53 protein-coding genes, 1 tRNA gene, 1 pseudogene and 1 riboswitch (2 of these 56 only partly in view) are annotated in these 57671 nt (G+C 63.5%); of the genes and pseudogenes, 29 read left to right on the top strand and 26 right to left on the bottom strand.

Annotated features, from left to right (window positions below; all coding sequences use genetic code 11):
* Positions 1-1575, bottom strand: the 5' end (the start) of a protein-coding gene (locus tag LB564_RS06885) for a peptidoglycan-binding protein (RefSeq protein ID WP_224536095.1). It extends 2541 nt beyond the left edge of the window; 1575 of the gene's 4116 nt are visible here — the first part of the coding sequence; the start codon lies at positions 1573-1575; its stop codon lies off the left edge, out of view.
* A gap of 456 nt (positions 1576-2031) precedes the next feature.
* Here LB564_RS06885 and LB564_RS06880 point away from each other — a divergent pair, with 456 nt between their 5' ends.
* The 8 genes and pseudogenes from LB564_RS06880 to LB564_RS06845 all read left to right on the top strand — a co-directional run bounded on the left by LB564_RS06880 (position 2032) and on the right by LB564_RS06845 (position 11305).
* Positions 2032-2493 (top strand): MerR family transcriptional regulator, encoded by a 462-nt coding sequence (locus LB564_RS06880; protein ID WP_140706589.1) that lies wholly within the window; start codon positions 2032-2034, stop codon positions 2491-2493.
* Positions 2494-2759: 266 nt separating this feature from the next.
* A complete protein-coding gene (locus tag LB564_RS06875; RefSeq protein ID WP_224536093.1) occupies positions 2760-4550 on the top strand; it encodes an acyl-CoA dehydrogenase in 1791 nt (596 codons plus the stop codon).
* A gap of 46 nt (positions 4551-4596) precedes the next feature.
* Complete coding sequence (locus LB564_RS06870) at positions 4597-5769, top strand: acyl-CoA dehydrogenase family protein (RefSeq protein WP_224536091.1); 1173 nt, start codon at positions 4597-4599, stop codon at positions 5767-5769.
* Positions 5770-5803: 34 nt separating this feature from the next.
* On the top strand, positions 5804-7012 hold the full coding sequence (locus tag LB564_RS06865) for an acetyl-CoA C-acetyltransferase (protein ID WP_224536089.1): 1209 nt from the start codon (positions 5804-5806) through the stop codon (positions 7010-7012).
* A gap of 14 nt (positions 7013-7026) precedes the next feature.
* On the top strand, positions 7027-9246 hold the full coding sequence (locus LB564_RS06860) for a 3-hydroxyacyl-CoA dehydrogenase NAD-binding domain-containing protein (protein ID WP_224536088.1): 2220 nt from the start codon (positions 7027-7029) through the stop codon (positions 9244-9246).
* Between the two features lie 31 nt (positions 9247-9277).
* Positions 9278-9657: pseudogene (locus tag LB564_RS06855) on the top strand (thioesterase family protein); the annotation flags it as partial.
* Positions 9658-9781: 124 nt separating this feature from the next.
* On the top strand, positions 9782-10426 hold the full coding sequence (locus LB564_RS06850) for a helix-turn-helix transcriptional regulator (RefSeq protein WP_224536086.1): 645 nt from the start codon (positions 9782-9784) through the stop codon (positions 10424-10426).
* A 9-nt stretch (positions 10427-10435) separates the two neighbouring features.
* Positions 10436-11305, top strand: coding sequence for a thermonuclease family protein (locus tag LB564_RS06845; RefSeq protein WP_411910161.1), 870 nt, complete (start codon positions 10436-10438; stop codon positions 11303-11305).
* Here LB564_RS06845 and LB564_RS06840 read toward each other — a convergent pair.
* Positions 11271-12917 (bottom strand): lysine--tRNA ligase, encoded by a 1647-nt coding sequence (locus LB564_RS06840; protein ID WP_224536084.1) that lies wholly within the window; start codon positions 12915-12917, stop codon positions 11271-11273. The genes LB564_RS06845 and LB564_RS06840 overlap by 35 nt on opposite strands.
* A gap of 158 nt (positions 12918-13075) precedes the next feature.
* Between LB564_RS06840 and LB564_RS06835 the strand changes: the two genes are divergently transcribed.
* Positions 13076-13489 carry a tellurite resistance TerB family protein gene (locus LB564_RS06835; protein WP_224536082.1) on the top strand — a complete coding sequence of 138 codons (414 nt, stop codon included), beginning with the start codon at positions 13076-13078 and terminating at the stop codon, positions 13487-13489.
* A gap of 20 nt (positions 13490-13509) precedes the next feature.
* Here the strand turns inward: LB564_RS06835 and LB564_RS06830 are convergent, their stop codons facing one another.
* A complete protein-coding gene (locus tag LB564_RS06830; protein ID WP_224536080.1) occupies positions 13510-14361 on the bottom strand; it encodes a transporter substrate-binding domain-containing protein in 852 nt (283 codons plus the stop codon).
* A gap of 257 nt (positions 14362-14618) precedes the next feature.
* Here LB564_RS06830 and LB564_RS06825 point away from each other — a divergent pair, with 257 nt between their 5' ends.
* From LB564_RS06825 to LB564_RS06815, 3 genes are all read left to right on the top strand, one after another.
* On the top strand, positions 14619-15350 hold the full coding sequence (locus LB564_RS06825; RefSeq protein ID WP_224536078.1) for a helix-turn-helix transcriptional regulator: 732 nt from the start codon (positions 14619-14621) through the stop codon (positions 15348-15350).
* A gap of 98 nt (positions 15351-15448) precedes the next feature.
* Positions 15449-16087: an acyl-homoserine-lactone synthase gene (locus LB564_RS06820; protein ID WP_224536076.1), complete on the top strand. Its 639-nt coding sequence runs from the start codon at positions 15449-15451 to the stop codon at positions 16085-16087.
* On the top strand, positions 16084-16842 hold the full coding sequence (locus tag LB564_RS06815; protein WP_224536074.1) for an enoyl-CoA hydratase-related protein: 759 nt from the start codon (positions 16084-16086) through the stop codon (positions 16840-16842). The genes LB564_RS06820 and LB564_RS06815 overlap by 4 nt, the downstream gene beginning before the upstream one ends.
* Before the next feature lie 64 nt (positions 16843-16906).
* Here the strand turns inward: LB564_RS06815 and ppk2 are convergent, their stop codons facing one another.
* Positions 16907-17815, bottom strand: a complete 909-nt coding sequence (ppk2, locus tag LB564_RS06810; RefSeq protein ID WP_224536072.1) for a polyphosphate kinase 2 — start codon at positions 17813-17815, stop codon at positions 16907-16909.
* 111 nt (positions 17816-17926) lie between these two features.
* On the opposite strand from ppk2, the gene LB564_RS06805 reads away from it, so the two are divergent.
* From LB564_RS06805 to LB564_RS06795, 3 genes are all read left to right on the top strand, one after another.
* Positions 17927-19192: an ATP-binding protein gene (locus LB564_RS06805; RefSeq protein WP_224536070.1), complete on the top strand. Its 1266-nt coding sequence runs from the start codon at positions 17927-17929 to the stop codon at positions 19190-19192.
* Positions 19193-19308: 116 nt separating this feature from the next.
* Positions 19309-20034: a phosphate signaling complex protein PhoU gene (phoU, locus tag LB564_RS06800; protein WP_140706132.1), complete on the top strand. Its 726-nt coding sequence runs from the start codon at positions 19309-19311 to the stop codon at positions 20032-20034.
* Positions 20035-20135: 101 nt separating this feature from the next.
* A complete protein-coding gene (locus tag LB564_RS06795) occupies positions 20136-21143 on the top strand; it encodes a magnesium and cobalt transport protein CorA (protein WP_224536068.1) in 1008 nt (335 codons plus the stop codon).
* Positions 21144-21198: 55 nt separating this feature from the next.
* On the opposite strand, the gene LB564_RS06790 is transcribed toward LB564_RS06795, so the two are convergent.
* Positions 21199-21717 carry a GcrA family cell cycle regulator gene (locus LB564_RS06790; RefSeq protein WP_127275610.1) on the bottom strand — a complete coding sequence of 173 codons (519 nt, stop codon included), beginning with the start codon at positions 21715-21717 and terminating at the stop codon, positions 21199-21201.
* A 356-nt stretch (positions 21718-22073) separates the two neighbouring features.
* On the opposite strand from LB564_RS06790, the gene LB564_RS06785 reads away from it, so the two are divergent.
* The 3 genes from LB564_RS06785 (at position 22074) to LB564_RS06775 (ending at position 25362) form a co-directional block, all read left to right on the top strand.
* Positions 22074-23273, top strand: a complete 1200-nt coding sequence (locus LB564_RS06785; RefSeq protein ID WP_140706128.1) for an aspartate aminotransferase family protein — start codon at positions 22074-22076, stop codon at positions 23271-23273.
* Positions 23274-23289: 16 nt separating this feature from the next.
* Complete coding sequence (gene argF / locus LB564_RS06780) at positions 23290-24201, top strand: ornithine carbamoyltransferase (RefSeq protein WP_224536066.1); 912 nt, start codon at positions 23290-23292, stop codon at positions 24199-24201.
* 129 nt (positions 24202-24330) lie between these two features.
* On the top strand, positions 24331-25362 hold the full coding sequence (locus LB564_RS06775; protein ID WP_224536065.1) for an Hsp33 family molecular chaperone: 1032 nt from the start codon (positions 24331-24333) through the stop codon (positions 25360-25362).
* Positions 25363-25550: 188 nt separating this feature from the next.
* Here the strand turns inward: LB564_RS06775 and apaG are convergent, their stop codons facing one another.
* Entirely contained in the window at positions 25551-25943 is a 393-nt protein-coding gene (gene apaG, locus LB564_RS06770) for a Co2+/Mg2+ efflux protein ApaG (RefSeq protein ID WP_140706123.1), read from the bottom strand.
* A 220-nt stretch (positions 25944-26163) separates the two neighbouring features.
* Between apaG and LB564_RS06765 the strand changes: the two genes are divergently transcribed.
* The 3 genes from LB564_RS06765 (at position 26164) to LB564_RS06755 (ending at position 28003) form a co-directional block, all read left to right on the top strand.
* Positions 26164-27315, top strand: a complete 1152-nt coding sequence (locus LB564_RS06765) for a ceramide glucosyltransferase (protein ID WP_224536063.1) — start codon at positions 26164-26166, stop codon at positions 27313-27315.
* Positions 27316-27423: 108 nt separating this feature from the next.
* Positions 27424-27693: a BrnT family toxin gene (locus LB564_RS06760; RefSeq protein ID WP_224536061.1), complete on the top strand. Its 270-nt coding sequence runs from the start codon at positions 27424-27426 to the stop codon at positions 27691-27693.
* Between the two features lie 52 nt (positions 27694-27745).
* Positions 27746-28003, top strand: a complete 258-nt coding sequence (locus LB564_RS06755) for a BrnA antitoxin family protein (RefSeq protein ID WP_224536058.1) — start codon at positions 27746-27748, stop codon at positions 28001-28003.
* Between the two features lie 30 nt (positions 28004-28033).
* Here LB564_RS06755 and LB564_RS06750 read toward each other — a convergent pair whose 3' ends face one another.
* The gene (locus LB564_RS06750; RefSeq protein ID WP_224536056.1) at positions 28034-29224 is read right to left on the bottom strand and encodes an O-succinylhomoserine sulfhydrylase; all 1191 of its coding nucleotides are present in this window, start codon (positions 29222-29224) and stop codon (positions 28034-28036) included.
* Positions 29225-29280: 56 nt separating this feature from the next.
* Positions 29281-29358: riboswitch (SAM riboswitch) on the bottom strand.
* Positions 29359-29499: 141 nt separating this feature from the next.
* Here LB564_RS06750 and LB564_RS06745 point away from each other — a divergent pair.
* On the top strand, positions 29500-30594 hold the full coding sequence (locus LB564_RS06745) for a 2'-deoxycytidine 5'-triphosphate deaminase (RefSeq protein ID WP_224536054.1): 1095 nt from the start codon (positions 29500-29502) through the stop codon (positions 30592-30594).
* A gap of 51 nt (positions 30595-30645) precedes the next feature.
* Here LB564_RS06745 and araD1 read toward each other — a convergent pair whose 3' ends face one another.
* From araD1 to chvE, 4 genes are all read right to left on the bottom strand, one after another.
* Entirely contained in the window at positions 30646-31638 is a 993-nt protein-coding gene (gene araD1, locus LB564_RS06740; RefSeq protein ID WP_140706113.1) for an AraD1 family protein, read from the bottom strand.
* Between the two features lie 203 nt (positions 31639-31841).
* Positions 31842-33134 carry a multiple monosaccharide ABC transporter permease gene (gene mmsB, locus LB564_RS06735; RefSeq protein WP_224536052.1) on the bottom strand — a complete coding sequence of 431 codons (1293 nt, stop codon included), beginning with the start codon at positions 33132-33134 and terminating at the stop codon, positions 31842-31844.
* A complete protein-coding gene (gene mmsA, locus LB564_RS06730) occupies positions 33131-34663 on the bottom strand; it encodes a multiple monosaccharide ABC transporter ATP-binding protein (RefSeq protein ID WP_140706109.1) in 1533 nt (510 codons plus the stop codon). The genes mmsB and mmsA overlap by 4 nt, the downstream gene beginning before the upstream one ends.
* 189 nt (positions 34664-34852) lie before the next feature.
* On the bottom strand, positions 34853-35923 hold the full coding sequence (gene chvE / locus LB564_RS06725) for a multiple monosaccharide ABC transporter substrate-binding protein (RefSeq protein WP_140706107.1): 1071 nt from the start codon (positions 35921-35923) through the stop codon (positions 34853-34855).
* Positions 35924-36214: 291 nt separating this feature from the next.
* Between chvE and LB564_RS06720 the strand changes: the two genes are divergently transcribed.
* A complete protein-coding gene (locus LB564_RS06720) occupies positions 36215-37204 on the top strand; it encodes a LysR family transcriptional regulator (RefSeq protein ID WP_140706105.1) in 990 nt (329 codons plus the stop codon).
* An 84-nt stretch (positions 37205-37288) separates the two neighbouring features.
* On the opposite strand, the gene LB564_RS06715 is transcribed toward LB564_RS06720, so the two are convergent.
* From LB564_RS06715 to LB564_RS06665, 11 genes are all read right to left on the bottom strand, one after another.
* Positions 37289-37609: a hypothetical protein gene (locus tag LB564_RS06715; RefSeq protein ID WP_224536050.1), complete on the bottom strand. Its 321-nt coding sequence runs from the start codon at positions 37607-37609 to the stop codon at positions 37289-37291.
* 272 nt (positions 37610-37881) lie between these two features.
* Positions 37882-37955, bottom strand: a tRNA-Gly gene (locus tag LB564_RS06710).
* A gap of 52 nt (positions 37956-38007) precedes the next feature.
* The gene (locus LB564_RS06705; protein ID WP_224536048.1) at positions 38008-39939 is read right to left on the bottom strand and encodes an acyltransferase family protein; all 1932 of its coding nucleotides are present in this window, start codon (positions 39937-39939) and stop codon (positions 38008-38010) included.
* 214 nt (positions 39940-40153) lie between these two features.
* Positions 40154-41629 carry a hypothetical protein gene (locus LB564_RS06700; protein ID WP_224536046.1) on the bottom strand — a complete coding sequence of 492 codons (1476 nt, stop codon included), beginning with the start codon at positions 41627-41629 and terminating at the stop codon, positions 40154-40156.
* 37 nt (positions 41630-41666) lie between these two features.
* Positions 41667-42137 carry a GtrA family protein gene (locus LB564_RS06695; RefSeq protein WP_224536044.1) on the bottom strand — a complete coding sequence of 157 codons (471 nt, stop codon included), beginning with the start codon at positions 42135-42137 and terminating at the stop codon, positions 41667-41669.
* On the bottom strand, positions 42115-42816 hold the full coding sequence (locus LB564_RS06690) for a class I SAM-dependent methyltransferase (protein ID WP_224536043.1): 702 nt from the start codon (positions 42814-42816) through the stop codon (positions 42115-42117). The genes LB564_RS06695 and LB564_RS06690 overlap by 23 nt, the downstream gene beginning before the upstream one ends.
* Positions 42809-43837, bottom strand: a complete 1029-nt coding sequence (locus LB564_RS06685) for a glycosyltransferase family 2 protein (RefSeq protein ID WP_224536041.1) — start codon at positions 43835-43837, stop codon at positions 42809-42811. The genes LB564_RS06690 and LB564_RS06685 overlap by 8 nt, the downstream gene beginning before the upstream one ends.
* Before the next feature lie 124 nt (positions 43838-43961).
* Positions 43962-45392, bottom strand: a complete 1431-nt coding sequence (locus LB564_RS06680) for an ATP-binding protein (protein WP_224536039.1) — start codon at positions 45390-45392, stop codon at positions 43962-43964.
* The gene (locus LB564_RS06675) at positions 45389-46063 is read right to left on the bottom strand and encodes a response regulator transcription factor (RefSeq protein ID WP_140706091.1); all 675 of its coding nucleotides are present in this window, start codon (positions 46061-46063) and stop codon (positions 45389-45391) included. Before LB564_RS06675 ends, LB564_RS06680 begins: the two co-directional genes overlap by 4 nt.
* A 50-nt stretch (positions 46064-46113) precedes the next feature.
* A complete protein-coding gene (locus LB564_RS06670; protein WP_224536037.1) occupies positions 46114-46500 on the bottom strand; it encodes a hypothetical protein in 387 nt (128 codons plus the stop codon).
* Between the two features lie 173 nt (positions 46501-46673).
* A complete protein-coding gene (locus tag LB564_RS06665; RefSeq protein WP_224536035.1) occupies positions 46674-47291 on the bottom strand; it encodes an outer membrane protein in 618 nt (205 codons plus the stop codon).
* Between the two features lie 463 nt (positions 47292-47754).
* On the opposite strand from LB564_RS06665, the gene LB564_RS06660 reads away from it, so the two are divergent.
* The gene (locus LB564_RS06660) at positions 47755-48018 is read left to right on the top strand and encodes a DUF6460 domain-containing protein (protein ID WP_224536033.1); all 264 of its coding nucleotides are present in this window, start codon (positions 47755-47757) and stop codon (positions 48016-48018) included.
* 3 nt (positions 48019-48021) lie between these two features.
* Here LB564_RS06660 and LB564_RS06655 read toward each other — a convergent pair whose 3' ends face one another.
* Positions 48022-48924 carry a histone deacetylase gene (locus tag LB564_RS06655; RefSeq protein ID WP_224536031.1) on the bottom strand — a complete coding sequence of 301 codons (903 nt, stop codon included), beginning with the start codon at positions 48922-48924 and terminating at the stop codon, positions 48022-48024.
* 130 nt (positions 48925-49054) lie between these two features.
* Between LB564_RS06655 and LB564_RS06650 the strand changes: the two genes are divergently transcribed.
* Positions 49055-50395, top strand: coding sequence for an MATE family efflux transporter (locus tag LB564_RS06650; RefSeq protein WP_224536029.1), 1341 nt, complete (start codon positions 49055-49057; stop codon positions 50393-50395).
* On the opposite strand, the gene LB564_RS06645 is transcribed toward LB564_RS06650, so the two are convergent.
* Entirely contained in the window at positions 50388-51464 is a 1077-nt protein-coding gene (locus tag LB564_RS06645; RefSeq protein ID WP_224536027.1) for a quinone-dependent dihydroorotate dehydrogenase, read from the bottom strand. The genes LB564_RS06650 and LB564_RS06645 overlap by 8 nt on opposite strands.
* Positions 51461-51811 (bottom strand): DUF952 domain-containing protein, encoded by a 351-nt coding sequence (locus LB564_RS06640; protein ID WP_224536025.1) that lies wholly within the window; start codon positions 51809-51811, stop codon positions 51461-51463. Before LB564_RS06640 ends, LB564_RS06645 begins: the two co-directional genes overlap by 4 nt.
* A 161-nt stretch (positions 51812-51972) precedes the next feature.
* On the opposite strand from LB564_RS06640, the gene LB564_RS06635 reads away from it, so the two are divergent.
* On the top strand, positions 51973-52407 hold the full coding sequence (locus tag LB564_RS06635) for a hypothetical protein (RefSeq protein WP_140706075.1): 435 nt from the start codon (positions 51973-51975) through the stop codon (positions 52405-52407).
* A 122-nt stretch (positions 52408-52529) separates the two neighbouring features.
* Complete coding sequence (locus LB564_RS06630) at positions 52530-53189, top strand: response regulator transcription factor (RefSeq protein WP_127870796.1); 660 nt, start codon at positions 52530-52532, stop codon at positions 53187-53189.
* A 76-nt stretch (positions 53190-53265) separates the two neighbouring features.
* Here the strand turns inward: LB564_RS06630 and LB564_RS06625 are convergent, their stop codons facing one another.
* Positions 53266-56775, bottom strand: coding sequence for a NahK/ErcS family hybrid sensor histidine kinase/response regulator (locus LB564_RS06625; protein WP_224536023.1), 3510 nt, complete (start codon positions 56773-56775; stop codon positions 53266-53268).
* Between the two features lie 249 nt (positions 56776-57024).
* Here LB564_RS06625 and mscL point away from each other — a divergent pair, with 249 nt between their 5' ends.
* Both mscL and LB564_RS06615 read left to right on the top strand, forming a co-directional pair.
* Positions 57025-57447 (top strand): large conductance mechanosensitive channel protein MscL, encoded by a 423-nt coding sequence (gene mscL, locus LB564_RS06620; protein WP_224536022.1) that lies wholly within the window; start codon positions 57025-57027, stop codon positions 57445-57447.
* A gap of 109 nt (positions 57448-57556) precedes the next feature.
* On the top strand, positions 57557-57671 hold the beginning of the coding sequence (locus LB564_RS06615; protein WP_224536020.1) for a pyridoxal phosphate-dependent aminotransferase. Its footprint extends 1052 nt past the window's final position; only the first 115 of its 1167 coding nucleotides appear in the window; the start codon lies at positions 57557-57559; its stop codon lies off the right edge, out of view.

The following is a 57671-nucleotide window of genomic DNA, read 5'->3' as shown; positions in this document are numbered from 1 at the left end:
CTGGGCCGCCGAAGCGTCCAGACGGCTTGAAATATCCTCGAGCCGGCTTTCCAGCCCGCGGATAGCCGCCTCGCCGGCCGGATCGGGAGCGCGCGTTTCCATGCGCTTGGCCAGTGCGGTGAAGCGGGCATCGATGGCGTCCATGATGCCGGCGCTGTCGATCTGCGGCATGCTGCGCTGGTCCAGCCGGTCGGCAACCTCGTCCAGCCTGCGCTCGAGATCGCGAAACAGCATGTTGCCCTGTTCGATGGCATCGCCCTGGCGGCGCTCCATCATGCCGGACAGCACGTCGAAGCGCTGCTCCAGCCCGTGGAAGATGTAGTCGGCGTCGGGCATGGCCGGCGACTGATCGATCTTGTCGGCGATCAGCGCGATCTGCTTGGCAAGCCGTTCCATCGCCTGTTCGGGCAGGTTGGCGCGGCCGGCGAGGTCATCGACTCGGCTCGACAGCGTGTTCAGCCGGTCGATCACGACATTGCCGGGACGGTCCTGCGCCACTTCCTCGATCTGCTGGGCGAGCGAGTCGATCCGCTTCTCGATGCGCTCGAAGGCTTCGTGGTCGATTGAGTTCGCCTGTGCGGCGACGGTCGAGGCGACGATGGCGCGGGAAATCTCGTCCAACCGCTCGTCGATCATGGCCAGCGTATCACCGCCGCGATTGTCCTGCTGGCTGGCGAAATGGTCGACCGCGCCCGCCAGCGTGCGAACCTTTTCCTCCAGCGAACGCAGCGACAGCGATTCCGGCAGATTGTTGACGGCGTTGCTGATCTGCTCCAGCCGGTCGGTCAGGGCGGCGAGCGCGGGATCGTCGGAGCGCTTGCGCTGGTCGGCGTCGACGCGGTCCTCGAAAGCCGTCCAGCGGCGATCGAAATCATCCCAGCGGCGATCGACCTTCTGCACGCTCTCCTCGCGCGCCAGCGTGTCGAGCGCGGCCTTGACCTGCTCGAGTTCCAGCCGCAGCAGGTTGACGCTCCTGTCGTCGCTCTTCTCCGACAGCGATTTGATGGCGCCGGAGAGCCGTTCGAATTCCACGCCGAGTTCCGCGCTGCCCTTGCCTGTGGCGCCGGACTTGGCGTTCGACTGGAAGGCGCGGTCGATGTCCTTGCGCAGCGCATCGAATTCGCGCTGCAGTCCCGATGTCACCTGATGGCGCAGTTCCTCGCGCATGCCACGCAGTTCGCCGGCGATCTTGCCGACCATGGCGACGCTGTCTTCCTGGCCGCGCACGCGGTCGATGTCACGCGCGATCGCCTGATAATTCTGATCGAAGGCAGGGGAGGGCGCCGGGTTCGGCGCACGCGGTGCCGGCTGCGGATCCTCATACCAGCGCTGCTGGGCGTTCGGCTGCGCGGCGGGATAACGCGGTTCGGTTGCGGGATAACGCGGGTCGGCTGCGGGGTGACGCGGTTCGGCGCCATATTGGCGAGGAGCCGGGCGTGCCGTCGTGTCCTCGCGCGTCTGCCCCAGGCGCTGTTCCAGCGTCTCCAGCGAGCGGTTCAGCTGCTCGAGCGTGGTCTGCGGCTTGCGCTGCCTGCCGGCGTTGAGTGTATCGAGATAGGACCGCTTGCTGTTCATCGGTGCGTCCGTCTTTCAGATTGGCCGGCTTGCGACCGGCTCCCCAAGTCCCTGCCGGAACGAGGCGACCGCGCTTCCATGCCACGGTGGAAGACAAGCTTCCCGGGGTTTCACCCGCGCTCCGAAAAACCGTGAAAATTCGATACAGGATAACCACGGGTAGCCGACACGCGCACATTTCGCCCAACGTGGTAAACAACGCGTTAACCAAGCTTAAGAAGTTGCAAGGAAGTTGGCTGTCCCCGCCTCCGGTGCGGCATAAAGCACCGTTCTCAGAACGCCCTTGCGTCATGAGGCGGCTATCGGTATAGAATTGACGTAAACGTAAAAGGCGCATCGAGTGTGCTGTTTTGCGATTTGTTTGTCGAAACCACGGCCGGAAGCACGCCCCCGCTTCCAGTCAGGCGACGCATGGTCCGGGACCGCGAAGCCACCAGACGGGGAAAGCCAGTGACCATGAAGCTTATCTCGGCCGGCGAGACCGCGGCCAATACCAATAATGCATCCGTCGAAATCGGCGAGGATCTCTCACGCATCGGCGAAATGGCCAAAAAGTACGGCGTGACGCTGCGTACGCTGCGTTTCTACGAAGACAAGGGCCTGCTGAACCCGCAGCGCGACGGTTCGACCCGTCTCTACACGCGCCGCGACAAGGCCAGGCTGAAGCTGATCCTGCTCGGCCGCAAGGTCGGGTTCTCGCTGCGCGACGTCAAGCAGATGATGGACCTCTACGATCCGACCGGTTCCAACACCAAGCAGCTGCGGCTGGCGCTCGACAAGTCGGAGAAGCAACTCGCCCGGCTGCAGAAGCAGCGCGCACTGATCGACGATGCCATCAATGAGCTCAGCGGCTCGATGTCGGCCGTGCGCCAGATGTTGACCGAGCGTTCGGCGCCGCAGGCGAGCGTCGCCAGCTAAGCCATACGCCGACACTGTCGGGCTCGTTACCATCAAAGCCGCGTGGCCATGCCGCGCGGCTTTTCGCTGTCGTGGCCTGCTGTTCGCGCTGGCTAGAGCAAAGCCGCAACGTTAGGCTCACCGCGCTCGCGGCGGCGAAAATCTTATCGCATCGAAAATATTGACGTTTACGCAAACGTCAATATTTGTTATTGCGACTTCAACATTGGCCCGCTTGCCGCTCACGGCTTGATTTCGGGGCCTCATCCGCATGGTGGAGGAAAAGCATGCCGATCTACAGGGCCCCGGTCCAGGACACGCTGTTCGTGCTCAACGAGGTGCTGGGCTATCAGCGCTATTCGAACCTTCCCGGATTCGCCGATGCCACGCCTGACGTGCTGGAGGCAATTCTCGCCGAAGGCGCCAAGCTCGCCGAGAACGTCATGCATCCGCTCAACCGTGTCGGCGACATGGAAGGCTGCGTGCGCCACGACGATGGCTCGGTGACCACGCCCAAGGGCTTCAAGGAAGCGTTCGACCAGTATCGCGAAGGCGGCTGGATGGGTCTGGCGGCCCCCGTCGAGTTCGGCGGCCAGGGCCTGCCCTATGCCGTGCACACGGCGGTGGCCGAATACATGGTCTCGGCCAACATGTCGCTGATGATGTACCCCGGCCTGACCCAGGGCGCGATCGCCGCCATCATCACCCACGGCACCGACGAGCAGAAGGCGACATGGCTGCCCAGGATGGTCGAGGGCAGCTGGACCGGCACAATGAACCTGACCGAGCCGCATTGCGGCACCGACCTCGGCCTGCTGCGCACCAAGGCGGTGCCGAACGGCGATGGCACCTACAAGATTTCCGGCCAGAAGATCTTCATCTCGGCCGGCGAGCACGACATGTCCGACAACATCGTCCATCTGGTGCTGGCCCGCATCGAGGGCGCGCCGGAAGGCGTCAAGGGCATCTCGCTGTTCATCGTGCCGAAGCTCAAGCTCGACGCGTCGGGCAATCCGGGGACAAGGAACACCGTCTCCTGCGGTTCGATCGAGGAGAAGATGGGCATCCACGGCAATTCGACCTGCGTCATGAACTATGACGAGGCCGAGGGAACGCTGCTCGGCGAGGCCAACGGCGGCCTCAAGGCGATGTTCACGATGATGAACGAGGCCCGCCTCGGTGTCGGCCTGCAGGGCCTTTCGCTGTCGGAGATCGCCTACCAGAATGCCGTCGCCTACGCCAAGGACCGTTTGCAGGGCCGCTCGCTGTCAGGCCCGAAGGCGCCTGACAAGAAGGCCGATCCGATCATCGTCCATCCCGACATCCGCCGCTCGCTGATGACCATGAAGGCCTTCAACGAGGCCGGCCGTGCGCTGGCGCTGTGGACGGCGATCAAGTCCGACATCGCGCACCGCTCCGCCGACGACAAGGACCGCCAGGCGGCCGACGATTACACCGGCTTGATGACGCCGGTGGTCAAGGGCGTGCTGACCGACAAGGGTTTCGATCACGCCGTCATGGCGCAGCAGGTGTTCGGCGGCCACGGCTATATCGAAGAGCACGGCATGAGCCAGTTCGTGCGCGATGCCCGCATCGCCATGATCTATGAAGGCGCCAACGGCATCCAGGCGCTCGACCTCGTCGGCCGCAAGCTCGGCTTGCATGGCGGCCGCGCCATCCAGGCCTTCTTCAAGGAAGTCGGCGAGTTCTGCGAGGAAAACCGCGCCGACGAGAAGATGGCGCCCTTCACCAAGGGTCTGAAAAAGGGTCTCAACGATCTGCAGGCGGCGACCATGTGGCTCCTGCAGAACGGCACGGCCAAGCCCGACAATGCCGGTGCCGCCTCGACCGACTACATGCACCTCTTCGGCCTCGTGGCGCTGGGTTACATGTGGGCGCAGATGGCCAAGGCGGCGCAGGGCAAGACCGGCGCCAACGGCTCCCAGTCATTCTACGACAACAAGGTCGTGACGGCGCGCTTCTTCATGGAACGGATCATGCCGGAGACGTCGGCACATCTGGCCCGTATTTCGAGCGGCGCCGATACGCTGATGGCCCTGCCGGCGGAAGCGTTCTAAGCTCGGTCCTGCTAGCCTTTCTGCCTGTCGATACGCGGAGGAAATCGTGGCGACAAATCCAGCTGAAGTGCTCTCCTTGCCGAAGCCCGCCTGGGCGGCCGACGAGGTCGGCATGCTCTACGACATGGCGACCCGCTTCATGGCGGAGGAGATCGCGCCGCGCTACGACGAGTTCGAGAAGAACGAGATGGTCGACCGCGAGAGCTGGCTGAAGGCGGGTGCGGCCGGCCTGCTCTGCGCTTCCATGCCGGAGGAATATGGCGGCTCGGGCGGCACCTTCGCGCATGAGAGCGCCATCATCGAGGCGATCGGCCATGTCGGCGTCGACGGCTTCGGCATCGGCTTGCACAATTCGATCGTCGCCCCTTACATCCTCCATTACGGCTCGGAGGAGCAGAAGAAGAAATGGCTGCCCAGGCTCGCCACCGGCGAGCTGATCGGCGCTATCGCCATGACCGAACCTGGCGCCGGCTCCGACCTGCAAGGCGTCAAGACCCGCGCCGAGAAGGACGGCAACCAGTACAAGATCAACGGCTCCAAGACCTTCATCACCAACGGCCAGCTGGCGAACTTCATCATCGTCGTCACCAAGACCGATCCGGAAAAGGGCGCCAAGGGCACCTCGCTGATGATCGTCGAGACCGATGAGGTCGAAGGTTTTGAGCGCGGCCGCAACCTCGACAAGATCGGGCTGAAGGCCAACGACACGTCGGAACTGTTCTTCAACGACGTGCGCGTGCCGACCTCCAATCTGCTCGGCCATGAAGAAGGACAGGGCTTCGTCCAGCTCATGCAGCAATTGCCGCAGGAGCGGCTGCAGATCGGCACAGGCGCCATCGCCATGATCGAGCGCGCGCTGGCGCTGACCATCGATTACGTCAAGGAGCGCAAGGCCTTCGGCAAGGCGATCGTCGACTTCCAGAACACCCAGTTCAAGCTGGCTGAGTTGAAGACCGAGGCCACCATCGGCCGCGTCTTCTACAATGACTGCGTCACCCGCCACATCAATGGCGGCCTCGATCCGGTCACCGCCTCGATGGCCAAATACTGGCTCAGCGACCTGCAGGGCAAAGTCGTCGACGAATGCCTTCAATTGCATGGCGGCTATGGCTACATGAATGAATATCCGATCGCCCGCATGTTCCGCGACGCTCGCGTCCAGCGCATCTACGGCGGCACCAACGAGATCATGAAATTGCTGATCGGACGCTCGCTCTGAGCAGCTCTCTTCAGCGAACCCAAGGAGCATGAAAATGACTGATGCTTATGTCTATGACGCCGTGCGCACGCCGCGCGGCAAGGGCAAGAAGGACGGATCGTTGCACGAAGTGCCGGCAGTGCGGCTCGCCGCCAGGACGCTGGAAGCGCTGCGCGACCGCAATGGGCTCGACACCGGCACGGTCGACGACATCATCTTCGGCTGCGTCGACCCGGTCGGCGAGGCGGGCTCGGTCATTCCGCGCGCCGCCGCCTTCGAGGCCGGCTACGACACAAAGGCGCCGGGCATGCAGATCTCGCGCTTTTGCGCTTCCGGGTTGGACGCTATCAATTTCGGCGCCGCCAAGATCGCCCAGGGCGCCGATGAAATCGTCATTGCCGGCGGCGTCGAATCGATGTCGCGCGTCGGCATGGGCGCCTCGGGCGGTGCCTGGTTCATGGATCCTTCGGTCGGCCTGCCCGGCTGGTTCGTCCCGCAAGGCATTTCGGCCGACCTGATCGCCACCAAATACGGTTTTTCGCGCGACGATGTCGACGCCTATGCCGTCGAGAGCCAGAAGCGCGCCGCGAAATCCTGGGCCGACGGCCGCTTCAAGAACTCGGTCATTCCGATCAAGGATCAGAACGGCCTGACCATTCTCGACCATGACGAACACATGCGGCCGTCGACCGACATGCAGTCGCTGGCCTCGCTCAACCCGTCCTTCGTCATGCCGGGCGAAATGGGCGGCTTCGACGCGGTCGCGGTGCAGAAGCATCCGGAAGTCGAAGAGGTGAACCACGTCCACCACGCCGGCAATTCATCCGGCATCGTCGATGGCGCGGCTGCCGTGCTGCTCGGCTCCAAGAAGGCCGGCAAGGCGATGGGCCTCAAGCCGCGCGCCCGCATCCGCACCTTCGCCAATATCGGCTCCGAACCGGTGCTGATGCTGACCGGTCCGGTCGACGTCACCGAGAAGCTGTTGAAGCGCGCCAAGATGAAGCTGTCGGATATCGACCTGTTCGAGCTCAACGAGGCCTTCGCCTCGGTGGTTCTGCGTTACATGCAGGCCTTCGAGATCCCGCACGACAAGATCAACGTCAATGGCGGCGCCATCGCCATGGGCCATCCGCTCGGCGCCACCGGCGCGATGATCTTCGGCACCGTGCTGGACGAACTCGAGCGCCGCGACTTGAACACCGCGCTGGTGACGCTGTGCATCGGCGCCGGCATGGGCACAGCAACGATCATCGAACGCGTCTGACGGGGAGAAAAATCATGAGCTACACCAATTTCACCCTCGACACCGACGCCGATGGCATCGCACTGGTCACCTGGAACATGCCCGACCGCTCGATGAACGTCTTCACCGAAGAGGTGATGAACGAGCTCGACAAGATCATCGACCAGGTCGTGGCCGACGCCGGCATCAAGGGCGCTGTAATCACCTCGGGCAAGGACAGCTTCTCCGGCGGCGCCGATCTCACCATGCTGCAGAAGATGCTGACGGTGTTTGCCACGGAAAAAGCCAGGGATCCGGAGAAGGCGGCAAAGCTGCTGTTCGACAATGCCGGCCGCATGGGCGGCCTGTGGCGCAAGCTCGAAACATCCGGCAAGCCGTGGGTTTCGGCAATCAACGGCACCTGCATGGGCGGCGCCTTCGAATTGTCGCTCGCCTGCCATGGGCGCGTCGCGGCCGATTCAGACAAGGTCAAGATGGCCTTGCCGGAAGTCAAGGTCGGCATCTTCCCCGGCGCCGGCGGCACGCAGCGCGTGCCACGGCTGACCGATCAGCAACAGGCGCTGCAGATGCTGACCTCGGGCCAGAACCTGTCGCCGCAGAAGGCGAAGGCCATGGGCCTTATCCACGAGATCGCTGAACCAGCCAAGCTGGTCGAGACGGCAAAGGCCATGATCAAGAACGGTCTGAAAGCCGTTCAGCCATGGGACGAAAAGGGTTTCAAGCTGCCCGGCGGCCCGGTCTATTCGGCGGCCGGCGCCAATCTGTGGCCGCCGGCCATCGCCATCCTGCGCCGCGAGACCCATGGCAATTATCCGGCCGCCGCCGCGATCCTGAAATGCGTCTATGAGGGCCTGCTGGTACCCTTCGATACTGCGCTCAGGATCGAGCAGCGCTATTTCACCGAGATCATGCAGTCGAAGGAAGCGGCGGCGATGATTCGCTCGCTGTTCGTGTCGCTGCAGGAGCTGAACAAGGGCGCGCGCCGCCCGGCCGGCGTGCCGGACACCAAGTTCAAGAAGATCGGCATCCTCGGCGCCGGCTTCATGGGCGCCGGCATCGCCTATGTCACCGCCAAGGCCGGCATTCCGGTGGTGCTGCTCGACCGCGACCTGGAGTCGGCGCAGAAGGGCAAGGCGCATTCCGACAGCCTGGTCTCCGATCAGGTCAAGAAGGGCCGAGCCAAGCCCGAGGAGAAAGACAAGCTGCTGTCGCTGATCACGCCGACCGCGGACTATGCCGACCTCGCCGGCTGCGATCTCGTCGTCGAGGCCGTGTTCGAGGATTCAGGCGTCAAGAAGGCCGCCACCGAACAGGCTGAAGCGGTGCTGAAGTCGTCGGCGATCTTTGCCTCCAACACCTCGACCATCCCGATCACGGGCCTTGCCAAGAATTCGGCGCGGCCGAAGAATTTCATCGGCATCCACTTCTTCTCGCCGGTCGACAAGATGATGCTGGTCGAGATCATCCTGGGCAAGAAGACCGGCGACAAGGCGCTCGCCACCGCGATCGATTTCGTCCGCGCCATCAAGAAGACGCCGATCGTCGTCAACGACACACGCGGTTTCTACGTCAACCGCTGCGTGCTGCGCTACATGTCGGAAGCCTACAAGATGCTGATCGAGGGCGTGCCCGCGCCGATGATCGAGAATGCCGCCAAGGCCGCCGGCATGCCGGTCGGCCCGCTGGCGCTGACCGACGAGACGGCCATCGACCTTGCCCAGAAGATCATGAAGCAGACCATCAGGGATCTCGGCGACAAGGCCGTCGACCCCAGGCAGATGGCGCTGATCAACACCATGGTCGACGACCATGGCCGCTTCGGCCGCAAGAACGGCAAGGGCTTTTACGACTACCCGGCCAAGCCCGCCAAGAAGAAGCTGTGGCCGGGGTTGAAGGACCTTTATCCGCAGCTCGAGCCCGAAAAGGTCGACTATGAGGAACTGCAACAGCGCCTGCTGGTCACCATCGCGCTGGAGGCGGCGCGGGTGATGGAAGAGGGCATCGTCACCGATCCGCGCGAGGCCGATGTCGGCTCGATCCTGGCCTTCGGCTTCGCGCCCTACACGGGGGGCGCGCTCTCCTACATCGACGGCATCGGTGCCAAGCGCTTCGTCAAGATCGCCAAGGGCCTGCAGAAGAAGTATGGCGCCGAGTTCAAGGCGCCCAAGCTGCTCCTCGACATGGCCGAGAAAGGCGAGACCTTCTACGAACGCTTCGATCCCTATGCCAAGCGCGATGTGAAGCAGGCAGCCTGACATAGCGTCATGTATGTCTGGGCGCTGTAGGCGCATCGACCTGTTCGTCCGCGCCGGCCTGATCACGCTGGCGAGGAAGAATGGCTGGGCGCCGATGATGGGCGGGCTGCAGGCCGTCTACGCCCGCGAGATCCGGCCGTGGCGCCGCTTCGAAGTGGTGTCGTCGATAGAGACCTGGGCGGGTCCCCAGGTCATCGGCAAGCACCGCTTCGTCCTCGACAATGGCGAGACGGCGCGCTGATCCTGACGACCGCCGGCGTCTACGACCGCAAGGCGCGCCGCTTCCTCGACATTGACGAGGTGGTCGCAGCCCTAGGTCGCGCGGTGACCCCGCGACCGCCGACAGAGGCTGAACGGATTTTCATGACCTCGCGCCAGGGTTTGCGCGGCCTGGCCAAGGCGGGCGATTGATCCCGACAATCGGCCTTCCCCGGTGGACAAGAATGTGCGCCACGGGAGCGCGGCCAGTGGACAAGCCGGCGTTCGAAGACTAGAAGGAAGAGGCATTTTTTCCTGTTTCGAAGGAGAGCACCTCATGCTCTCGCACGACCGCGTCTGGGCTGCCATCGATGCTCTTGCCGAGCGCTATTCGCTTTCGGCGTCGGGTCTGGCAAGGCGCGCGGGGCTCGATTCAACCGCCTTCAACAAATCGAAACGCCTGTCTTCCGACGGCCGACCGCGCTGGCCGTCGACCGAATCGCTGGCCAAGATCATCGAGGCCACGGGCGCCTCGCTGGATGAATTCACCGGGCTGATCGAGGGGCGGGGCGAAGTCGTCGTCGCGACGTCGCACAGGCGCGCCGTGCCGTTGCTGGGCTTTGCCCAGGCAGGCGCGGGCGGCTTCTTCGATGATGCCGGCTTTCCGGCGGGACAGGGCTGGGATCTCGTCGAATTGCCCGCGCAATCGACCGAAAGTTCTTATGCGCTGCAGGTGCAGGGCGATTCCATGCTGCCGCTCTACCGCAACGGCGACGTCCTCATCGTCGAACCGGGCGCCGTCACCCGCAAGGGCGATCGCGTCGTCGTCAAGACCACATCGGGCGAGGTGATGGCCAAGGTGCTCGAACGCCAGACCGTCAAGTCGATCGCGCTGGTCTCGCTCAATCCGGAGCATCCGGACCGCGACATCGCCATGCGCGAGGTCGAGTGGGTGGCGCGGATCGTCTGGGCAAGCCAATAGGTGTAACGGGTGCGACTTCCTCATCTGGTCCTGGCGGTTCTGATGGTCCCGGCGATGGCGGCGCTGGTCGTTGCCGGCGGACGCACGCTGAAAGGCAGCGAAAGCACTGTCGTGGTGGATCAGATCGACCCCGGCGCCGATACGATCCCGCAGGCTGACACCGGGACGGCGCCCGAGGAACCCGCCACCTCCGCCATACCTGCTTCGCAACCGCCAAAGCCGGCGGCGCATTCGCGGGCGATCGATCCGGATGTCGTCGCGCCGCCGGAATTGCCCACCGAGGAGCTCGAGCGGGTCGAGCCGCGCGCGCCGTTGAGCAAGCTGGCGCTAGCCGTGCCGCCCAAGCCGAAGATGCCAGACGACTGGAACGGCACGAAGCTGTTCCAGCCGGTTGCATCCGCCGCCGGGCTGATCGAGGCGAAAGGCTATTCGGTCGCGGTTTCCGGCATCGATGTCGTCAGCCAGGACGAGACTTGCACCGCCGATGGCAAATCCTGGCCGTGCGGGGTCCGTGCACGCACGGCATTCCGCGCCTTCCTGCGCGGCCGCGCGGTGGTCTGCACGGTGCCGCCCGAAGGCGGCCGCGACCGGATAGCGGCGGAGTGCCGGATCGGCAAGCAGGATGTCGGGCAATGGCTGGTCGAAAACGGCTGGGCGCGTGCCGCCAAGGGCGGACCCTATGTCGAGGCCGGCGACAAGGCACGAACTGCCAGGAAAGGCATTTTCGGATCGGCGCCGAACCTCGCCGGCATCTCGGCGGCGCCGGCCGCCACCGCCCCGGCGCCTCAGGCGCCCGGCTCGATCCTGGAGGAGGGCTCGATCCTGAAAGAGGAGGGCGGCGCCCTCAAGCCAGCTGACCAGCCAACGCCTTCTGAATGAGAGAGCGGGTCTCGCCGACACCGTAGAGCGCGGCGAAGGACCCGAAGCGTGGGCCGCGTTCCTGGCCGATCAGCACTTGATAGATCATCTGGAAGAAGGCGCCTGAAACGCCCGGGCCGCCTTCCGGGCTCTGCTTGGAATGATCCTGGTAGCGTTCGATCTTGCGCGCCACGTTGAGCGAGGCGTTCTGGATCGCCTCGCCGGTGGCGCCCGCCGGCAATTCGCCGAGTGCCTTTTCGAGAGCCACCAGCGCTTCGCGTTCGACTTCGTCGGCCGGGCGGAAGGTTTTCGTCGGCTTCACGAAATCGTCGAAATAGCGGATCGCATAGCCCGTCAGCCGGTCGAGTTCGGGATGGGTGGCCGGCGTCACGCCTTGCACATGGCGCGAGATGAAGCCCCACAGCACATCCTTGTTCTGCGCATTGGAGGCGCTGACCAGGTTGAGCAGCAGCGAGAACGGCACCGGCATGTCAATGGCGGGCGGATTGCCGTCATGCATATGCCAGACCGGGTTGCCCAGCCGCTCCTTCCACTCCTGGCGGGGGTAGGCCGCGAGGAACGTGTAATATTCGTCGACCGCCCGCGGGATGACGTCGAAATAGAGCTTCTTGGCCTGCCTTGGCCGCTGGTACATGTAGAGCCCGAGGCTCTCCGTCGGCGCATAGGTCAGCCATTCGTCGATGGTCAGACCATTGCCCTTCGACTTCGAGATCTTCTGGCCATTCTCGTCGAGGAACAACTCGTAGACGAAATGCTCCGGCGCCCGCCCGCCCAGAATGTTGCAGATGCGGTCATAGACCACGGCATTGGTCTGGTGGTCCTTGCCGAACATTTCGAAGTCGACGCCGAGTGCCGCCCAGCGCATGCCGAAATCCGGCTTCCATTGCAGCTTCACCTTGCCGCCGGTGACCGGCAGCGTGGTTTCGGTGTCTTCATCGTCGAAAGTGATGGTGCCGGCCTTGGCGTCGACATGCTTCATGGGAACGTAAAGCACGCGCCCGCTCTTCGGTGAAATCGGCAGGAAGGGGCTGTAGGTCGCCTGCCGCTCCGGCCCGAGCGTCGGCAGCATCACCGCCATGATCTGGTCGTAGCGCTCGGCGGCGCGCAACAGCATCGCGTCGAAGCGGCCCGACTTGTAATATTGCGTCGCGCTGGCGAATTCGTAGTCGAAGCCGAACGTGTCGAGGAAGCGGCACAGCATCGCATTGTTATGGTCGGCGAAGCTCGCATAATCGCCGCCGAAGGGGTTGGGCACCGATGACAGCGGCTTGTGCAGATACGGCTCGAGCGCTGCGCGATCCGGCACGCTGTCGGGTATCTTGCGCATGCCGTCCATGTCGTCGGAAAAGCACAGCAGCTTGGTCGCGACCTTGTCCTGCGTCAGCACGCGGAACGCATGGCGCACCATCGAGGTGCGCGCCACCTCGCCGAACGTGCCGATATGCGGCAGGCCCGACGGTCCATAGCCGGTCTCGAACAGGATCGTTTCGGGAAAGTCGGCGCCCTTGTAGCGCTCGATGATCTTTTTGGCTTCCTCGAACGGCCACGCCTTGCTCTCGGCCGCCGCCGCCAGCAGTTCGGGATTGAGATCGATGATGTTTGATCCCGCCATGGTCCTGTTTTCCAAAATTATTCGCCGCTCGGGCTGCAAGTGTCGATTTTCAACCGGTCTCTAGGCGCGCATGGCCGGAGCGTCAACGCGTGGGGCGCTTTTTCCTTGCGGCCCTTGGCTCCCCTTCCTACCTTCGAGCCCTGTTGAAGGAGTAAAGAATGCCGTCGCCGACCCCGCATGACGCCCTCATCTACCTGATGGTCATCGCCTCCGCCTCCGACCGGGACATGACCGATGTCGAACTGGCCAGGATCGGCGACGTCGTCCGCTCATGGCCGGTGTTCGAAGATTTCAAGCAGGACCGGCTGGTTGCCGTGGCCCAGGCCTGCCAGAAGATGCTGCATGAGAAGGATGGGCTGGAAGGTGTCCTGGCCCAGGTCGCCGAAGCGCTGCCGGAGCGGTTGCACGACACCGCCTATGCGGCCGCCTTCGAGGTCGCCGCTGTCGATCTGGAGATGCGGATGGAAGAGGTGCGGGTGCTGCAGCTGATCCGCCGGCAGCTCGATCTCGACACGCTGACCGTGGCGGCCATCGGCCGTGCGGCCAAGGCGCGGCTGCGCACGCTCACCTGAAGGCGGGCGTTACGCCCGGATCAGAAAAAACTGACCGGAAAGTAGCGCAGATAGAATTCGGCGAAGGTGCCCTTCATCGAAATCTCCTGCAAGGCGTAGTCGAGGGCCGCGGCCAGGGCCGGATTGTCCCCCCGCGTGGCGATGGCCATGCCGGTGCCCAGATATTCGGGCGCCAAATAGGGGCCGCCGGCAAACCGGCAGCAGCCGGCCGCATCGGAGCCGCCGAGCCAGAAGGCGAAGCGCATGCCATCGCCAAAGGCCGCGTCGATCTTGCCGGCCTTGAGATCGCCGTAGAGCGCTTCCGGTCCGTCGAAGGGGACGACCTGGACCGTGCTGAAATAGTCGCGCAGCATGCGTTCATGCGCCGAGCCCGCTATCACGCCGACGCGCTTGCCGTGCAATTTGTCGAAGATCGGTTCCGCCAGCGCCTTGCTCTTGGGCATGATGAAGCGCGCCGGAAACTGCAGGTAGGAGCGCGAGAAGGTGTATGTCTGGCGCGATTGCGGCGTTGCGGCGATGCCGGCGATGACAGCTTCGCCTTCGCCCTTGTCGAGCGCGCCTTCGAGCTCCGCCCAGGGCAGAGCCTGGATCTGGCACTTGTCGACGATGCCGAGTTCCACGCAGATAGCGCGCGCCAGATCGATGTGGAAACCGGACAGCTTTCCCGCGCCGTCGAGGAAATTGAAGGGCGGAAAATCCGTTGTCGTCAGGAACCGCAGCCGCGGCAGTGCCGAAAGGTCCGGCTTGGGCAGCCGCTCCTTGGCGTCCCATAGCACCGGCACCTGCGGCTCCGCCGCGCGCGCGCCCGCAACCCATGACAGTGCCACGACGAGCACAGCTGTCAGGACCTGAGACCTCCATTGGAACGCCACGATAGAACTCCGCCGCACCGTGCTCGTGCCGGTTCTGATACGAAAATGGTACAGGCACAATGCTTTTTGATTTCAACGCGTCGATTTCAGGATATGGTTTGGGGGGTTGCAAACAGCGGTGGCTGCCCTGGTGGGGTACCAGGGTCGAGAACCACAACCGGAAGCGGGCGCTTTGCAATCCGTGGTCGGTGGCAAAGTGCCGGCAAGGCGCGGACCATGGACTTTAATGCATACGGCAACATGGGGTTGATGTTGCGATGAGTCAGTTCGATCGGACGCTGGAATACATCGACCAGCTGCAGCATGCCGCGACGGCGGCCGCGGTCTGCGAGAAACTGTTGGGCGTAACATCGGAATTCGGCCTGACCGCGCTGATGGCCGGAACCGTCCCGAAGCCGGGCACGCCGACGGGGCAGCAAAAGCAGCATGTGCTGCTTTGCGACTGGCCGGTCGAATGGCTCGAGCGCTATGTGACGCGCAACTATGTCGATCACGATCCCGTCGTCAGTCACATGAAACAGCTGCAGGCGCCGTTCCAGTGGCGGGAAGCCGCCCAGGGCATTCGCATCGACAAGAGCAGTGGCGAGGTGATGGGCGACGCCGGCGCCTTCAAACTGCGTGACGGGCTCGCCTTCCCGCTGATCACGCTCGACGGCGAGATCGTCATGGTGTCCCTGGGGGGCGAGGCCGTGGAACTGTCGGGGGCCGAGTTCGGCCTTGTCTCGCTGGTCTCGACCTACGCTGTCGGCCGCGCCATGCAGCTCCACACCATGGCCGGCAAGATCATCGACCATATCGAATTGACGCCGCGCGAACGCGAGTGCCTGCAATGGGCCGCCGTCGGCAAATCCGAATGGGAGATTTCGCAAATCCTCGGCATCTCCGAACACACGTCGGAGAAACATCTTCTTAACGCCAAAAGCAAACTCGGTGCCGTCAACCGGGTGCAGGCAGTCGCCGAGGCGATCAGGCGCGGATACATTAGCTAGGTCGGCCGTGCCGGCCTAGAATTTCTTGCCTACGTGATCACGCAATTTTCGCAGCGAAGCACGGCCGTATCTTCCCCTGAAACACAGGAGACTACGGAATGCTTTTTTGTCTTTCGACCAAGGAATTGATGGAACGTCCCGATCTCTGGGAGGCCGTCCATCGGCTGCGCTATCAGATATTCGTCGAGGAAATGGGATGGGAGGACCTGCGCCGCCCCGACGGATTCGAGGTCGACCAGTTCGACCATGACGAGGCGGTGCATCAGATCGTCATCAGGGGCAATGAAGTCGCGGGCTATCAGAGGATGTTGCCGACCACACGGCCGCATCTCTTGACCGAGGTGCTGACCGACCTTTCCGAAGGAACGCCGCCGGCGGGTCCCCACATCTGGGAGTTGACCCGCTATGCGGTGGCGCCGGGCTTTCGCGATGGCCGGCGCGGCGTCTCGACCGTCGGCACGGAATTGATAGCCGGTTTCGTCGAGTGGGGCCTGAAGCGCGGCGTCGACAAGGTGATCATCGAGTTCGAGCCGATGTGGGTGCTGCGCGCATTGCAACTGCACTTCCTGGCGACGCCGCTCGGCTATCAGCGCACCTATGGCAACCAGCAGGTCGTGGCGACGCTGCTCACCTTCAACGAGCACACGCTGGACGTGGTGCGATCACGGCGCAATCACCATGCACCCGTCCTGGCCAGGGGATATCCCGACATGTTCGGTCAAAGGAGAGCCTCATGAGACCGGAAACCGCCATGCATCCGCGGCCTGAACTGCGCAACCACGCGCTGATCGTCACCGTCTCATCGAGCGACGGCCGGCCGGTGCTCGACAGGAGGGCCTATGAGAGCCTTGCCAGGACGTTCCACGAAGCCGCCGACAATGACGAGGTGCGCGTCGTCGTGCTGCGTGGCCTGGCGGGCTGCTTCTGTCTCGGCGGCGACTTTTCCGAATTCGTGGACGCCACCAAGCATCAGAAGCTGATTGCCGCCGTCACCGACATGTTCCGCACGCTGGCGACGTTTCCCAAGCCGATCCTGGCCTGCGTGGACGGTGATGCCGTCGGCGTCGGGTGCACCATCCTGTTCCATTGCGACATGGTGATCGCCTCGGGCAAAAGCACGTTCAGGGTGCCGTTCGTCGATTTCGGCCTGGTGCCGGACGCGGCGACCAGCATCCTGGCGCCGCAGAAGCTCGGCTATGCCGGTGCCTTCCGCTTCTTCTGCCTCGGCGACACGCTTCACGCCGAGGATGCCAGGGCGCTCGGCCTCGTCGCCGAGATCGTGCACGACGGCGTCGAGGAGGCGACGCTCGGCCGGGCCAGGCAACTCGCCAAGAAGCCGGTTGCGGCATTGCTGCAGACGCGCGGCCTGCTCAAGGGCAACACCGCCGCGCTATGCGACCGCATCGACCAGGAGATATCGCTGTTCCAGCAGGCGCTGCAGGACGACACCACGCTGAGGCGGCTGCAGCGGATTGCACGCCTGGCTGCCTGAGCCGACGAAGAGGAAGTCCATCAACCGCGCCGCGCTGCCTTCTGGCCGCGCGGCGCCAACAACCTCAGTCCTGCTTGCCCAGGAATGACGGCCCTTCGCCGATGATCTTCTTGTCTTCCTTGCCGACAACATCGAGATCGCGTCCCTCATAGGGCAGCGACAGGAGGATGCGCCGCATCACCGCCAGCCGCGCGCGGCGCTTGTCGTTGGCGCGCACGATGATCCATGGCGCGAACTCCTTGTGGGTGCGCTCGAACATGGTATCGCGCGCCTTGGTGTAATCGTCCCACTTGGTGATGCCGGCAATGTCGATCGGCGAGAACTTCCAGCTCTTCAGGGGGCTGTAGCGGCGATCGTGAAAGCGCTCGAGCTGCGTCTCCTGGCCGATGTTCAGCCAGAATTTGAAGAAATGGATGCCGTCGTTGACGACCATTCGTTCGAAATGCGGCGTCTCGTCGAGAAACTTCTCGTGCTGTTCGGGGGTGCAGAATCCCATCACCGGCTCGACGCCGGCGCGGTTGTACCAGGAGCGGTCGAAGGTGACGAATTCGCCCGCTGTCGGGAAATGGTCGACATAGCGCTGGTAGTACCATTGTCCCAGCTCCGTCGGCGTAGGCTTGGTCAGCGCGACGTTACGCGCGGTGCGCGGGTTGAGATACTGGCGCAGCACGAAGATCGTGCCGCCCTTGCCGGCGGCGTCACGGCCCTCGAACAGCGCCATCACCCGCTTGCCGGTCGCCTGCAGCCATGCCTGTGCCTTGACCAGCTCGATCTGCAATTTCTCGAGCGTCTCGTCATACTCCTCGCCCTTCATCTTCTTGTCGTAGGGGTAGCCGCCCGCGGTCAGCTTGTTCTCCTCGACCCAGTCCGGAAGCTCCGGATTCTCGATATCGAACTCTCGTTCCTTGCCGCCGATCCTGATTTTCAGCGGACCTGAAGTCGGCGTGACGGAGTTTTCCTTGGCTTTTTTCATGCAGACGAACCCTTTCCAGCATCCGGACTCATGCTATTGGGAGCCTCCGGAGCGGTCCAGCGGAAGTTTCCGCCGCCGTGTGACCGGTGGAAGTTAGGCGTGGGCGCGCGAATGACTGACCTGGGCGCGGAGCAGAAAGGCACGGGGCAAGCCATGGCCGCCCGGCTGTGGAGCAGCCGCTGGCTGCTTGCGGCGGGTGTCTTGGCGGTTCTGATCGCCTATGGCTTCGCGGCTATTTCCGCCTATGTGCTGATACCGGCGCTGCTCCTGCTGCTGGCGGCGGCAATATTGCCGGTGAACGGCGCACGCCATTCCGGCGAGAGCGCCAGTGCAATCGAGGCGATGGGCCTGCAGCGTCTGTCGGGCGAATATCTGGCGGCCGCCGTCGCCGACCCGCTCATCATCTTCGACCAGGCCGCCACCATCGTCCACGCCAACGCCGCCGCCTTTGCCGCCTTTGGCGGCATCGCGCCCGGCATATCGCTGCCGCTGAAATTCCGGGCGCCGGAAATGCAGACGCTGCTGGACAGCGTGCTGTCGGGCAGCGTCGCCTCGGATGTCGTTGACTACACCGAGAAACTGCCCGTCGAACGGGCCTACCGGGTCAGCGCGTCCTCGGTCGGGCATGGCACCGACCTCTATGTGCTGGTCTTCAAGGACCAGAGCGAGACGCGGCGCATAGACCGCATGCGCGCCGACTTCATCGCCAATGCCAGCCACGAGTTGCGCACCCCGCTGGCTTCGATCGCGGGCTTCATCGAAACGCTGCGCGGACCGGCCCGCAACGATCCGGCGGCGCGCGAGCAGTTCCTCCAGATCATGCAGAACCAGACCGGCCGCATGGCGCGCCTGATCGACGACCTGCTGTCGCTGTCGCGGCTGGAGATGAAGCCCTATCTGAAGCCCGGAACCGAGGTCGACCTGCGCCAGACCGTCGACAGCGTCATCGACTCGCTCGGACCGCTCGCCCGGGAAAACAATGTCGCCATCGAGCGCGATTTCGCCAACGGGCCGCTCGATGTGCCGGGCGATCGCGACGAGCTGTTCCAGGTCTTCGAGAACCTCCTGGAGAATGCCTGCAAATACGGCCAGTCGGGCGGTCGCGTCGTGGTGTCGATCGCGCGCGGCGATGACGTCTCCGAGCCAGGCATCGACGTCACGATCAGGGATTTTGGCCCCGGCATCCCCGAGGAACATATCCCGCGCATCACCGAGCGCTTTTATCGTATCGATGTCGAGACCAGCCGGACCCAGAAAGGCACGGGGCTTGGCCTGTCGATCGTCAAGCACATCCTGACGCGCCACAACGCTAGGCTGACGATCAGGTCCGAGGTCGGCAAGGGCGCCGCCTTCTCGGTCCATTTGCCGGCGCACTGATAGTGCCCTAGTTATCCACGGCACCGTTTCTTTTTTCTGTCATCCGGCTAGCGTATCAGCGGGGATTCGAGGAAACGACTCAAAATCAGACACCCCCGTGGGAAGGCATTTCGTCCATGCAGTCCGTGCACATCATGAGCGCCTTTGACGAGGAACTGAAATATCTCTCCAAGCGCATCGCAGCGATGGGAGGGCATGCCGAGCGCATGGTCGAGCAGGCGGTCGCCGCCTTGGTCAATGCCGATCCAGGGCTGGCCCAGAAGGTCATTCGCGATGACGTCGTTCTGGACGAGGGGCAGCGCGAGATCGACGACAAGGCGATCATCATCATCGCCAAGCGCCAGCCGATGGCGACGGACCTGCGCGAGATCGTCGGCGCCATCCGCATTTCGGCCGACCTCGAGCGGGTCGGCGACCTCGGCAAGAACGTCGCCAAGCGGGTCGTCGCCGTCATCGACGGCCGTCAGCCGACCAGCCTTTTCCGTGGCCTGGAGGCCCTGGCCAACCTGGCGCTGACCCAGCTGAAGGAAGTTCTCGACGTCTATGCGTCGCGTTCGGTCGACAAGATCGGCTTCGTGCGCGACCGAGACGACCAGATCGATGCCATGTACACGTCGCTGTTTCGCGAATTGCTGACCTACATGATGGAAGATCCGCGCAACATCACCCCCTGCACGCATCTGCTTTTCTGCGCCAAGAACATCGAGCGTATCGGGGATCACGCCACCAACATCGCCGAGACCATCTATTACATCGTCACCGGCGACCAGATGCCGGCCGAGCGGCCGAAGAGCGACAAGACCGACAAGATCGGTCTTCCGGCGGCGCTGCCGGTGAAGTGAACGCGGGTCCTCTCGAACGCTTGATCATATTGCGCTAAACTATCCCTGAGAGAAGCCTGTTGGTTCCCCCTGGGGGAAGGCAGCGCTTCCGGGAGGCTGCGATGGAATATGTCCGGGAATTCAAGCCCGCGCCGCCCACATCGGCCATCATCGCCTGCGGCGTTTATACCGCCGGGCACCGCATCGCCGATATTCCGATCGAGGAAGCGGGCGAATGGGCCAAGAAATCGGGGCACGTCGTCTGGATCGGGCTGCTTGAACCCGACCGCGACCTTCTGCTGCGCGTCAAGGCGCAGTTTCATTTGCATGAGCTGGCGATCGAGGACGCCGAGCACCCGCACCAGCGGCCAAAGATCGAGCAATATGGAGATGCGCTGTTCATCGTCGCCCGCACCGCGCAGTTGATCGACGGGCGCGTCACCTTCGGCGAGACGCATCTATTTGTCGGCTCAGGCTATATCGTCAGCGTCAGGCACGGCCCCTCGACGTCCTATGCCGCCGTGCGCCAGCACTGGGAAAGCTGTCCGCACTCGCTGGCCAAAGGCGAGGACTTCGTCCTCTATGCCATTCTCGACTTCATCGTCGACAACTACATGCCCGTGCTCGAGCAGATCGAGGACGAGGTCGAGGCGATCGAGGATAAGGTCCTGCTGAAGCCGATGACCGGCCCCGATATTGAACGCCTCTACATGCTGCGCCGCGACCTCCTGCGCCTGCGCAACGCGGCATTGCCCCTGGTGGAAGTCTGTCGCCGGCTGACCAGCGCCGAGCTGCCGCAGATCCATTCGGCCATGCATCCGCTGTTCCGCGACGTGACGGATCACATCCGCACCGTCCAGGAGAAAATCGACAGTCTGCGCGAGGTGCTGGCCTTCGCCTTCGAGGCCAGTCTCCTTGTCGGCCAGAGCCAGGAAACGGCGATCTCCAAGAAACTCGCCTCGTGGGCGGCCATCCTGGCGGTGCCGACCGCATTCGCCGGCATCTACGGCATGAACTTCACCGACATGCCCGAATTGAAGATGGAATATGGCTACCCGATGGTGCTGACCATGATCGCGCTGATCTGTTCGTTCCTGTACTGGCGATTCAGGAAGAATGGGTGGCTGTGAAGAAGTGGATAGTCAGTAGTCAGTAGTGGTTGGTAGGGGTCACTACTCACTCCGCTTATCTGTTCCGCCGCCGTTCAGCCGCGGGCTGGAACGCCACGCGGGCATGGTATTTGCAGTAGGGACCTGTCTCGGCGGCCTCGTTGCCGCAGAAATTGAAGTCTTCCGAAAGCGGATCGCCGTTTGGCCACTTGCAGGTGCGCTCGGTCAGTTCGACGAGCTGCAGATGCCGTGAGATCGGTACCACGACGTTCTCGACCGGGCGGATGTAGTGCCTTGCCACGGGTTCGGCGTCGAACTGCGTTTGAAGGGCCGTCGCGCCGATCGAAGTCGTGACATGACGTGCCGTGGTCGCGGCGCGTGCCACCGACTTCTGGACTGTCGAGCCCTGCGACGCCTTCTTCTGGCGTGCCGGCGTCGCCGTCGCACGACCGCGGCCCGACAGCTTCAGCCGGTGCACCTTGCCGATGACCGCGTTGCGGCTGACCCCGCCAAGCTGTGCGGCAATCTGGCTTGCGCTCAGACCCTCCGACCACAATTTTCTCAAGAGTTCTACCCGCTCGTCAGTCCAGTTCATGACCGCGCTCCTCATCAGCGTGCGGCAATCAGAATCCATTCCCGACCCAGCACCACTGCTGGGGCAGACACCACATATATCTGGTGATTAGGTCCGCCGCACGAAATCTAGTTATTTCTCGACTACAACTACTCTATGCGCTGACTCGGTGACAAGAGTCCCAAGTGCAACACGAATCGGTTTTTTCGGTTTTCCCCAACTTGCCCGGTCGCTCATGAGCCGGCGTTGCGTCGGGGGGCTTGCCGCGCGCCACTACGCGACGTTTTCGTTGACTTCATGACCGAAAAACACGATAAGCCGCAGAAGGCCGCCGCTTTGGCGGCTTTTTTGATTTTCCGGTACCGGAGACGCATATAATGAGCGGTTCGGCGCTTTACGAGACCTTTGCTCGCGCACCCCTGGTCTTCGACCGAGGGGAAGGCACCTGGCTGGTTACCGACAAGGGCGAGCGATATCTCGATTTTGCCGGCGGCATCGCTGTCAATTCGCTGGGTCACAGCCATCCGCATCTGGTCGCGGCCCTCACCGAACAGGCGGCGAAACTCTGGCACGTCTCCAATCTCTATGAGATCCCGGGGCAGAGCCGGCTTGGCGAGCGGCTGGCTGATGCCACCTTCGCCGACAAGGTGTTCTTCACCAATTCCGGCGCCGAGGCACTGGAATGCGCGATCAAGACGGCGCGGCGCTACCACTTCGTCAAGGGACATCCAGAGCGCTTCCGCATCATCACCTTCGAAGGCGCCTTCCATGGCCGCACGCTGGCGACCATCGCCGCGGGCGGCCAGTACAAATATCTCGAAGGCTTCGGACCCAAGGTCGAAGGCTTCGACCAGGTCGGCTTCGACGACATCGACGCAGCTGAAAAGGCGATCACGCCCGAGACCGCCGCGATCCTGATCGAGCCGGTGCAGGGCGAGGGCGGCATCCGCCCGGTTCCGACGCAGTCGTTGAAGCGCCTGCGGCAGCTCTGCGAGCAGCACGGGCTGCTCCTGATCTACGATGAGGTCCAGTGCGGCATTGGCCGTACCGGCAAGCTGTTCGCGCATGAATGGTCTGGTGTGACGCCCGACATCATGGCAATCGCCAAGGGCATTGGCGGCGGCTTCCCGATGGGCGCCTGCCTTGCCACCGACGAGGCGGCCGTCGGCATGACCGCCGGCGTGCACGGCACCACGTTCGGCGGCAATCCGCTGGCCATGGCCGTGGGCAACGCCGTGCTCGACGTGGTGCTGGAAGACGGTTTCCTCGAGGACGTCCAGCGCAAGGCGCTGCTCATGAAGCAGGGCCTGGCTGCGGTTGCCGACGAATTCCCCGAAGTCATCGAGGACATCAGGGGCAGCGGGCTGATGCTCGGCCTCAAATGCGCGATGCCCAATGGCAAGGTGAACCTGGCGCTGCGCGACCAGCATTTGCTGGCGGTTCCGGCCGGCGACAACGTCATTCGCCTGCTGCCGCCGCTCACCGTCACCGATGCCGAGATTCACGAAGCGCTCAACCGCATCCGCGCCGGCGCCAAGGGCCTGTCGGAGGCGATCGCCTCCGCCGCCGCGAAGTAATCCGGAACCATCCCTGATGTCAGTTCGCCATTTCACCGATCTTTCCACCGTTTCCGAAGGCGATTTGCGCTTCATGCTGGATGACGCGGTGACGCGAAAGGCGCGTCTCAAGGCCGGCGAGCGGACCAAGCCGCTCGAAGGCAAGGTGCTGGCCATGATCTTCGACAAACCGTCGACGCGCACGCGCGTCTCCTTCGACGTCGGCATGCGCCAGCTTGGCGGCGAGACCATCATGTTGACCGGCACCGAGATGCAGCTCGGCCGCTCCGAGACCATCGCCGACACCGCCAAGGTGCTGTCGCGTTACGTCGATGCGATCATGATCCGCACCACCTCGCATGAGCGGCTGCTGGAGCTGACCGAGAACGCCACCGTGCCGGTGATCAACGGCCTGACCGACGATACCCACCCTTGCCAGCTGATGGCCGACATCATGACCTTCGAGGAGCATCGTGGTCCGGTTGCCGGCAAGACCATCGCCTGGACAGGCGACGGCAACAACGTGCTGCACTCGCTGCTCGAGGCGTCGGCGCGCTTCCGCTTCAATCTCAACGTCGCCGTGCCCGAAGGCAGCGAACCGGCGCAGAAGCATGTCGACTGGTCCAGGGCACATGGCGGCAAGCTGCATTTCACCCGCTCGCCCGAGGAAGCCGTCGACCAGGCCGACTGCGTCGTCACCGACTGCTGGGTGTCGATGGGCCAGGAACACCGCGCCCGCGGTCACAATGTCTTCTCGCCCTATCAGGTCAACGCGGCGCTGATGGCCAGGGCCAAGCCCGACGCGCTGTTCATGCACTGCCTGCCGGCCCATCGCGGCGAGGAGGTGACCGACGAGGTCATCGACGGTCCGCATTCGGTGGTCTTCGATGAGGCCGAGAACCGGCTCCACGCCCAGAAGGCGGTGCTTGCCTGGTGCCTCGGTGCTTGAAGTGCCTCGCTGCCTGAAGAGCTGGGGCGCTTGAAATGCCCAGGCGCTTGATCTGCGGCGGCGCGATGCCTATCTGCGCCGCATCACGCAAATCAAGCGCGTTTGGACGCATGTGCCCACCAGGGCCGCATGGTCGCGCCCTGGAGCTTTGTCATGTTGGAAACCCATCAAGTGACTGAACATCACCCCAAACTCGGCGAGTTCGGCTATGCCGGCGACGATCACGTCGTTCCCTTCGAGGTCGGCCCGCTCGACGTGCGTGGCCGCACGGTCCAACTCGGGCCGATGCTCGACGCCATCCTTGGCCGCCACGACTATCCCGAGCCGGTTGCCCGCCTGCTGGCGGAAGCCTGTGTGCTGACGGTGCTGCTCGGCACCTCGCTCAAATTCGAAGGCAAGTTCATCCTGCAGACCCGCACCGACGGGCCTGTCGACATGCTGGTGGCGGACTTTTCCACGCCCTCGGCGTTGCGCGCCTATGCGCGTTTCGACGCCGACCGGCTCGAGGCGCTGGTGGCGGCCGGCGAAACGTCCCAGCAGACGCTGCTTGGCAGCGGCGTGCTGGCGCTGACCATCGACCAGGGCGCTCATACACAGCGCTATCAAGGGATCGTGCAGCTCGACGGCGAGACGCTGGAAGATGCCGCGCGCACCTATTTCCGCCAGTCGGAACAGATCCCGACCGATATCAGGCTGTCGGTTGCAAAGCTGCTGACGCCCGCCCCTGGTGGCGCGCGTGAACAGTGGCGGGCGGGCGGCATCCTGGCGCAGTTCCTGCCGCAGTCGCCGGAGCGCATGCGCGTGCCCGATATTTCGGGTGGCGACGGCGATCCGCGCGACGTGGCGCACGATCCGGCCGACAATTCCTGGCAAGAGTTGCTGGCGCTGCTCGGCACCATCGAACCGACTGAGCTGATCGACCCGACCGTGGGCGCCGAACGGCTGCTCTACCGCTTGTTCCACGAGCACGGCGTGCGCGTCTTCGGCGGTGTGCCGGTGGCGGACCAGTGCTCATGCTCCAGGGACAAGATCCGTGGCATTCTCGAGGGCTTCTCCGCCGAGGAAATCAGGGAAAGCACCCAGGATGGCGGCATCCATGTCGCCTGCGAGTTCTGCTCGACGCAGTACGACTTCGATCCGGCGGAATTTGCCGCGCAGTGAAGCCTTTCCTTCTCCCCGTTTACGGGGAGAAGGTGCCCGAAGGGCGGATGAGGGGCAGCGCCAGCGTTGGTGATGGTAGCGCCCGCCGTGGGCGACGCTGCCGTCTGCCTTGACGAAAATCTCAAAGGCCGGCGCCGCCCCTCATTGCCCTGCCGGGCATTTCTCCCCGTGAACGGGGAGAAAGAAGCCTAATTCACCGTCCGCCTAGTCCCTGGCAGATCGAGCGAAAACGCGGGGATGGCGATGTCGAAGGTCTCGCCGCGCTTGTTGCGCATCGTGTATCGCCCGACCATGATCCCGGACGGCGTCGAGAGCGGGCAGCCGGACGTATATTGATAGCTGTCGCCGGGATTGAGTTCCGGCTGGTCGCCGACGACGCCCGGGCCGCGCACTTCCTCGACCCGGCCGGTGCCGTCGGTGATGTGCCAATAGCGCGACAACAACTGCACGAACTCGTCGGACTGGTTGTCGATCGTTATCTGATAGCCCCAGACATAGCGGTTTTCCGAGGGGTCCGAACGGTCCTCGAGATAGAACGGCCTGACCTGCACTTCGATGTTGCGCGTCACGGCGCGGTACATGAGCGGCTCCAAAACAATCCGATGACTTTCGACGCTCGCGGCGAGCGGGTCAACATGCGCGTCTTGTCGCGCCTGACCTTGAACGCAGGTGCCGGCAAAGAATGTCATTTAAGTGACACACGACAATGGTGGTGTGCACGAACCGGGCGACTCGGCGCTCTGTCGAACTGTTGAAAAACGGCCACGGTGCGGGCCGCCTTTCCGGAGTGACCAGATCTCGATGGAACTCACCTTCATAGCCGCCTCGCTTTCGACCGCACTCATCCTGTCCAACGCCGCCAGCATTGCGCTCGCCGCTTCACAGCTGAAACGGCGCTCCACGATCGCCCCGCCGGCCGGCAAGTCGCCGCCGGTCTCGGTCATCGTCCCGTCGCGTGGCGTCGAGCCGTTCACGCATGAGACGCTGGAACGCGCCTTCGCGCTCGACTGGCCACGCTACGAACTGATCTTCTGCGTCGCCCATGCCGACGATCCGGTGGTCCAACTGATAAACAGGGCGATTGCCCGGTTTCCCAAGGTGCCAGCCCGGTTGTTGATCGGCGACGACCGTGTCAGCGCCAATCCGAAGCTCAACAATTGCGTCAAGGGCTGGGAAGCGGCGCGCCACGACTGGGTCATTCTTGCCGATTCCAACGTCTTGATGCCGAGGGACTATGTCGAGCACCTGATGGCGGCATGGCGGTCCGATACCGGCCTTGTCTGCTCGACGCCGATCGGTTCGCGCCCCGAAGGTTTCTGGGCCGAGGTCGAATGCGCCTTCCTCAACACGCTGCAGGCCCGCTGGCAGTATGCCGGCGAGGCGCTCGGCCTTGGGTTCGCCCAGGGCAAGAGCATGCTTTGGAACAAGCCGATGCTGGATGCCAATGGCGGCATTCGCGCGCTGGCCGCCGAGATCGCCGAGGACGCCGCCGCGACCAAGCTGGTGAACGGCCTCGGCCTGCGCGTCAATCTCGTGGCGGCACCCTTCGAGCAGCCGCTTGGTCGGCGCACGCTTGGCGAGATCTGGTCGCGCCAGGCCCGCTGGGCGCGCCTGCGCCGCGTCACCTTCCCGCTGTTCTTCGCGCCCGAAATCCTGACTGGAGCGGCGGTGCCGCTGGTGCTTGCTCTGGTTGCGGCGGCGAGCGCCGGCTTCAGCCTGCCACTGACGGCGGTCGCCGTGTTGGCGGCCTTCTATCTTCCGGAATACGCCCTGGCCTTGTCCAAAGGCTGGTACGTGTCGTCGCGCATGGTCGCGGCCATGATGGTTCGCGACCTGATCCTGCCGGCGATGTGGACGCGCGGCTGGCTTGGCGGCGCCGTCGACTGGCGCGGCAACGCGATGACCATCCGCACCAAGACAGCCGAACTGGAGGAGACGCCGTCGCGCGCCTGAAGGCGCGGAAGTTCCGTCTGTTTTCAGCTGTAATTATCGTATATACAGAATTATTGACTCGCACGCTATTTTTGTGTATACGCAATTTACGGGACGCACCGTCGGCGAATGCTGTTCGAGTGGGATGAAACCAAGGCAAGGACAAACCGGGCCAAACATGGCGTGGACTTTGTGATCGCCCCGTCCTTTGATTTTGCCAATGCCCCTGTCAGGCTTGATGACAGTGAGGACTTTGGTGAGGACCGTCTTGTTGCCATCGGTCTGATCGAGGCTGGCGTTTATGTGATGGTTTATGTCGAGCGAGGCGATGCCGTCCGCGTTGTTTCGTTACGCAAGGCCACAAGGCAAGAAATTATGGACTATGTCGAAAACCTCTAAGACAGTTGTGCGCCGTGAGGGTGCTCCGCCAAAACAGTCACGTGCAGAGGCTTTGTCGCTCGCACGCAAGGCGCTTGCCGCGATGACCAACGAGGAAAACGCTGCGATCAGCGTTGCGGCCCAAGCCGATCCGGATGCGCAGCCGACCGATGTCGTCTCGCGCCGCAAGGCCGGCAGGCCGCCGCTGGCGCGGCCCAAGCGTGCCATACAGTTGCGGCTCGACGCCGATGTTCTCGACCGTTTCAAGGCCGATGGCGATGGCTGGCAGACACGCATGAATGAAGCGCTGCGCAAGGCGGTGGGTTTGTAACTCTCCGCCCCGCTGCCTGCTGCTGAGCAGCTACTTGGCCGTCTTCAGCGCCTGCGCGATATCCTCCAGCAGGTCGTCGGTATCCTCCAGGCCGACCGACAGCCTGAGCGTACCGGGTCCGATGCCGAGTTCGGCGCGGGCCTCGTCGCTCAGGTTCTTGTGCGTGGTCGTCGCCGGATGGGTGATCAGGCTCTTGGCATCGCCGAGATTGTTCGAGATCAGCACGATGTCGAGGGCGTTCTGCAGGGCGAAGGCCGCCGGCTTGCCGCCCTTGACGTCGAGGCAGATCAGGGTCGAGCCGCCCAACATCTGCTTCTTGACGATTTCGGCCTGCGGGTGGTCGGCGCGGCCGGGATAGATCACACGCGCGATCTGCGGCTGCTCGGCCAGGAAATCGGCGATCCTGCCGGCGCTTTCCGTCTGCTGGCGCACGCGCAGCGGCAAGGTCTCCAGGCCCTTCAGCAAGGTCCAGGCATTGAAGGGCGACAGGCTCGGGCCGGTGTGGCGGAAATAGTCGTGCAGGTTCTCGTCGATCCACTTCTTGTCCGACAGGATGACGCCGCCGAGACAGCGGCCCTGGCCGTCAATGTGCTTGGTGGCCGAGTAGACGACAATGTGCGCGCCAAGCTGCAACGGCTTCTGCTGCAGGGGCGTGGCGAAGACATTGTCGACGACAAGCCGCCCGCCGATCGAATTGGCAAGCGAAGCGACGGCCGCGATGTCGACCACTTCCAGCGTCGGGTTGGTGGGGCTTTCCAGGAAGAACAGCTTGGTGTTCGGCCTGACCGCCTTTTCCCAATTGGCGATATCGGTACCGTCGACCAAAGTCGCCTCGATGCCGTAGCGCGGCGCCAGTGTCTCGACCACCCAGCGGCAGGAGCCGAACAGCGCGCGCGCCGCCACGATATGGTCGCCGGCCTTGACGCTGCACAGAAGGGCCGCCGTCACCGCCGCCATGCCCGATGCCGTGGCGCGCGCGTCCTCGGCGCCTTCCAGCGCGCACATGCGCTTTTCAAACATGTCGACGGTCGGGTTCGCGTAGCGCGAATAGATGAAGCCTGGCTCTTCGCCCTTGAACCGGGCTTCCGCCGCCTGGGCGGTCTTGTAGACATAGCCCTGGGTCAGATACATCGCCTCGGCGGTTTCGCCGAATTGGGAACGCAGGGTTCCGCCATGCACGAGTGCGGTTTGAGGCTTCCAGTTGCGCGTCTTGCTCGTCATCGTCCTGTCCAAACACAAAAAAACCGGCCGCGAAAAGTCGCAACCGGTCCATACGGCCTTGCGGCCCGACGGTCCTTTAGCGACTTGTTTAACGTGGCTGCAAGCCGACCGGCCAAATCACCACGGGATAACGACCCTTTAGACCCGCGCCACGCTTGCGTCAATTGCCGGCTTCATTAAGAGGTTTGTACCAAGGCAGGTTCCGCGAAAGTGCCCAGCGGTTTTGCGGCAAGAACCTGCAACAAAGGGACCAGTCTTGGGGGCGGAGCCAGACTTTGCGGCAGACAGGCATTCTTCCCGATCAGGACATTTCGGCGCTGTTCCAGTCCGGCGCGCTGAAGTCGCCGCGCGCCCTGGATGCCGACCAGATCCAGCCCGCCAGCCTTGATCTCAGATTGGGTGAAAAGGCCTGGCGAGTGCGCGCCTCGTTCCTGCCCGGTCCCAACCACAAGGTTTCGGAAAAGCTCGATCGGCTGCAACTCCACGAGATCAATCTGACCGAAGGCGCGGTTCTCGAAACCGGCTGCGTCTATATCGTGCCGCTACTCGAAAGTCTGGCGCTGCCGGCTGACATTTCGGCCTCGGCCAATCCGAAGAGCTCGACCGGGCGGCTCGACATCTTCACCCGCGTGATGACCGACCGCGGCCACGAGTTCGACAAGATCGCCGCCGGCTATCACGGTCCGCTCTACCTCGAGGTTAGCCCGCGCACCTTCCCGATCATTGCGCGCACCGGGTCGCGCCTGTCGCAGATCCGCTTTCGCACCGGCAACGCATTGCTTTCGGAAGCCGAGTTGCACGAGTTGCACAACGCCGAAATGCTGGTCGCCACTGACCCGCCCAACATTTCCGGTGGCGGCATCGCGCTTTCGATCGACCTCAACGGCGACAAGGATGGGCTGGTCGGCTATCGCGGCAAGCACCACACCGGCCTCGTCGATGTCGACAAGCGTGCCGCGCAGGATGTCGTCGACTTCTGGGAGCCGATCCACAAGAGCGGAGCCGGCGAACTGGTGCTCGATCCCGACGAGTTCTACATCCTCGTCAGCCAGGAGGCGGTGCATGTGCCGCCGCTCTATGCCGCCGAGATGACGCCCTTCGACCCGCTGGTCGGCGAGTTCCGTGTCCACTATGCCGGCTTTTTCGATCCGGGGTTCGGCCATTCCGCGTCCGGCGGCACCGGCAGCCGGGCGGTGCTCGAAGTGCGCAGCCACGAAGTGCCGTTCATCCTCGACCATGGCCAGATCGTCGGCCGGCTGGTCTACGAGCACATGCTGAAGCGGCCGCAGGCGCTTTACGGCACCGATCTCGGCTCCAACTACCAGGCGCAAGGCCTCAAGCTCTCAAAGCATTTCCGCCCGGTGCGGTAAGGTCGAAGCCGCCGATCTCCCCACGAGAGGGAGATCCCGCGCTCATGGCTTTCAAAGCGCCTTCACCGCCACCTTCACCGGCTTTTCGATTTCCAGCGGGTTGCGCAGCGGCAGTCCGAAATCCCCTGCCTCGATCTCGAACACGTCGCCGGCCTCCGTATTGATGCCGTCGGCGAAGGAAAGCGTGGCGGTGCCGAACATGTGCACATGCACGTCGCCCGGCTGGCGGAAGGCCGAATATTTGAAGTGGTGGTGTTCGAGATTGGCGATGGTGTGCGACATGTTCGTTTCACCCGACAGGAAGGGCTTTTCCCACAATGTCTTGCCGTCGCGCACGATGCGCGACGTGCCTCTGATGTCCGAAGGCAGGTCTCCGATCAGGATCTCCGGCCCGAACGAGGCATTGCGCAGCTTGGAGTGGGCGAGGAAGAGATAGTTCACGCGCTCGGTCACATGGTCGGAGAATTCGTTCGACAGGGTGAAGCCGACGCGGAACGGGGCGCCGTCGTCGCCGATCACATAGATCCCGGCGACTTCGGGTTCCTCGCCGGCATCCTTGGCAAAGGCCGGCGACATGAGCGCCGCGCCCGGCGCGACCGCCATGGTGCCGTTGCCCTTGTAGAACCATTCCGGCTGCACGCCGACCTGGCCTTTCGCGGGTTTGCCGCCTTCCAGTCCCATGCGGAACATCTTCATGGAATCGGTGAGCTGCTCCTCGCCGTCGGTGCTGAGCTTCTTGTGCATGGAATCGCGCGTTGCCGCCGAGCCGAGATGCGTCAGCCCCGTGCCGGTCAGGTGCAGATGCGCCGGGTCGGGGTGATTGATCGGAGACAGCAGGCGCCCCCTTTTATAGGCGGCGTCGAGATCGATCGTCTCGCCGAGCCCCTTGCGTTCGATCAGGGCGGCGAGGCCCACACCCGTACGGGCGGCCTCCATCGCCAGCGAATAGACGCTTCGCGCCCCGTTGATGATCCGGGTTTTGCCGCCGCTGCGGGCAACGACACGGATCGTCTCGGCGTCGTCGAGAATCTGCGAGATCAGCATGATCAGTCCTCTCTCATTTATCTGTATCCGGCTGCCAATCGGCAAAATCCTCACCGGCGCGGCGCGGGAACGCGCCACGGTTGAAATGCTTCGTCCGGATTGCGTTCGCGAGCCTGGTCCTCGACGGACTTCTTGGTGCCGACGGTCTGCCGGCAGCTTCGCGGTCTAGAACCCGTATGCCTCCTAGTCTGTGCCCCCAGCCCTTAAGCCTTGTTCTTGTTGTAGACGTCGAAGATGACGGCGCCGAGCAGCACCAGGCCCTTGACCACCTGCTGCCAGTCGACATTGACGCCCATGATCGACATGCCGTTGTTCATCACGCCCATGATGAAGCCGCCGACCACCGCGCCGATCACCTGGCCGACGCCACCCATTGCCGAGGCGCCGCCGATGAAGACGGCCGCGATCACGTCGAGCTCGCTGCCGAGGCCCGCCGCCGGCACGGCCTGGCCGAGACGCGCCGCGATGATCAGGCCGCCGAGCGCCGACAGCACGCCCATATTGACGAACACCCAGAGCGTCAGCTTTTCGGTGTTGATGCCCGACAGCTGCGCGGCCTTGGCATTGCCGCCCATCGCATAGATGCGCCGGCCGATGGTCATGCGCTTGGTGACGAAGACGAACAGCGAGATCAGCACGCCCATCACCAGGAGCACGATAGGCAGGCCCCGATAGGTCGCGAACTGGAAGACCAGGAAGAGCGCCAGCGCGCTGCCAACCAGGGTCTTGATGACGAACAGCGTGAAAGGCTCTGCCTCATAACCATGAAGCTCGCGCTTGCGCCGCGTCCTGAAGCCGAAATAGGCATAGGCCAGCACCGCGATCAGGCCGAGCACGACCGTCGTCATGTGCAGCGTCAGGCCGCTGCCCAAAATGGTCTTGCCGGCCGCGTTAACTGTCGGCGGGATCAGCGTCAGCGGGCCGATCACGTCCGGGATGAAGCCGGAACTCAGCGCCTTGAAGCTGTCGGGGAGCGGGCCGACCGAGGAGCCGCCGCCAAGCAGGGCCTGGCAGATGCCGCGGAAGATCAGCATGCCGGCCAGCGTCACGATGAAACTCGGAATGCGGTGATAGGCGATCCAGTACCCTTGCGCGGCGCCGATCAGCCCTCCGACGATGAGGCAGACGATCGACACCACGAGCGGATTGCTGAATATGCCGAGCGGCCAGATCACCATCATCATCGCGGCAAGCGCGCCGATGAAACCGGCGACCGATCCCACGCTGAGATCGATATAGCCGGCGACGATGACCAGCAGCATGCCGAGCGCCATCACGATGATGAACGAGTTCTGCTGCACCAGATTGCTGAGGTTGACCGGTTTGAACAGCGTTCCCGACGTCGTGTACTGGAAGAATAGCATGATGACGATCAGCGCGATGATCAGGCCGTATTCGCGCAGGTTCGTCGTCAGCGCGGAGACGGCGACGCGAGACCCCTGCTTGACGTCCTCGGCGGTGCCGCTTTGCGGCGCGGGAGCGCTGTCTGTGCTCATGATGCTTTTCCTTCTCCGCGGACAATGGCGCGCATGATTTTTTCCTGGCTGGCGTCGCTTGCCGCCATCTCGCCGACGATGCGTCCTTCGTTCATGACATAGATCCGGTCGGTGATGCCGAGCAGTTCCGGCATTTCCGACGAGATGACGATGATCGCCTTGCCCTCGGCGGCGAGGCGGGCGATGATTGTATAGATTTCGTACTTGGCGCCGACGTCAATGCCGCGCGTAGGCTCGTCGAGGATCAGAACTTCCGGGTCGGCGAACAGCCATTTCGACAGCACCACCTTCTGCTGGTTGCCTCCCGAGAGATTGCCGGTCAGCTGATAGACGCTCGACGCACGGATATTGGTCTTCTTGCGATAGTCGTTGGCGACGCTCATCTCGCGCATGTCGTCGATGACGCCGCCGCTGGAAACGCCGCCGAGGTTGGCCAGCGTCACATTGTGCTTGATATGGTCGATGAGGTTCAGCCCATAGGTCTTGCGGTCCTCGGTGACATAGGCGACGCCGTTCTGCACCGCCTTGCCCACTGTCGAAAGGTCCACGGGCTTGCCGTTGAGCAACACCTCGCCGCTGATGCGCCGGCCATAGGAGCGACCGAACAGGCTCATGGCGAATTCGGTGCGGCCGGCGCCCATCAGCCCGGCGATGCCGACCACTTCGCCCTTGCGCACCTTGAGGTCGATGCTCTTGATCACCTGCCGTTCGGCATGGATCGGGTGGTAGACCGACCAGTCCTTGACTTCGAAAATGACGTCGCCGATGTTTGGCTCGCGCGGTGGATAGCGGTCGTCAAGTGAGCGGCCGACCATCGAGGTGATGATCCGGTCCTCGCTGATCTCCTTCCTCGGCAATGTTTCGATCGTGCGCCCGTCGCGGATCACCGTCACCTTGTCGGCGACGCGGTTCACTTCGTTGAGCTTGTGGGAAATCAGGATCGAGGTCATGCCCTGCCGCTTGAACTCGAGCAGGAGATCGAGCAGCGCCTGGCTGTCCTTTTCGCTGAGCGACGCCGTCGGCTCGTCGAGGATCAAGAGCTTCACTTCCTTGCTCAGCGCCTTGGCGATTTCGACCAGCTGCTGCTTGCCGACGCCGATATGGGTGATCAGCGTCTTGGGGTCTTCCCTGAGCCCGACTTTCTTCAACAGCTCGGCCGTGCGCGCCTCGTTGGCGTCCCAGTCGATGACGCCGTGTCTCGCGCGCTCGTTGCCGAGGAAAATGTTTTCGGCGATCGACAGCATCGGCACCAGCGCAAGCTCCTGGTGGATGATGACGATGCCCTTGTGTTCGCTGTCATGGATGCCTTTGAAATGGCATTCCTGGCCCTGAAAGATGATCTGGCCATCATAGGTGCCGGAGGGATAGACGCCCGACAGCACCTTCATCAATGTCGATTTTCCAGCGCCGTTCTCGCCGACCACGGCATGGATTTCGCCTTCCTCGACGCTGAGATTGACGTTCGACAACGCCTTCACGCCGGGGAACGTCTTGGTGATGTCACGCATCTCCAAAATCGTCGAGGTCATTAGGCAAGCTCCTCCTAGACTTTCTTGTTTTTACGCAATTTCCTAGGGAAAGCGCTAGGCGCAATTCCCTAGGGAAAGCGCTAGGCGCTTTTCCTGGAATTGCTCTAGGCCGGCAGAAACAATACCGGGGCCGCTTGTGAACGAAAAGGGGCCCTGCGTCGCGCAGGACCCCTGTCCTTGCAACCGGGATTACTTCAGGTCTTCCGCCTTGATGTAGCCGGAGTCTACGACCAGCGCCTGGTAGTTCGACTTGTCGACCTCATGCGGCGTCAGCAGGATCGAGGGAACCACCTTGACGTCGTTGTTGTAGGTCTTTTCATCGAGGCCGTCCGGCTTGCCGCCCGAGAGCACCTTGTCGACCAGCTGCACCGTGGCCTTGGCCAGTTCGCGGGTGTCCTTGAACACGGTCGAGTACTGCTCGCCCGAGATGATCAGCTTGACCGAGGCGGTCTCGGCGTCCTGGCCGGTCACGATCGGCCAGGGCTGTGCGTCGGTGCCGTAGCCGACGGCGCGCAGCGAGGCGGTGATGCCGCGCGAAAGGCCGTCATAGGGCGACAGAACGCCATCGACGCGGCTGCCGTCCGAGTAGTTGGCCGACAGCAGGTTGTCCATGCGCGCCTGGGCGGTGGCGGCGAGCCAGCGCAGCGTGCCGACCTTGTCCATGCCGGTCTGGCCGGACTTGATCTTGATCGAGCCGTCGTCGATCAGCGGCTGCAGGACCGAGATCGCGCCATTGTAGAAGAAGAAGGCGTTGTTGTCGTCGGGCGAACCGCCGAACAGTTCGACGTTCCACGGCTTGGTGTTCGGGAAACGCTCCTTGAGGCCCTTGACCAGGGAATTAGCCTGGATCACGCCGACGCCGAAATTGTCGAAGGTTGTGTAATAGTCGACGTTCTTGGTCTTCTTGATCAGGCGGTCATAGGCGATGACGACGACGCCCGCGTCGTTGGCCTTCTGCAGCGCATCCGACAGGGTGGTGCCGTCGATCGAGGCGATGATCAGCGCCTTCGGGCCCTTGGTGATTTCGTTTTCCAGCTGGCTAAGCTGGTTGGGGATGTCGTCCTGCGCATATTGCAGGTCGACCGTGTAGCCGAGAGCCTCGAGCTGGGACTTGACGGCGTCGCCGTCATTGATCCAGCGCTGCGAGGTCTTGGTCGGCATGAGCACGCCGACAAGACCCTTGTCGGCCGCGTGCGCCTGATAGCTCATGGCAGCGATGCCAAGGGCCGCCACGGCGGCCAGCGTCTTGATAATCTTCACATTACTCTCCCTGGTTGATGGACGCGACACCTCGGGGCTTCGCGGGCCGCGCGGCCAAGCAGGAGCGCAAACGCGCCGCTGTCGGCTTTATCGATCTCCGGTATCCTCCCAATCGGCTCCGCGACGCAGTTTCAATCGATACGATTTTGGCCGTCGCCGACCCCTGCGCTTCGGAACGCGCGAAGGGTGGGTCGCTTTGACATAACTGTCAAATGCGATCTCTGGTGATTGCTATACCGAAACCGGTATGATTTAGCATGCTGAAGGAACCGGCGGAAAGATTGGAAGATCATGGCGGCATTGCGCGATCCCGATGCAATTCCAGTGAGTTACGAGAAGCTCCCCAGAGACGGGGAGACGCTGCTGCGGAGCGGCCTGAGCTTGCGCCACATGCGCATGATCGCCGCCCTCGACGATCACGGAAGGGTGAGCGCCGCGGCCCAGGTGATGAACATCTCCCAGCCGGCCGCCTCGCGCATGATCGCCGAGATGGAGGCGGTGCTCGACGTCAAACTGTGCGAACGGCTGCCGCGCGGCGTCACCCTCACGCCCTATGGCCAGGCACTCGCCAGGCGAGCTCGCTCGATCCTGCTCGAGATGCGCGAGGCCGACCGCGAGATTGCCGAGCTCAAGGCCGGTAAGGGCGGCGCGGTCTTCCTCGGCGCGGTGACCGCGCCGGCAATCGAATTGGCGGTGCCGGCGATCCGCGAGATCCGCCGCATCTACCCGCGCATCGAGATCACCATGCAGGTCGAGACGTCTAACGTGCTCGCCCGCGAGCTGATCGCCTCGCGCCACGACTTCATCATCGCCCGCATTCCCGACGACCTCAATCCGCGGCTGTTCGAATCGCGTGTGATCGGCGTCGAGAAGGCCTGCCTGATCGTGCGCCGCGGCCACCCGCTCGCCAGGGGCAATGTGGTGCGGCTGGAAGACACCGCTGCCTATGACTGGGTCTTCCAGTCGGGCGGTTCGCCCTTGCGCCAGGCGATGGAGAGCAACTTCCTGAACCGCAACATCGCGCTGCCGGACCGCATCTTGAACACCAGCTCGCTGCTGCTGACCCTGGTCATGGTCGCGCAATCCGATGCCATCGCCCCTGTCTCGGTGCAGGTGGCGAAATTCATCCAGAATCCGGACGGGCTTGCCGGCGCCATCGATGTCGTCCAGACCGAATTCGACATCGAGGTCAGGCCCTACAGCCTGATTACGGTCAGGAATCGCGTACTGTCGCCGGCGGCCAAGATGCTGCATGATTTCATCCTGCGCGAAGTGGGATGATGGAACGAGAATTGCAGTCGCGCGTTCAAACCAATCGGCATGCGCGCTGGAGCCTTTTTGGGCGAGGGAACAAGGTGTCGATGGTCAACAACTCGGGAGGTCTTTATGGAACGTCGGTTGTTTCTTACTGGATTGCTTGGCGTTGCGGGGGCAGTGGCGTTTGCTGGTGTAGCCGGAACCGGCCGCGCGGTTGCAGGTGTTCCCCAGGGCAACGGAATTCTCGATGAGCTGGACAAGCCGGATTCGGCGGTCTTCGAAGGGGATGAGGCGGTCGAGCTGGAGCAGGTCTCGCATCGCAGCGGGCATCGTGGCCACCATGGGCACGATGGCTACAATGGCCGGTGGCGCCGTCGCCACGGGCGTCGCCGCGGCTGGAGACGAGTTTGCCGCAGCTACTGGCGCCATGGCCGCCGCCGTAGCCGCTGCTGGCGCGAGCGCGTCTGGCTCCGCGCCTGGCTGTAATCGGCTTCTGACTGAGCAGGCGCCGGCCAACAGCACGGCCGGCGCCTGCTCCCGATTCCAGGAACAATGAATGCGTTCGGCGCCGTGACATGGGTCGGGTCGTGCTGCAGCGACAGGACCGCCTTCGCAGGCGATTTTCCTGTGGCCGGGCGAAGGCGCAGGTGCGAATCGGGCGGGCCTAACAAGCCGACACCCTAGATACTTCGATGTCAGGCTGGAGCGGGTAGCGGGAATCGAACCCGCGCGTTCAGCTTGGGAAGCTGACAGGCTACCATTACATCATACCCGCGCTGCAGCCTCGTTATCATGACGCCATGGCGTCGGGCAATCGCAAACCGGTCTCACAATGCGGGCTTCGCCAGTTCGCCGGTGACGGTCGGCGCTGGCTCCCTGGCCTTCGCGACTTCGCCGCCGGCGGCGAAGCTCGGCCAGTACTTCGAGATGGCCAGCGTCGCGCCGGCGGAAGAGAAATGGCCGTAGTCGAAATAGAGGAACTGCTTGCTGGCGGCATCCGCGTAGGAACAGCCACTGGTGTCGCACAGGTAGGTAAGCGGATCGATGAATGTCGCGCCCTTGGTGTAGGGCTGCACCTCCTTGTTGATGTCGGGATCCATGGCCATCGGCCAGGATGTGCTCACGGCGCCCTCGTGTTTTGCAAAGAAGGCGATCTTCTGTACATCGGCGATGAACTCCGGAGACTGGCCGATGACATAGACCTTGACACCCATGTCGCGCAGCCGGTCGATCGTCGTCTGCAGACCGTCGAAGCCCCTGGCCTGGTAGTCGGTCCATCGGCCGCTCAGGATCACCGCCTGGATGTTGGCATCGCGGATGATCGACAGCGCCCGTTCGTTGAAGCGGGTGCAGGCCGGCCGGGCGTAGGAAAAATAGCTCAGGTTGGGTGGGCAGCCGGCATAGGTATATTGGATGACGTTGGCCTGGATTTTATCGGCGTTGGCTTCCAAGCCCGACACATAGTGGGCGGCGAAGGAATCGCCCCACAGCAGCACATTGGTGGCAAAGCCGTGCGTGCGCGTGCAGGCGGCGAGATTCCAGTTCTCGATCCGGTTCCCGCCCTCGTTGAAGCAGACACCGTTGCGCCAGTCGCCCACCACGATCCTCTGTGTCGAAAAATCGGGAAACCGCTCTGGAAACCCATTGCCGAGCATGCCGGCCAGGCCGCCGATGCACAGCAGCGCGATCGCCGTCGCCGAAAAGGCGAAGATCGGCAGCGGTGCGGTGAAGGCCCGCTTCTGCCGGAAAGGCTGTTCGACATATTTCCACGAAAAGGTCGCCAGGGCGAAGCTGGCCACCGTCATCGCGACGATAGTCGGCACGGAGATGGCTTTAAGGGAGAGGTAGTGGACGAAGGAATTGATCGGCCAGTGAACGAGGTAGAGCGAATAGGAGATGAGGCCGACCCAGACCATCGGAGCGAATTGGAGCACGCGCGTGGCGACCGGCACCGGCCGGTCCGCGTGATTTTGGCCCGCGTAGATGAGCAGCGCCGTTCCGATGCAGGGAAACAGGGCATTGTAGCCGGGAAACGGGTCGCTCTCCGAAATCGTCAGGAAGCCGAAGGCGAGCAGGGCAAAGCCCGCCAGGCCGATCAGTTCCGTCGCCGGCCGGCTGGCAAGCGCGGGCGGCTTTTTCAGCATCAGCATGGCGCCCAGCGCCAGTTCCCAGATGCGTGTCGGCAGGAGATAGAAGCCGGCGGTCGGCGCCAGCGTGGTCGCCGTCACCGCCAGCGCAAAACTGCCGATGGCGATCGGCAGGAGTATCGTCAGCCAGCGCTTCGAGGCATAGCGGTAGATCAGGTACACGAGGATCGGCGCGAAGATGTAATACTGCTCCTCGACCGACAGCGACCATGTGTGCAGCAGCGGCCGCAGCTCGGCGTCGATCGAAAAATAGTTCGTCGTCTTCCAGAAATAGATGTTCGACCAGAAGGTCGAGGCAGCGATCACGCTGAGGCTGTATTCGTGCAGGTCCGACGGCAGCAGGATGAACCAGGCCGCAATGCTTGAAAGCAGGATGACGAAGCTCAGAGCCGGCAAGATCCGCCTTGCACGGCGCCAGTAGAAGCGTCCGATCGAGAACTGGCCGCGATCGAGATCGTCGAGCAGGCTGCCGCTGATCAGATAGCCCGATATGACGAAAAAGATGTCGACGCCGGTGAAGCCACCTGGAATGGCGGACACGCCGAAATGGAAGAGCACGACGGGCAGCACCGCGACGGCCCGCAGGCCATCGATGTCACGCCTGTAGTTCATTCGGCCGGTCCCAACGCCGTGACCCGCGACGGTCGCTCGGCGGGACCTGACAGGCTCGTCATGCGGTGATCCCGCGTCGTGCGAAAAATCATGGCTTGTAGGCCTCACGGAATGTGCCCTGCAGCATAGTTTTGCTGCACCGCAACATGCATGTCAAGGCGAATGCCAGGCCCGTGAGCGCCGGTGGTGCCGGTTTGCGAAGGGAGGCGATAAATCAGGCGCCGGGAGGCAGGTAGATTACGGCATGGTCGTCGGAATAGGCTCGCTTCCAGCCCAACTCCGCGAAGAAGGGGATGCGTGTGTCGTCGGCGGCAAGCAGCGCCCAGCTAATGGCGTATTTCTTCAACTGCGCCTCCAGCAGCGGTTTCCCGTCGCTTTGCCCCGTCGCGTCATCCGCTTTCATGAACCCGCCCAGGAACAACTGGTCGGTCCTGCCATCGATATAGGTCTTGATGCCGTGGAAAATCAGCGTGCCGCCGAAATTGTAGGAATTCAGCACGTTGCCGGCGAGGTTGTGATCCCTGGCGAATGCAAGCGCACCGCTGGCTGATGTCTTCGGACTTGGCTCGACCTGGTAGGCACTGCCGGCGATCGCGGCCACACCGAGCACCAGGACAATGACCGCGGCGCAAAGCGCGTGGAACCGCCTGGCAAAGAACATTTCCAAGCTGTCTCGCTTTTCCGCCAGCCAGGTCGTGGCCGAGAGCGGCGGATATTGCCGTGCGATTTCGACCGCCATCACCAGGGGTATCAACAGAAAGGGCAAATACATAAATCGCAGATGGGTGAGATAGACATGCAAGGTGAAGGCGATGAACAGCGCCTTGGCCCAGTCGATTCGTATCCGCGACACCAGCAGTGCGAAAAGCGCCGCCAGCATTGCGATTTCCTGGGAAGATTGCTCGCTCGCGTTGAAAGGGCGCCATTCCTGGATCAGGGATACCGCCTCATTGCCGCTGGCGACGGTGAATGTGGCCAGGATTGCTTTCACGCCGTAAGGATGGATGAGGCTGGCCACCAGGCAAAGCAAGCCGAACGCGACCCATCTTGCCAGGAGCGCGGGCTTCGACAGGCCGATGCGTGCCAGAAGGTCCAGGCCGGCAAAGCCGGCGATCACGAAGCTCAGCGTGAAGGTCGCGTGCAGGTTCGCCCACAAGACGACCAGCGCAAGCAGCCACCAGGGCGGCGCCTGCTTCTCGGCCGAAGCGCGAAACAGCACCGCGGTCCAGGCGACGATGATGGGCAAGGTGAAGACATGTGGACGCGCCGTATAGATCGGGGCGATCAGAAAGGCGGCGGCGAAGGCCAGCGCCACCGCCAGTATCGGCTTGAGCCGCGCGGTGAGGAACCATGTCATCAGCAGGACCATCAGGCCGATCGTGGCGATGATCAGCGTGACGACGCCATTCCAGCCGGCAGCGCGATAGGCTAGTCCGAGAAGGACCTGGCCCAGCCATTCCTTGGCGATCCAGGGCTGGCCGGCGAAAGTATAGGAATAGGGGTCGACGGTCGGAAATGTCCGGTTCGCCAGGAAGTCCAGCCCCACCTTCACCTGCCACCAACTGTCGGGGTCCTGTAGGGTCGCGCCGGCAAACGGGACGAGTGCCATAGCCGTGAAACAGGCTGCGAGGAGGCAGAACATCAGCCTGATCCGTTCCCCCTGCACCGCCTCCGGCTGAGCGTCCGTCATATTGCGTTGCCCCTGACTGTTTGCGCTGGCGTTTGGTTCAAGACACCGGCCCGGACGGCGACCGCCCCGGCCGCTCCGTCATTGGAATTTTGCGGCCGGCATGGTCGTGATCGCCATGGTCCACGAACACGAAGTGCGCCGAGCCGAGGTAGAAGACAATCGAGTAGACGCAGATCCCCGCAAGGTGAACCAGAGGGCTCTCGATCAAGCCGGCCGAACGGGCCGCGATCACGATTGCCAGGTTGAGGCCGTAGGCGATCAGGAAGACGCTTCCATAGCGCAGTGCCGTTCCGCGCCGCGAGCCATCCCTCCCGCCGAAGGTCCAGTTGCGGTTGAGAAAGAAGCCCACGACCAGACCCGCCGCATAGCCGGTCGCATTGGCAAGGATGTCGCCAAGCCCAAGAGCAAGCCCGGCCAGGATAACCGTATATCCCAGCGCCGTGTTCAACAGGCCGACCGCAGCGAACCGAAGCAGCCTCGAACAGTCAAACGGCAGGCTTGACCACATGCGCAAAATATTGGGCTCCGACGGGTATCTTGGTGAGAAACCGTTCCAGCGGCCTTAGCCTCGCAAGCAGTCTGGGGAAGAAAATCCGGTAGACGATCCGCGTGTTGGAAAGACCCGCGGCGGCCAATCGCCCGCGCATCTCGCGCGAGGTGATCAGCACCGCATTCTCGTCGAAGGCGCAATTTCTGACCGCGTGGGTGGTCAGGGGATTCCAAGGATTGTGCTCGAAGAGAAAAAAGCTGCCCCCATCGGCCATCACCCTGCCGATCTCGGCGAGCAGCCCGACCTGGAGGGTCTCGGGAATGTGGTGGAAGACGCAGGCCGCGAATGCCAGATCGAAGCTGCCGTCTGCGAAGGGAATCGTCTTGCCATCGAAATGCGCGAAGACGCCTTGGCCGGGAAAACGCTTGCGGGCGATGTCGAGCGATTCCCGCGAAGGGTCGAGCAAGACGATCTCGCTGTCGGGAAACGCGCGGCGCATATGGCCGAGCGAATTGCCGACCCCGGCGCCGAAGTCGAGAATGCGCCGCGGCGTCACACCGGCTTGCGCCAGCGTCGCCGCGACATCGTCGATCTTGTATTTCGCGAAGAATTCCGGCGCCTCGCCGCTCAGTCTTATGCTCGCGGCATGCTGTTCCTGGTATTCTCGCGCGAACTGGTCGAACTCGGCTTCAAGCACGGGCGGCCCTCTTTGCCATGTCCTGGAGACGGTGGACAGGCAAATCCTGGTCTTCGGTCGCCGCCTGGCTTCGTGAAACGATCTCGTTGACGAAGTAAAGCGGCCGCCGCTTCGTCTCCATGTACATGCGGCCGAGATACTCGCCGAAGATGCCGAGCACCAGAAGCTGGACGCTGCCCAGGATGAGGATGATCGCGGCAAGGCTCGTCCAGCCGGGCATCACGTTGCCCATGGACCATTCGAACAGCGCGTAACCCAGCACCACCAGGCCGAGCAGGCCGAACATCATCCCCAGCAACGAGGCAAACCGCAGCGGCACGATCGAAAAGCTGGTCATCGCGTCGACCGCCAGAAGAACCATCTTCTTCAGCGGGTAGTGGGTGGCTCCGGCAAAGCGACGGTGCCGTTCATAGGGGAAGGCCACCTGCCTCAGCCCGATCCAGCTCACCATGCCGCGAATGAACCTGTAGCGTTCGGGCATCGTGTTCAGGTGGTCCAGCGCACGGCGGCTCATCAGCCGGAAATCTCCGGTGTTTGGCGCGATCTCGACATCGACCATCCGGCCGAGCAAACGGTAGAATATCGAGGCGGAGGCCAGCTTGAACCAGCTTTCGCCGTCCCGTTTCACCCTTTGGCCGTAAACGACGTCGAAGCCTTCATCCATCTTCGCCATCATCGCGCCGAGCAGTTCAGGCGGATCCTGGAGATCGGCGTCGAGAATGAGGATGCGCTGACCGCGGCAGAACTCCAGTCCCGCGCTCAAGGCGATCTGGTGGCCGTAGTTGCGGGCAAGGTCGATGGCGACCACATGGTCGTCCTTTTCGGCCAGCTCGAAAATGGCCTCGCGGGTGCCGTCGGTCGCTCCGTCGATGACGAGCACGACCTCGTAGGAGAGGCTTTGCTCGAGACATGCGGCGCTGACGCGTCGATGAAGCTCCGCCACGCCGTCGCGCTCATTGTAGCAAGGCACGACGACCGACAACATGGGTGCGCGGTGCGCGCCGATTTTTTCCGTTCCCACCAAAGCCTGGCTCCCGCTTTGGAGATGGCAATAGCGGCAATTGGTTAGAAAACAGATAAGCCAGGGATCGGCGCGGCGGTTGCCGGCCCTGCCGCGATGCTTTTGGTGCCGTCAATGGCCCGAGTCACAAACAAACCGGCAGTTCCATGCGGATGCGGGCGCCGCGCCATGAGCCGGCCAGGATCCGGATCGTTCCCTGGTGCAACAGGGCGATCTGCCGGGCAAGATTAAGCCCCAGCCCCGCCCCACGCGACTGCGGCCTGAGGCGATAAAAGGGTTCGAAGACATTCTCCTGCTCTTCCACGGGAATGCCCGGACCTTCGTCACGCACTTCGATGCCACCGGCCTTGTCGATCGCGATCGTGATCGTGCCGCCGCCGCCGCCATGCTCAATCGCGTTGCGCACGAGGTTGGCGAGCGCCCGCTCGATCTGCGGCACGTTGACTTCGACGCGTGTCTTGTCAGGCGAGGGCTCGAAGGCAAGGTCGTAGCCGGCCTCGATGGCGAGCGGCGCAAAGTCGGCCGCCACCCGGCTGACGAGATCCTCGAGATCGACGATCTCGCGCTGGTCCGACGGGCGGTCGAGCAATTGATGGTCGAGCAATTGCTGTGCAAGATGCGACAGGCGCTCGATATCATGCAGCAGCCGGGCGCTCTGCGGCTCCTGCCGCAGCAATTCGGCGCGCGTGCGCAGGATGGCGATCGGCGTACGCAATTCGTGCGCGGCATCGGTGAGGAAACGGTTGTGCCGGTCATAGCCCTGCGCCAGGCGGGCCAAAGCCTCGTTGAAGGCATGCACCAGCGGCGCGATCTCCTGCGGCACATGCTTGACGGGCAACTGCATCGCGCGGGTACCGATATCGATGCGGGCTGCCTGGCGCACGGTTTCAACAAGGCCGGCAAAGGAACGGCGCACCACGGCCGGCGTCGTCACCAGCGTGGTGGCGCCCATGACCAGGACGATGGGCAACAGCAGTATGGCGATGACGAGCGCCAGCGCCGGCAGCGCGCGCTCCCAGTTCCTGCTGCCATCCGGATACCGGGCGACCTCGACCGTGGCCGAAATGTTGATCTCGAGCCCGTCGGTCTCCTGACGCGAGAACTGCGTCGCGGCGATGATCTGGACCGCCCCGGCCCTGGTGGAAGTGTTTTCAATATAGGCTTCCGGCCGCATATCCTCATCGGAGAATCCGATCGTGGCGTGGTCTGCTTCACCGAGCAGCCCGCCGAAGTCCTTGGTGTAGACAGCCGGTATCGTGCCGGAACGGACGCTCTGCCCGCGATCGTCGCGAACGATGTACCAGACATTCGGGAAGCCCCGGCGAAACGCCGCGAGTTCTTCCGTTTCACGCACGATCAAGCTGCCGTCCTTGTCGCGGTCGACGGCATCCTTGACGGCCGCGACGGCAGCCTCATTGTCGATAAGCAGCCTCGGATTGGCAATCCAAAGGGCCGCCGCGCAAAGCACGATGAAGAAGAGCAGCGTTGCTGCCTGCAGCAGGATCAGCCGGCGGACAAGGATCCATTGCAGCGATCGCGTGCGGACCTTCTTCACGAGACTGCCCGCAGGAGATAGCCAAGGTTGCGGATCGCCCGTATCTCGATGCCGGCCGCGACATCATCGAGCTTGCGGCGCAGCCGCGAGACATGTGCGTCGAGCGCATTCGAGCCGATCTCGTCGTCCAGGGCGTAGACGGCCTCCTCCAGAGCGCCGCGCATGATGGTCCGGCCCGGCCGGCGGATGAGGGTTTCAAGCACCAGCCTCTCACGCCGCGGCAAATCAAGGGCCTGATCCTCGACCAGCGCCTCGCGATGGCGGAAATCATAGGTGAGGCGGCCGACCATCGTCTGGTTGGCGCGCGGAGTGAACGAGCGGCGGTGGAGCGCATGCAGCCGCGCGACGAGTTCAACCGTGGCGAAAGGCTTAACCATGTAATCGTCGGCGCCGGCATCGAGCCCGGCGACCCGGTCGTCCAATCCGCTCATCGCCGTCAGCGCGATGACAGGCACATCCAGGTGCAATGCGCGCAGGCGCGGGATCAGGCTGAGACCGTCGCCATCCGGCAGCCGGCGGTCCAGCACCACGGCGTCGTGATGGCCCAGGCGAGCGACCGCCTCCGCGTCGGTCAAGGTCGCGGCATGGTCGACGATGATATCCAGACGCTCCAGAGCGGCCTTCAGCACGGAGGCCATTTCCGGTTCGTCCTCGACCAGCAGGACGCGCATTGGCGTTCTCCTTCACCCGTAGCCGCGGGATTTGCCGCCGCCGCGGCGGTTCATTCGCATTCCAGCTTTGGCCGGCGGAAATTGGTGATGAACCAGCGGCCGCCGGAAGCGCGGGCGTAAAATGTGTAGAAGCATTCCTGACGCTCGATATAGCCGGGCGTCTCGGTCTCTTCATGGACGGTTCCGTGTTTTGTGTGGCGAACCTCGCTGCTCGATGTCCCGGCAACCGTTGACGTCGAGACCTGGCGCCATTGATAGGCACGCTCCCCCTGGCCGAGATCGACGACCGCCGTTGGTGGACCGTAGTCCAAGACGACCGATTCGACCGGCTGTCCGACATAGTTCTTCATGATGTCGGAGGCGCAGCCCGCCAGGGCGAACGCGGTCGCGATGAACACTATCTTGGACGTCCGTCGGCCGGCGCGATGCGTGGACATTGCTGATTCCATGGTGAAAACGCCGGACCTAGATTGCGAAGATTACATCGACATTGCGACAAGCATGGAATGTTCGCGGCCTCGAAGGGACATCGGTGTCCAGGAACCAAGACCGAGAAGATCGCGCAATGCCGTTGCTGGCATCGCGCGATCGAATCCGCCATTTGCCACTGCTAGAACCGGTAGTTGATGCCGGCTTTCAACTCATGGCTGCCGATCGTCTCCCTGGATCTGCCAAGGGTCGATGTCGTTTCCACGCCGGGGGTGCGGACATAGTCGTGCTCGACCTTGGCCGAGAGGCCGCCGGCGAAGCCCTGCTCGATGCCGGCGCCGACAAGGTAACCGACCTTCCAGCCGTCGCTGCTTATCACGCCGTCGCCCTTGTCGAACCTGGTCATGGCCACGCCGCCGGTCCCAAACAGCAGGGTCTGGTCGAAACTGACGCCGGCCTTCGCCTTGGCCGCGCCACGCCATTTTTCCTTGATCTTGCCGCCCCGGACATCGTGTTCGGCGCCGCCCAGATAGGAACCTTCGATCTCGGCGCCGAGAACCGCCGGACCCATCTGCTTGACATAGCCGGCCTGGACGCCGCCGCTGAGGCCGTTTCGGCCCGCGAACGGGTTCGGCATTCCCGTGAACGCCGTCCCGTCATGGACGCCGACATAGGCGCCGCTCCATTGGAAGGCGGGGGGATCGTTGTAGGTGGGCGACAGGTCGGCGGCCATCGCCGGTCCGAGGAGACAGACGGCAAGGACACTCGCCGTCAGGACGATCTTTGCTCGAGAGGACACTGCATTACTCCAACACAAACGCGCATCCGGCACCGATGCGCTGGTTAACTGCCGAGGAGCCGGACCGTTGGGGCCGTCGGCTCCGATTGGTGTCTTTCAGGGATGGTTGCGCGGCTTTGGGGACCGGCTTTCACCGGCTGTGGTAGGGGCAGAGCGCCGCGCGGTCCGTCACCTGAAAGACGCCTGGAATCTCGCAAGTGAAAATTGCACGCACATTGCGCAGAACTGGAAAATGACGATTTTGTGCTTTATTTTCAATAAATTAAAATGAATTTGTTTACCCGTTTTTAAGAATTGCGAAGGGCTTGAAGCCGCTCGGTCAGTTGCTCGAACGATAGAGGGCCCTCTCCGGGTTGCGGCTTGTCGGTTCCAGGCATGCACCGCGCCGGCTTGATGGATGGCCGCCAAGCACGTATCTCTGGGCCGTGCCCACGAGTCCGGGCATCTCAATCGGGAGACGACCTTGTCCGCACTGACGCGCTTTCTCGGCGACTCGCCGCTCAGGGTTGTCCTGAAGCTGCTGGTGATATCCTTTCTCGTCGGCCTGGTCATGAATGCCTTCGGCTGGTCGCCGATGGACGTGTTCTACGGCATCCAGAAGTTCTTCATGGACCTCTGGAATCTCGGCTTCCACGCCATCGACCGCTTCCTCGGCTATATCCTGCTCGGCGCGGCGATCGTCGTGCCGGCCTTCATCCTGCTCAGGGTCGTCAACTACCGGAAATGACCTTCAGGCGTAGCCCGAGGCGACCTCGAACAGGATGGCGTGGCGCGCCGCAAGCGCCGGCACATCGGTGGAATAGCCGCCGCCGATGACACCGCAGACGGGAACGCCGAGCGCCCGAAAATGGCCGATGACCATCTCGTCGCGGGCGCGAAGTCCATCGTTGGAAAGCGCCAGCCTGCCCAGCCGGTCCTCGGCATGGACGTCGACGCCGGCATTGTAGAAGACGATGTCCCAGGGCGTACGGGCGGAGAGTTCCGGCAGGATGGTATGGAGCCTTTCGACATAGGCGGCATCGCCGGTGCCGTCGGGCAGCGCCACGTCGAGGTCCGAGGCTATCTTGCGTACGGGGTAGTTGCGTTCGCCATGCATGGAAAAGGTGTACGCGCGGGGTTCATCTCGCAGAACGTCGGCCGTGCCGTCGCCCTGATGCACGTCGAGGTCGACGACCAGGATATTTTGTGCCGCGCCCTCTTCAAGCAGAACCAGCGCGGCGACGGCGACATCGTTGAAGGTGCAGAAGCCGGCGCCTTGCGCGCGCCGCGCATGATGGCTGCCGCCGGCGGTGTTGCAGGCGATGCCGTGGCGCAAGGCAAGCCGCGCCGCCGCCACCGTGCCGCCGGTGGCAAGCTGTGCGCGCAGCGAGACGCGCGGGCCGACCGGAAAGCCGATCTCACGCTCGATTTTTTCAGGCACGGCGCAGTTGATGACCTGGTCGACATAGTCCGCGGCGTGGGCAAGCCTCAACCAGGACGCCGGCGCGGGCTCGGTTGTGTTGAGCGTCTCGGGTCCGGTCAGGCCGCGGGCCCGCAAGGCCTCCATCAGCAGCGGATATTTGCTCATCGGAAAGCGATGGTTGGTGGCGAAGCCGGCGTCGTAGTCGGGGTGGTGGACGATCTGCAGGGGCATGAACTGGTCGGACGGTTTCGCGCCAGAGCGGGATTTCGGTTGGCCGTCGCGTAACGGCGATTGCGCGGTGGCCGGAAAATGGGGCACATCGGTTCCCCGATCAAGTCGCAATCAGCAAGGCAGCAATCCTTTGGACCAGGGTGCCAGCCCAACCGACGCCAGGGCCTTTTCCGTCACCAACCGCTCGGTGCTTGCCATTGCCGTGCCGATGACGCTCGCCTATCTGACGACGCCGCTGCTCGGCCTAGTCGATACGGCGGTGGTCGGCCAGTTCGGGGATGCCGCCTTGCTCGGCGGCCTGGCGGCCGGCGCGCTGGCTTTCGACGTGGTCTTCACCACCTTCAATTTCCTGCGCTCGGGCACAACTGGCCTCGTCGCCCAGGCATTCGGACGCGGCGACGCCCTCGAGGAACAGGCGGTGTTCTGGCGCGCCGTGCTGATCGCCGTCGTTGCCGGCGTCGTGCTGGCAGCGCTTGCGCCGCTCATCGCCCTTGGCGGCCAGTGGTTCATGGACGCTGGACCACGCGTCAGCGACGCGATGGGCGTTTATGTCAGGATCAGGCTCCTCGCCGCCCCGTTCTCGCTGATCAACTACGCCATCCTCGGTTACGTGCTGGGACGCGGCGAGGGCGGGCTCGGGCTTGTCCTGCAACTGGTGCTCAACGGCATCAACATCGCGCTCTGCTTCCTGCTCGGCCTTGAACTTGGCTGGGGCGTTTCCGGCGTCGCCTGGGCAACCGTCACAGGCGAATTCCTGGCCATGCTGCTTGGTCTGGCGATCGTCGTGCGCCGGTTCCGATCCAGCCCGCCCTTGCCCCGCCACCGCCTGCTCGACATGTCAGCCTTCCTGCGCATGCTGTCGCTCAACCGCGATATCATGATCCGTTCGTTCTCGCTGCTCGCCGCTTTCGCGCTGTTCACCCGCCAGGGGGCTGCGTTCGGCACGGTGACGCTTGCCGCCAATGCGGTGCTGATGAATTTCTTTCTCGTCGCCGGTTACTTCCTTGATGGTTTCGCCACCGCCGCCGAACAGCTGGCCGGCCGCGCCATCGGCGCGCGGGCGGCACAACCCTTCCGGCAGGCGGTCCGCCTGACCCTGTTCTGGGGCTTCGGCTTGGCCGCCGTCGCGACATTGGTGCTGTCGCTGGCGGGTGCCAACCTGGTCGCTGTCGTGACGACATCGCAGGAGGTCCGCGCCGTGGCCGATGTGTATCTGCCGTGGGCGGCTTTCACCGCGCTGAGCGGTGTGCTCGCTTTCCAGATGGACGGGGTTTTCATCGGCGCGACATGGTCGCGCGACATGCGCAACATGATGCTCTTCTCATTCCTCGTCTTCGCCGCCGCTCTGATGACGCTGGCGCCCGCCTTCGGCAATCACGGCCTGTGGGCCGCGCTGCACATTTTCCTGCTGGTGCGAGGATTGAGCCTGCTGACAATTCTGCGGCTGCGGATGCGGACCGCGTTCAGCTGAGCGGCTTCGACGCCCACTGGTCAAGATGGCTGTCGCGCAACTCGCGCATCGAGCTGAGTTTCTCCGTCTGAGCAAAGCGCGCCATCCCGGCCACGATCCGGCCCGGCAGCGCCGGTCCGGCATAGATCATGCCGGTGTAGAGCTGGACGAGATCGGCGCCGGCGCGGATCTTGTCCAGCGCCGTCTCCGACGAGTTGACGCCGCCGACACCGATGATGGCCATGTCGGGCCCGAGCAGCTTGCGCATCTTGGCAAGCGCGATGGTCGAGCGCTCGAACAGCGGCTTTCCCGAGAGCCCCCCCGTCTCCAGCGCGGCGTCGCCGCGCAGCGCCGGCCGGGAAATCGTGGTGTTGGAAACGATGATGCCGTCGATCCGCTTTTCGGTGACCTCGGCGGCGATATCCTCCAGCTCGGCCTCGACCAGATCCGGCGCGATCTTGAGGAAGACCGGCGGCCGCGCGGACGCCGCGGCGCGTGCGGCCATGACGCGCGACAAAAGTTCGCCGAGCTGTTCGCGCGCCTGCATGGTGCGCAGGCCCGGCGTGTTGGGCGAGGAAATATTGACGGTGAGATAGCTGGCATGGGGCGCGAAGCGGGTGACGCCGCGCTCATAGTCGCCGATGCGATCGGTGCTGTCCTTGTTTGCGCCGATGTTGACGCCGACGATGCCGCCGCGCCCCTTGCGCGCGGCAAGGCGTTTTTCGGCCGCCGCGTGGCCTTCATTGTTGAAGCCCAGCCGGTTGATGACAGCTTCATCCGATGTCAGCCGGAAGATGCGCGGCTTCGGATTGCCGGCCTGCGGCAACGGCGTGACGGTACCGACCTCGGCGAAGCCGAAGCCCAGCCCAAGCAGCGCGTCGGGCACCTCGGCGTTCTTGTCGTAGCCGGCCGCCATGCCAAGCGGATTGGGGAAATCGAGACCGCAAAGGCTGATCTTCAGCCTTGTATCGCGTACCGTCCGCGCGCCGACCGGCAGGCCGCAGCGCAGTGCCGCGATCGACAGGCCATGCGCGGTTTCCGGATCGAAGGTGAACAGCAGCTTCTGGCCGATCCGGTCGAACACGCTCATTGCCCCTCCAGGGTGGGGAACTGGTGGGTGCCGTCGGCACCAAGCGGCAGCGGCTTGACCCATAGCACCGCTTTCAGGTCGAGCACGCCGTAGAGATGAGGAAACAGCGCACCGCCGCGCGAGACCTCGTATTTCAGCGCTTCACCCAAGCTGGCGCCGTCGATGGCGACCAGCAGAAGGTCGGCCTGGCCGCGGAAATGCTTGGCCGCCGTTTCCCTGGCCTGCGCCGCCGTCGAGAAATGGATGAAGCCGTCGGCGATGTCGATCGGCGCCCCGGTGAAGCGGCCATTGGCTTCGGCCTCGCGCCAAGGCGCTAGCGGGGTTATCTTGTAGATAATCTGTGACATGGTTGCGCTATAGAGCAATTCCAGGAAAAGTGTGAGGCGGTTTTCCGTCCGGAATTGCGTCAGACGAGTCCGAACCAGTCGTGCGGGGAAGGCCAGGCCAAGGTCTTCCCCATTTCCGGCGCAAACATGCGATATTTCAGGCTTTGGCCATGGAGGACGACATGCGTCTGCAGCACATCTTGATCCCCGCCGCGCTCGTTTCGCTGGTCGCGGCTTCAGCTTATTCGGAAGAAACCGACCGCTACCGGCTGGAAAAGTCGGCCACCGGCTATATCCGCATGGACACCCAGACCGGCGCGATGTCGATCTGCGAGGAGCGTTCGGGCCAGCTCGTCTGCAAGATGGCCGCCGACGAACGCGCCGCTTACCAGGATGAGGTCGATCGCTTGCAGAGCTCGATGAAGGCTATGGACGAGCGCGTCACCAAGCTGGAGAATTCGCTCTCCGCCCGCCTCGAATCGAAACTGCCGAGCGAAGAGGATTTCAACACGACGATGAGCTACATGGAGCGCTTCCTCAGGAGCTTCATGGGCATCGTCAAGGATATGGACAAGGACAGTGGCAACGGCGCCCAGCTCAACTCGCAGAAGACCTGAGCGCCATAGACGAGGGAAAACGCGGCGCGTTGGCTTTGCCGCTTGAAAACAGCGCGCCGCCCCCCATAATCGTCCGACTGATCCCGCAAAAAGCAGTAAATCGGGGATTCGGGGAGGGACATTTGCCGTCAGGCTATTCTTTCGTCATCGCCGACGATCATCCGCTGTTTCGCGGCGCCCTGCGCGAGGCGCTTGCCGGCATCGGCAACGTCACCGCCATTCACGAGGCCGGCGATTTCGAAAGCGCCAAGGCGCTGGTCGTGGCCAATGAAGATGTCGATCTGGTGCTGCTCGACCTGTCGATGCCGGGCGCCAGCGGCCTCTCCGGCCTGATCTCGCTGCGTGGCATCCATCCGGCGGTGCCGCTGGTCGTGGTGTCGGCGCATGACGATCCGGCGACCATCCGGCGCGCGCTCGATCTCGGCGCTTCCGGTTTCATCTCCAAGTCGGCCAGCATGGAGGAGATCCGCGGCGCGGTGCAGTCGGTGCTTGCCGGCGATATCGCGGCACCCGTCGGCGTCGATCTCGGCGTAGAACGCGATCCCGAAATATCGGACCTGATCAAACGGCTGCAGGCGCTGACGCCGCAGCAGACCCGCGTGCTCGGCATGCTGGCCGAGGGGCTGCTCAACAAGCAGATCGCCTATGAGCTTGGCGTCTCCGAGGCGACGATCAAGGCGCATGTCTCGGCCATCTTGCAGAAGCTCGGCGTCGACAGCCGCACCCAGGCGGTGATCCTCCTGTCCAAGATTGGCAGCGACCCGCTGCAGCCGGCGGGCTGACCGGATGTCCGGGACGACCCAATCTCCACGGAGCTGCCCAAATTCCCTGCTTCGGTTGCCCTTGGCTCTTGGCGGGCTATTCGGCGGCCGAAGCCAGCGGCCTGACCCTGGCCATCATCGAGCGCAGGGCGGCGGGTTTCAACGGCTTGTTGATCACCGGAATCTCGAGCCTGCCCGCCGCCGCCCGCACCTCGTTGGAGCGGTCGGCGGTGACCAGCACGGCCGGCAGGTCGTCCCCATGGGTCGCTCGCAGCCCGACAATGATATCGAGACCGGTTTCGCGGTCGAGATGGTAGTCGGCAAGCACGATGTCCGGACGCTCGATCGCGGCCCTGTCCAGATCCTGCGAGCCGGTGACCGTGGCGACATTGCAGCCCCAGCCTTCGAGCAGCAGCCGCATGCCTTCGAGGATACGGGTGTCGTTGTCGATGCACAGCACATGCAGTCCCGACAGCGAAGCCGCCGCGCGGGCCGGCGCCCTGGCCTCGACCTCGCGTCGCGGCTCCTGCGCGGCCGCTACCGGCAGGATGACGGAAAAGCGCGTGCCTTTGCCCGGATTGGAGAAGATGCGGATCTCGAGCCGCAACACCCTGGCGATGCGGTCGACGATGGAGAGGCCGAGACCAAGACCTGCGGCTTCGCGTGCGCCTTCGTCCAGTCGGGTGAACTCATGGAAGACGGTGTTCAGCTTGTCGCCGGCAATGCCGATGCCGGTGTCGATGACCTGGATCTCCGCCAATTCGCCACGGCGCCGCACGCCAACCAGGATGCGGCCTTGGCGGGTATATTTGATGGCGTTGGAGACCAGGTTCTGGATCAGGCGGCGCAAAAGATTGCGGTCCGTCATCACCGTCAGTGAGGACGGAATAATGGTCAGTTCGAGCTTCTTTGCCGCGGCCATCGGCCGAAAATCATTGCCGATCTGGCTGAGCAGTCCGTCGAGGTTGAAGGCCGTGTCATCCGGTTTCATGGCGCCGGCATCGAGGCGCGAAATGTCGAGCACCGCGCCCAGGATGGTCTCGACCGATTCCAGCGAGGATTCGATGTTGACCGCCGCCTTGCCGGCCGGTCCCCGGCCGGCTTTCTCGATCAGCGAGGAGCAATAGAGCCGGGCGGCATTCAAGGGCTGCAGGATGTCGTGGCCGGCGGCGGCGAGGAAGCGTGTCTTGCCGAGATTGGCCTCCTCGGCCAGCATCTGCGCCTGTGCCAGTTCCTCGTTGACCCTGATCAATTCCTCGTTGACCCTCGTCAGCTCGATGGTGCGGGTCTTCACGCGCTGCTCCAGCGATTCATTGGCACTTTTCAGCGCCAGGTCCTGCTCGACGCGTCCCGATATGTCGGCATAAGTGGCGACGATGCCGCCGTCCGGCATCGGGTTGGAGCGAAGTTCCAGGATGCGGCCGCTGGTCTTCAGTTCCATCTGCCACGGGCTGACGAAGCTGGTCAGCCGGTTGAGCATCGCCACGCGCTGGTCGGAGGGAATGTCGCCGCGCTCGGCCAGATGACGCAGGATACGGTCGAGCGAGACGCCGACCTGGCCCATTTCGTCGGGCAGGTCGAACAGCGCCCGGTACTGGTGGTTCCAGCAGATCAGGCGGAAATCGCGGTCGAAGACGGTGATGCCCTGTTCCATCTGGTCGAGCGCGATCTGCAGCAGGTCGCGATTGTGCTGCAGCGCCTCCGTCGCGTCGTCGAGCAGGCGGAAGGCGTCCCTGGATTCGCGGTCGTGGCGGCGAAACAGCAGCGACAGGATCAGCCGCGCCGAGGACGAGCCGACGGCGCTGGCCAAAAGCTGTTCGGAAAAGCGGATGACGTCCATGCTGGCCTGCTCGTTGCCGTGCAGCGAGGTGCCGTTGCTTTTCTCGAAGGATTGGAAGGACCGCTCGGTGCGTTCGACACCGAGATAGCGTGAGATCGTGTCCTTGAGGTCGTTGACGGTGATGGCGGTGCGGAAGCGGCGCAGGCTCGGCATCGGGCCGGCCTCGCGCGGCACGAAGATCGATGCCTGGATGCGCTCAAGCGGCACCGACGCCCGCGACAGCGAGCCGAAGACGAAGAACAGCGTGTTGATCGACAGGCTCCAGAGCACGCCGTGATTCAGCGGTTCGGCCACGGTGCCGAACAGTGCCTGCGGCCGCAATGCCTCGAAACCGAACAGTCCATGCACGATGATGCCGGTATCGGGGGGGACGAGCGACGGCACCAGCAGCGTGTAGCCCCAGACCAGGATGCCGGCGACCATGCCGAGTGCCGCGCCCCGGCCGTTGGCGCCGCGCCAGATCAATCCGCCGATCAGGGCCGGCGCGAATTGCGCGATCGCGGCGAAGGACATCAGGCCGATCGAGGATAGCCGGGCGCTGTTGGTGCTCTCGCGGTAGTAGAGAAAGGCGATGAAGAGCAGGATGAAGATCGCTCCGCGCCGCACATTGAGGATGAGCGTCGACCAGTCCTCGTTTTCGGAAGTGGTCGTGCGCAACAGCCGGCGCACGAACAACGGGATGATCAGGTCGTTGGAGATCATGATCGACAGCGCCACGCTCTCCACGATGACCATGGCGGTTGCCGCCGACAGGCCGCCGATGAAGGCGGCCATGGCCAGAAAATCATGGCCGCTGAACAGCGGCAGCGACAGCACGTAGAGGTCGCTGCTCGTCCTTGTGCCGACCAGCGTCAGGCCGGCAAAGGCGATCGGCAGCACGAACAGGTTGATCGCCACGAGGTAGAGCGGAAACACCCATGTCGCGGTGCGCAGCTCCGCCTCGCTGCGGTTCTCGACAATGGTGACGTAGAACTGCCGCGGCAGAAGGATTATGGCGAAGCCGCTCAGGCAGGTCAGCACCAGCCAGGTGGCAAGCGACGTCGAATAGCCCATTGCCTGCCGCACCTGGCCATTCTCGGCCAGCCGGTCGAACATGTCGCCGGGGCCGCCGAAGATCAGGAAGGTAACCATCAGGCCGATCGCCAGGAAGGCGGCAAGCTTGACCACCGTCTCGACCGCCACCGCCAGCACCAGCCCGTCCTGATGTTCGGTGGCGTCGGCATGACGGGTGCCGAACAGGACCGCGAACAGGGCCAGCAGCATGGCGACGACCAGCGAAATGTCGCTGACGAAGGGATCGAAAGAGGGTGGCGAGCCAGTATAATGCTCGACCATCAGGCTGACCGAGCCGGAGATCGCCTTCAATTGCAGGGCGATATAGGGCACGGCGCCGATGGTGGCGATCAGCGTCGCGATGGCGGCCACGGTAAAGCTCTTGCCGTAACGCGCGCCGAGGAAGTCGGCGACCGAGGTGATCTTCTCGGTCTTGGCCAGCCGCACGATGCGGTTGAGCAGCGGAAAGCCGAAAACGAACACCAGCACCGGGCCGGTATAGATGCCGAGGAATTCGAGACCGCGTTCCGAGGAAAGGCCGACCGAGCCGAAGAAGGTCCAGGAGGTGCAGTAGATGGCAAGGCTGAGCGCATAGATGAAGGGCCGTGCCCGACTTGGCCCAGATATCGCCGAGCGGCGGTCGCCCAGGCTGGCGATGGCGAACAGCAGCGTCACATAGGCAATCGCGATGATGACGATGAACAAGCCCTGCACGCCGGCAAAATCCTCCCTGTGCCGATTTTCACCTGGCCGGGCCAGACGCAATCACAGCTTGGGCGCCAAGTCCATCGCGGCTTTCGATGCATGCGGGCGATGATTTCCGGCTGTTGCCCCCGGGTAAGGAGAAAGCGGTTGGTTTCTTCCTTTAGCCGATGGTGCAACCCAAGGTTTTTGTTATGGTGTCGCAGGGCCGATGCCGGAGAGGTCTAAGTGGCAGCGCGGTCCCATGACAAGGAGGGTCGAATGCTGAAAGAGTTCCAGGAATTCATTTCCAAAGGCAATGTGATGGATCTGGCGGTCGGCGTCATCATCGGCGCTGCCTTCGGCAAGATCGTCGATTCCCTGGTCAACGACATCATCATGCCGATCGTCGGAGCGATCTTCGGCGGCTTGGACTTCAACAACTACTTCTTTGGGCTTTCTTCGGCCGTCAACGCCACCTCGCTGGCGGACGCCAAAAAGCAAGGCGCTGTTTTTGCCTATGGCAGCTTCATCACCGTGGTGCTGAATTTCATCATCCTCGCCTTCATCATCTTCCTCATGGTCAAGGCCGTGAACAACATGCGCAGGCGCCTGGAAAGAGAAAAGCCAGCGCCTGCCGCCGCGCCGCCCCCCGCCGACGTTGCGCTGCTCACTGAAATCCGCGATCTGCTCGCCAGGCGTTAGACGGATACGGTTCTTCTGGACCAAAACCCTGGTCGTTCGCGGCCGGGGTTTTCTTTTTTCGTATCTGGTAAGCAGCGCCTACGAACGACCGAGACAACGGACCTTCCCAATGACCCTGATCCAGACCCTGCGCCCCGAGGCCCTGGCCGCGCCTGAAAGCGGTATCGTCGCCGTCGTCAACTACGGCCGCCTGCGCGAGGGCCTGATCCCGCTCTGGGCCGGCG

The sequence above is a fragment of the Mesorhizobium sp. ES1-6 genome (genome assembly GCF_020164775.1).
GTDB lineage: Bacteria > Pseudomonadota > Alphaproteobacteria > Rhizobiales > Rhizobiaceae > Mesorhizobium.
This window is presented reverse-complemented; position numbering and strand designations above follow the sequence as displayed.

Bases quoted from the DNA above. Each gene is read 5' to 3' on its own strand.
- LB564_RS06880 (WP_140706589.1), top strand. From the start codon at position 2,032: ATGAAGCTTATCTCGGCCGGCGAGACCGCGGCCAATACCAATAATGCA.
- LB564_RS06875 (WP_224536093.1), top strand. From the start codon at position 2,760: ATGCCGATCTACAGGGCCCCGGTCCAGGACACGCTGTTCGTGCTCAAC.
- LB564_RS06865 (WP_224536089.1), top strand. From the start codon at position 5,804: ATGACTGATGCTTATGTCTATGACGCCGTGCGCACGCCGCGCGGCAAG.
- LB564_RS06860 (WP_224536088.1), top strand. From the start codon at position 7,027: ATGAGCTACACCAATTTCACCCTCGACACCGACGCCGATGGCATCGCA.
- LB564_RS06850 (WP_224536086.1), top strand. From the start codon at position 9,782: ATGCTCTCGCACGACCGCGTCTGGGCTGCCATCGATGCTCTTGCCGAG.
- LB564_RS06840 (WP_224536084.1), bottom strand. From the start codon at position 12,917: ATGGCGGGATCAAACATCATCGATCTCAATCCCGAACTGCTGGCGGCG.
- LB564_RS06835 (WP_224536082.1), top strand. From the start codon at position 13,076: ATGCCGTCGCCGACCCCGCATGACGCCCTCATCTACCTGATGGTCATC.
- LB564_RS06825 (WP_224536078.1), top strand. From the start codon at position 14,619: ATGAGTCAGTTCGATCGGACGCTGGAATACATCGACCAGCTGCAGCAT.
- LB564_RS06820 (WP_224536076.1), top strand. From the start codon at position 15,449: ATGCTTTTTTGTCTTTCGACCAAGGAATTGATGGAACGTCCCGATCTC.
- LB564_RS06815 (WP_224536074.1), top strand. From the start codon at position 16,084: ATGAGACCGGAAACCGCCATGCATCCGCGGCCTGAACTGCGCAACCAC.
- ppk2 (WP_224536072.1), bottom strand. From the start codon at position 17,815: ATGAAAAAAGCCAAGGAAAACTCCGTCACGCCGACTTCAGGTCCGCTG.
- LB564_RS06805 (WP_224536070.1), top strand. From the start codon at position 17,927: ATGACTGACCTGGGCGCGGAGCAGAAAGGCACGGGGCAAGCCATGGCC.
- phoU (WP_140706132.1), top strand. From the start codon at position 19,309: ATGCAGTCCGTGCACATCATGAGCGCCTTTGACGAGGAACTGAAATAT.
- LB564_RS06795 (WP_224536068.1), top strand. From the start codon at position 20,136: ATGGAATATGTCCGGGAATTCAAGCCCGCGCCGCCCACATCGGCCATC.
- LB564_RS06790 (WP_127275610.1), bottom strand. From the start codon at position 21,717: ATGAACTGGACTGACGAGCGGGTAGAACTCTTGAGAAAATTGTGGTCG.
- LB564_RS06785 (WP_140706128.1), top strand. From the start codon at position 22,074: ATGAGCGGTTCGGCGCTTTACGAGACCTTTGCTCGCGCACCCCTGGTC.
- argF (WP_224536066.1), top strand. From the start codon at position 23,290: ATGTCAGTTCGCCATTTCACCGATCTTTCCACCGTTTCCGAAGGCGAT.
- LB564_RS06775 (WP_224536065.1), top strand. From the start codon at position 24,331: ATGGTCGCGCCCTGGAGCTTTGTCATGTTGGAAACCCATCAAGTGACT.
- apaG (WP_140706123.1), bottom strand. From the start codon at position 25,943: ATGTACCGCGCCGTGACGCGCAACATCGAAGTGCAGGTCAGGCCGTTC.
- LB564_RS06765 (WP_224536063.1), top strand. From the start codon at position 26,164: ATGGAACTCACCTTCATAGCCGCCTCGCTTTCGACCGCACTCATCCTG.
- LB564_RS06760 (WP_224536061.1), top strand. From the start codon at position 27,424: ATGCTGTTCGAGTGGGATGAAACCAAGGCAAGGACAAACCGGGCCAAA.
- LB564_RS06750 (WP_224536056.1), bottom strand. From the start codon at position 29,224: ATGACGAGCAAGACGCGCAACTGGAAGCCTCAAACCGCACTCGTGCAT.
- araD1 (WP_140706113.1), bottom strand. From the start codon at position 31,638: ATGCTGATCTCGCAGATTCTCGACGACGCCGAGACGATCCGTGTCGTT.
- mmsB (WP_224536052.1), bottom strand. From the start codon at position 33,134: ATGAGCACAGACAGCGCTCCCGCGCCGCAAAGCGGCACCGCCGAGGAC.
- mmsA (WP_140706109.1), bottom strand. From the start codon at position 34,663: ATGACCTCGACGATTTTGGAGATGCGTGACATCACCAAGACGTTCCCC.
- LB564_RS06720 (WP_140706105.1), top strand. From the start codon at position 36,215: ATGGCGGCATTGCGCGATCCCGATGCAATTCCAGTGAGTTACGAGAAG.
- LB564_RS06715 (WP_224536050.1), bottom strand. From the start codon at position 37,609: ATGGCGCCAGTAGCTGCGGCAAACTCGTCTCCAGCCGCGGCGACGCCC.
- LB564_RS06705 (WP_224536048.1), bottom strand. From the start codon at position 39,939: ATGAACTACAGGCGTGACATCGATGGCCTGCGGGCCGTCGCGGTGCTG.
- LB564_RS06700 (WP_224536046.1), bottom strand. From the start codon at position 41,629: ATGACGGACGCTCAGCCGGAGGCGGTGCAGGGGGAACGGATCAGGCTG.
- LB564_RS06695 (WP_224536044.1), bottom strand. From the start codon at position 42,137: ATGTGGTCAAGCCTGCCGTTTGACTGTTCGAGGCTGCTTCGGTTCGCT.
- LB564_RS06675 (WP_140706091.1), bottom strand. From the start codon at position 46,063: ATGCGCGTCCTGCTGGTCGAGGACGAACCGGAAATGGCCTCCGTGCTG.
- LB564_RS06670 (WP_224536037.1), bottom strand. From the start codon at position 46,500: ATGTCCACGCATCGCGCCGGCCGACGGACGTCCAAGATAGTGTTCATC.
- LB564_RS06655 (WP_224536031.1), bottom strand. From the start codon at position 48,924: ATGCCCCTGCAGATCGTCCACCACCCCGACTACGACGCCGGCTTCGCC.
- LB564_RS06645 (WP_224536027.1), bottom strand. From the start codon at position 51,464: ATGAGCGTGTTCGACCGGATCGGCCAGAAGCTGCTGTTCACCTTCGAT.
- LB564_RS06640 (WP_224536025.1), bottom strand. From the start codon at position 51,811: ATGTCACAGATTATCTACAAGATAACCCCGCTAGCGCCTTGGCGCGAG.
- LB564_RS06635 (WP_140706075.1), top strand. From the start codon at position 51,973: ATGCGTCTGCAGCACATCTTGATCCCCGCCGCGCTCGTTTCGCTGGTC.
- mscL (WP_224536022.1), top strand. From the start codon at position 57,025: ATGCTGAAAGAGTTCCAGGAATTCATTTCCAAAGGCAATGTGATGGAT.